Below are 57,671 nucleotides of genomic sequence, written 5' to 3'. Positions count from 1 at the left end.
ACTGGAGCTCACCGGGATTGGTAAAACACATGAATGATTTTTTTGAAATGAATGATGGTGAAGCCTGTTTCGGCTTTTTCTATATGGGGTATTCCGATGAAGAAATCCCCGAAGGGGAAAGAACTCCAATAGAAGATAAAGTAGTTTGGATGGACTAGAAATTGCTTAGAATTCATTAAACTTTTTACTTGAAAACAAAAAAAACCTTGCGCTTAGAGCAAGGTTTTTTTTATTCTATTTTATAAGCACTAGTTTAAAAACGGAAACAATTCAAGTCGGTAGTTCCAAGCCTTAGAAATGAAAAGACCTAAATAGATTATTGCAATCAAGAACTTCATAAAAGTACCGGTCAAAAAGCCTAGAAACGACCCGAAAGCGGCTTTGGTAGCTGTTTTTCCATCGGCTTTATTCAATAATTCACCTACCAATGCACCAGCAAAAGGCCAAACTATAATACCAAACGGGCCTAAAATCGGAAAGAATAGGGCAACCAAAAGACCTAAAGTGGTACCGATAACTCCATATTTTGTTCCGCCAAATTTCTTTGTTCCCATAGCAGGAATTACATAATCTAGTCCAAAAACCACTAGAGCCAGGGCAGCAGTAATTCCTAAAAACCAACTGTCTGGTGGTACTGCCTTTGTGAGGTGTAATAATAAAAGACCAACCCAGCTAATAGGAGGTCCGGGGAGTATGGGCAAGAAGCTGCCTAAAATCCCGACGAGCATAAAAATGAAACCAAAAATAAGTAATACAATATCCATTTAGTCAATTTCCTGTTGGACGAAGATAAGTACATTTTGTTACACCCTTCATGTCCATCATATGGTTGTTTTTAAATTATAATCTGGCTGTTAGATTGTTAGGAGCATTGATGAGAAAAGTAGATCCATTTTATTTTTTTTGAACTAAAAATTTAGTTTAAACTATGTTTTTAGTTATATTTGTTTTGAGAATGAACTAAATATTTAGTTAAATGAAGCAATTAACAAAGGCGGAAGAAGAGGTAATGCAGCAATTATGGTTGCTGGAAAAGTGTAACGTGGCAACAATAATTGAACAGTTGCCAGAACCAAAACCCGCTTACAACACGGTTTCAACAATTGTTAGAATTTTGGAAAGCAAGGGTTTTGTGAACCATGAAAAGGAGGGTAAGGGATACCTATATTTTCCGCTTGTAAAGAAATCGGATTACAGTAATCAGAGTATAAACAAGTTGGTAGATGGGTATTTTCAAGGTTCATTTAAAAGTATGGTTTCCTTCTTTATGAAGAAGAATGATATGAGTCTGACTGAATTGGAATCCATTTTAAAGGACATTAAAAAAATTGAAGAGCCGGATGGCAAAAAGGAAAAATAATTAAAACCTTATTCTGATGGTACAGTATATCTTAGAGTGCATCGCTTTTCAACTGGTCTTTCTTGTTATTTATGATTTTTTCTTAAAGCTAGAAACCTTTTTTCAATGGAACCGTTTTTATCTTTTAAGCACGTTTTTGCTATCGCTCTTGCTGCCTTTTGTAAAGATTGAAGCTTTTAAAACTACTGTGGAACAGCCTTACATTGAATATGGAGAGGCGCTTTGGGGAGTGGATAATGCGGTTACTCTTAACCCTCAAGAAATTTCCGGGTTTGATATTTCATGGCAAATGGTCTTGTATGGATTGGGCGCGCTAGTTTCTACACTACTGTTGGTTCATAAGTTGCGCCAACTATATCTATTAAGGGCAAAAGGCGACAAGATTAGCTTTAAGGAATATACCCAAATATTGGTTTCTAATAGTAACATTGCCTTCTCGTTTTTTAAATCCATTTTCATTGGAGATAAGGTTTCAAAAACAGATTACACCAATATTATAGCCCATGAGCTGGTTCATATAAAGCAAGGTCATTCTTGGGACTTGCTCTTCTTTGAGCTAATGCGTATTGTAGGTTGGTTTAATCCGCTAGTCTATGTCTATCAAAATAGAATTTCGGAATTGCACGAGTTCATCGCCGATGCAAAAGTGGCAAAGAGTAATAAAAACGAACAATACCAATTGTTGCTGTCACAAGTTTTTCAAACACAGAATATTTCATTCATCAATCACTTTTTTAAATCATCATTAATCAAAAAACGAATCGTCATGTTACAAAAATCACAATCAAAATCGGTTTTTAAATTAAAGTATTTGGCATTATTGCCCTTGGTGCTGGGTATGTTGTTTTATACCTCGTGCGAAAATGATAGTAAGGATGATGCTGCCAATAATGAAAATATCATAACCGTAAGTAGTGTAGATAATCTCTCGGAAGAAGAGGAAACTAAGGTGTATACAAAATTAAAGTCTCTAGCGAATTCGGAAGAAGTTTGGAGCTTGAAGGTAGAAGATTCCGAAAATTCGTTGAAGTTTGAAAGCACAAAGGAGGACGTATTTATTTCTGGAATTAACAATGAGCCAATACAGGCTAAAATGACAATTGATAATAGTGGTTCACCAGAGTATTTTAAAAACTTTATACCTTCTGCGGGAGAACCGTATGATTGGAAGAAAATTTATAAAGAAGATAACCAAGTGCCTTTCTCCTATGTAGATAAAGTTCCAGTTTTTCCTGGATGTGAAGGTGAAACGGACGTGAGAGCTTGCTTTCAACAAAACATGCAGAAACATATTAGTAAACATTTTAAATATCCCGAAGAAGCCCAGAGACAAGGAATTGAAGGTAGGGTAAGTATCATGTTTACCATTGATGAAGATGGTTCAATTGTAAAAATTAGAAAAAGAGGTCCTCATGAATTATTAGAAGCTGAAGCAGTTCGTATCATTGAAAAATTGCCGCGTATGGCGCCGGGTTCTTACGCGGGTAAAACCGTGAAAGTGCCATTTTCAATTCCTATATCTTTTAAGTTAGAACAAGCTGGGTTCAATCCATTTAATGCAGATGCTGACTATGTGCAGATGCAAAAAGAACAAATAGCCAAATTATCTACTGAAGCGCAAATGGCCTATGGGAATTCTGTGGCATTTAGAAATGTTGGCAGTCCTCCTGTTTTTCCCGGCTGTGAAAACGCTGATGACATGTTAGATTGTTTTCAGCAAAGTATGTATCGGCATATTTCCAAGAATTTCAGATATCCGCAGGATACACAAGAAAGAGGGATTCAAGGCAGGGTTCTGGTAATTTTCCTAATGGATACCTCAGGAAACATTACTCATATTTCTACAAGAGGCCCCGATAAATCTTTCGAAGAGGAAGCGGAACGTATTATTTCTAAATTACCTAAAATGATTCCGGGGAAACATAACGGTGAAAATGTAAATGTACCTTATTCTATACCTATCACTTTTAAACTGAGATAAAACTTGAAAACCTTATTTTGTTTTTTTTTACTCGCATGCGGCGCTACGGCAGATGGCCAAATAGCAAATTCCCAATTAGCGGATAGTCTCTATGCTACCGGTAACTATATAAAAGCTATTAACTACTATGCGAAAGATGGTTCCAAAGCTTCCGGTCTCCAGATTGCAAGAGCGTATAACGCCATTGGAAATTACGAAAAAGCAATAGCACAATATCGAAATGTTTTGTCGCTAGATGTAACACTCCAAATCTGTAAATTTGAGTTGGGTAAACTCTATCTAAAGACAAAAGATTTCAGCAATTCAGAAATCTTATTTAAAGACCTTATCAATGTTTCAGATAATAATCCTGAATATCATTTTTATCTAGCAGAGACTTTTCGTGAACAAAAAAAGGTTGGCAATAGTATAACTTCATATAAGAATGCCACGGCAACAGATAGTACCCATCTAAGGAGTCTGTTTCAGTTGGGAAAATACTATGTTGGACAAAGAGAAAAGGATTCGGCCTTTATTTTCATTGACCGTGGACTCCGATTTTACGAAAATGATGTAGCGCTTATAAATTTAAAGGCTTTAGCCTATTTTAACAATGATGAATATATTAAAGCACTTCCTTATTTTAATACGCTTTTAGAGTTAGGAGAGGAAAAGGAGTATATCTATGAAAAACTAGCCTATTGCTATTTTAAGGATTGGGAGTTTGAAAAGGCAAAAGCCAACTATAAAAAGGTCTTAGAATTGAATGAGGAAAATGCCGATGCTTATTTCTATTTGGGTCAGGTATATTGGAAAGATAAACAGATAGATAGTGCGCAGTACTATGTTAAAGAGTCTATTGCAGTTCAGAAACCTTTTCTGGTTAGGGAATATGTTGCCCTTGCTGGAATTTCTAGAAATAAAGAAGATATGAAATCTGCTTTGGAATATTATAAATTAGCTCATGAGGAAGACCCGGATGATGCGCTAATCTATCACAATATTTGTACGGTGGCTGATCAGTATTATAAAGACCCTAAGGTTAAGTTGAAGTATTACGAGAAATTTGACGAAAGGTTCGGTAACAAGAATGATTATATGGCAAAGATGGTAGCCAAACGCATTTCTGAACTAAAAGAGGAAATTCATTATGATGTAAAATAGCAGACCTTGTTTTCTAAATGGTTTTTTTAATAAAAAACTGTCCTTTTGATGAATTTTCCCTTTGCGAATAAGGATTCATAGCACAAACCTCCACAAAAAATCGTAATTTCAGCCTAGAATTAAGGCAATGCGAAACCTCACAATTTTATGTTTTTTGTTCCTGCTTACGGCATGTAATTGGTCGGCTTCAAGGGAAAAGAAAACCCAAGAATTGGTCAACAAAGAAATCTTAGGTATTGATTGGGAAGATGTGGATCAATACCCTCTTTTTGCCGATTGCGACGAAATGGCTTCCAAAGAAGAGCAGAAACAATGTTTTATGGCTACGCTGATGAAACATTTTTCAAAAACACTTGAGGAATCAGATTTTGTGGTACAAGAAGCAGTGAAAGACACTATTTTTGTCGATTTTTTAATGGAAGCTTCAGGGGCTATTTCTCTTTTGAATATTGATAAAGGAGATATAACAGAAATTCAACTTCCAGGTTTTGACAAACAAATAGAAAATTGCCTGAACGGTTTACCTAAAATTGAACCCGCATTAAAAAGAGGTATTCCTGTTAGGGCAAAATTTAGAATTCCTATAGTACTTCAATAAAACAAATTATTTGGCAACGGAAAAAATTATACTCGGCATTGATCCAGGAACTACCATTATGGGCTTCGGTGTTATTAAAGTGGTTGGAAAAAAAATGGAGTTCATTCAAATGAACGAACTGATGCTCAAAAAATACAGCGACCACTACGTAAAATTAAAGCTCATTTTTGAACGCACCATAGAACTTATTGATACGTACCACCCTGATGAAATAGCTATTGAGGCGCCGTTCTTTGGTAAGAACGTACAATCTATGCTCAAACTAGGTCGCGCCCAAGGTGTGGCCATGGCAGCAGGTCTTTCCCGTGAAATTCCCATAACGGAATATTTGCCAAAGAAGATAAAAATGGCTGTAACAGGCAATGGTAATGCTAGTAAGGAACAGGTTGCCAAAATGCTACAAAGTGTACTGGGACTAAAAACGCTACCCAAAAACCTAGATAGTACAGATGGTCTTGCCGCTGCGGTTTGCCATTTTTATAACTCAGGTAGAGTAGATGTCGGTAAAGGGTATTCGGGTTGGGATGCTTTTGTAAAACAGAATAGTTCTAGGGTTAAAAAGTAGTGGGGTAGTAGTGAGTACTTAGTATTAAGTAAATAGTACTCGGTTGGCAGTGAAAAACTAATACTGATTTAATCTACATCTAAAAAAAATTAGTCATTCACAACAACCCCTAACCTCTCAATTCTAAGTGCTAAATACTAATTACTAAAAAAAATGAGCGGCATCTACATCCATATTCCTTTTTGCAAACAGGCATGTCATTATTGTGATTTTCATTTCTCGACTTCAATGGGGAAGAAAGAAGCCATGATTACGGCTTTGCAGAAAGAACTACTCTTGCGAAAAGACGAGTTTAAGAATGAGGTTGTAGAAACTATATATTTTGGAGGAGGAACGCCCAGTGTGCTTCAAACAGAAGAAATACAATCTATTATTGATTCAGTTTACAGTAATTATACAGTTTCTGAAAATCCGGAAATCACGTTAGAGGCCAATCCAGATGATTTATCAACGGAGAAAATAATTGCCCTTTCCAAAAGTCCTATCAATCGTTTAAGCATAGGTGTTCAATCTTTCTTTGAGAAGGATTTAAAACTTATGAATCGTGCACATAATGCTAGTGAAGCGGAGAATTGTATAAGGGAAGCAACTACCTATTTTGATAATATTTCTATTGATTTAATTTACGGAGTCCCAGACATGACAAACGAGCGTTGGAAAGAGAATATAGACAAAGCACTTTCTTTTGGAATACCTCATATTTCTAGTTATGCCCTAACCGTTGAGCCACACACGGCACTCGCTAGTTTTATTAAAAAAGGCTTGGTCAAAAATGTAGATGATGAGGTGGCGCAGGCGCATTTTCATATCCTGTCCGAAACTTTGGAAGCCGCTGGTTTTGAAAGCTATGAGATATCTAATTTTGGAAAACCAGGTTATTTTTCAAGAAATAATACGGCCTACTGGCAACAGAAAAAGTATTTAGGTATAGGTCCGTCCGCACACTCGTATGATGGTGTGCGTAGAGGGTGGAACATCAATAATAATCCCAAATATTTGAAGTCGATAGAAAAAGGAGAGCTTCCTATGGAAACTGAAACCTTATCCGTTACCGATACTTATAATGAATATGTGATGACCGGTTTACGTACCATTTGGGGTGTCTCGCTTACAAGAATTGCTTCTAAGTTTGGTGAGAAATACCAGGAATATGCTTTAATGCAGGCGGAGAAGCACCTGAAGGACGAGTTGCTACATATTGATGGTGACACCCTGTTAACTACTAAAAAGGGGCGTTTTTTAGCTGACGGTCTAGCATCCGACCTTTTTATGTTAAATTTGAAGTAGAAACAGAAGTGAATAGGTGTAGAAGAAGTACACCATGAAGGCCGTAAGCATATAGTTACCCCAAATAACGGCCGTAAAACAACACATATTTATGATTGCCACAGTAAAACATAGAACAAAAAATTATCCTATAGATCTTACAAAACCTTTAGATATATCCATAGTTATAAAAAATGGTGCGGATAATGTAAATGCTTGGTACGTGGATCCGCCAACAATTACACCTCACGAGGAAAAAGGTTTTGTGGGCAAGGTATCGGAAGGAGCGTCCATTAATTTCAATGATATTTCGTTCAACCCACATGCGCACGGGACACACACGGAATGTGTGGGCCATATTACTGAAGAATTTCATTCCATCAATAAAAATCTAAAGAAATATTTCTTTCTCTCGGAAGTGATTACCATAGCCCCGGAAATGTTTGATAACGATTTAGTTGTTTCAAAAAAGCAGCTCAAATATGCTTTAGGAAATAAAAAAAGGGAGGCTGTGGTTATACGAACCCTTCCTAATATGAGGCAGAAAAAATCACGCCAATATGCACACACCAATCCTCCATATCTAACGCAGGAGGCCACAGAGTTTCTAGTGGAGAAAGGAGTGGAGCATTTATTGGTGGACCTTCCATCGGTAGATAAGGAAAAAGATAATGGCGCCTTAGTATCGCACAAAGCATTTTGGAATTTTGAAGGTAAACTAAGAAAACAAGCCACCATAACGGAATTTGTCTACGTGGCTAACGCTATAGAAGATGGCACCTATATATTGAATCTGCAAGTGGCACCTTTTGAGAATGATGCCAGCCCTAGTAGGCCTGTACTTTACAGAGTCATTCAGAATAAACCCGTTCAGAAATGAGCGCATTGCTAAAGGTTGAGGAGTTGGTTATGTTCTTTTTAGGGATGTATCTTTTTACTCTCTTACCTTATGCATGGTGGTGGTTTCTAGTATTGCTCTTAACGCCGGATATAGGCATGTTAGGGTATCTTTTTGGGAACAAAGTGGGAGCTATAGGGTATAATATTTTTCATCATAAAGGTATTGCTCTTGTGATCTATATAATTGGGGCGTATCTTTCGGAACCTATATTGCAGTTGGTGGGGATTGTTTTATTTTCGCATGCCGCAATGGATCGTGTTTTTGGTTATGGCCTTAAATATGACAAAGGATTTAAATTTACTCACTTAGGGGAAATAGGAAAATAAGAATGGATAATATCTTCGATACTTTTTTGGGTCTGATTCTAGGAGCTATCCTTATGTACTGGGTGTATTCTCTTTTTAGACAAAAGCAAAATAAAGAATTGACCAAACACCAATCTACGGTCCTTGTTGATAAAATACAGAGTGTTTGCAAGTTGGTTTCTGTAGAAGGAGATTTTGCTGAAATCTACCGCTATGAGAATATTAAAGAACGGTTCATGAGTTTGGTGAGCAGTAAGAAAAAAGCCTTGCTGGTCATCAATGCCAAAGCTCATATTGGTTACGATCTTAAAAAGGTAAAAATTAAGGCGGACAACGAGAATAAAAGAATAATTCTGACTCATTTTCCAGCACCTGAAATTTTATCCATAGAGCCGGATATTCAGTTTTATGATATTCAGAGTGGTATGTTCAACTTCTTTTCTTCTGAAGATTTAACGTTGCTTAATAAAGAAGCGAAACAACATATTCGTGAAAAAATTCCTCAAAGCGGACTGATGGAAACAGCCAAAAAGGAAGCCATTCAAGCGGTTCTACTTATCGAAAAAATAGTGGAAACCATTGGTTGGAAATTAGATTATACTGCTTTAGAGATTACGGAGAAGCAAAAAGAAATGCTGGAAGATTAATTCATTTATACTATTCAAACCATAATTATGAGAACACTTACCCTTGCAATATTATTTTTAACACTTGCCATTACCGCTAATGGCCAAACAAAGAATGACATGAGAGAATTTGACCCCAATTTTGCCCATACCGTATTTTTCTGGTTTAAAAACCCTGATAACAAGGCAGATCGTGCTACGTTTGAAAAATCCCTACAGAAATTTCTAGATAACTCACAATACGCTAAAACAAGCTTTATCGGTATGCCTCCAAAAGCTAGTCGTGATGTGGTAGATGGATCGTTTACCTACTCTTTAATCGTAACTTTTGAATCTGCAGAAGCACAAAAGAACTACCAAGATGAAGCACCTCATAAAGTGTTTATTGAAGAGTCTAGCGCTTTATGGGAGAAAGTAATCGTTTACGATTCAAAGGGCGTGCAACAGTAATTAGTAGATAAGGCATAAGCCAATTTTAAAGATAGGATGCCATAAATTATCAATTTTAAATTGATAAGGACTCATCATACATAATGACGACTGCAAATGATGAACATTGAACTGTTTCGCGACTATTGTATTACTAAAAAAGGAGTGACTGAAGAGTTTCCTTTTGATGAAAAAACATTGGTCTTTAAAGTCATGGGTAAGATGTTCGCTCTTTGTGCATTAGAACGGCTTCCGTCTCAGGTCAACCTCAAATGTGATCCGGAGAGGGCTGTTGAACTTCGTGAAGAGTTTGATGGCAACATCATACCTGGGTATCATATGAGCAAAGTACACTGGAATACGCTTCTGTTAGACAGTCTGCCACCTAAACTCATAACTGAACTCATAGACCATTCGTATAATTTGGTCATTTCCAAATTCACTAAAAAGCTTAAAGCGGAGTATGATGCACTTTCGTGAATCATTTCGTAGTATTTTTATTTAAAATCCTTGTTGGGTATTATGCAGCAATTAAAATCTTTTTATAGTGGTGAAATTGAAAAATACACCAAAGAATTATCACAAATAAAGAAACAACTCTTTGCTTCAAGCATGTTGCGTTTAGCCATATTTGGTGTAGCCGGCTTTGCCATATATTGGTTTTTTGGTGATGCCAAATGGGTTATGGGCGTAGTGTTGGTTACCGTTGTTCTTTTTCTCTTTTTAGTAACGAGACATGCAACGCTCCAGTACAAACGAGATAGGTTATTGGCTTTGCTAGATATTAACCAAACGGAACTGAAAGTATTAGATCGTGACTTTCACGATTTACCGGAAGGCGATGAGTTTAAAGACCCGTTACATTATTTCAGTCAAGATATAGACCTTTTTGGGAGAGGTTCATTTTTTCAGTACGCCAACCGTACCGCTTTAAAACAAGGAGCTGAGACTTTTGCTGGTTTGTTCAAAGCGAATACCATAGATGGGATTGTAGAGAAACAAGAAGCCATTAAAGAATTAGGGAAAATGCCCGAGTGGCGGCAGAATTTTTCTGCAATAGCATCTTTAACGCAAGCAGAAGGCAAGACGGATACTATTGTAAATTGGCTAACGAACTACGTTCCTTTCGTGCCTAAAATAATGCGTTATCTACCTCTAGTTTTTTCGGCAATCTCCGTGGTTCTATTTGCACTTTATTTTCTAGACCTGGCACCAGAGTCGGCCTTGGTGGTTTGGCTTGTGGTGGGTATGGGTGTTACCGGAATGTATATGAAGAAAATCATGAAGCTAGGTGGTGATGCTTCAAAAGTACAGAGCACTTTTCAACAGTATAATAAGTTGTTGCACCTAATAGAAGAAACTGAATTTACTTCAGATTATTTAAAAGAATTGCGGGGTAATGTGCTTAGAGATAAAGAAAAAACGTCTTTGATCATAGCGCAATTTTCAAAGCAGTTGAATAGTTTAGATAAGAATAACAACATTATTTATCTCTTTTTTGGCAACGGCTTTTTTTTACGAACCTTAACGCATTGCTATGAGATTGAAAAATGGATTGCCAAACACGGGGCTTTTGTAGAAAAATGGTTTGATACCATCGCATTTTTTGATGCCTACAATAGCTTAGGTAATTTTACTTTTAACCATCCAGAGTACAATTTTCCAAATATCAATAATGATGCAGCGGTTCTTAAATCCATTGGAGCAGGTCACCCTTTGCTAAACCCTGAAAAGAGTGTCTTGAATGACTTTGTAATAGACCGCGAACAGTTTTTTATTGTTACCGGAGCCAACATGGCGGGTAAGAGTACTTTCTTACGGACAGTTTCATTGCAAATTGTTATGGCCAATATGGGACTTCCGCTTTGCGCCAAGAAGGTAGATTATTCGCCTATAAAATTAATTACAAGTATGCGTACGACGGATTCGTTAACGGATGATGAATCATACTTCTTTTCAGAATTAAAGCGATTAAAATTCATTGTAGATGAAATTCAGGAAGACCGTTATTTTATTGTTTTAGACGAAATCCTAAAAGGAACCAATAGCACAGATAAGGCAGAAGGAAGCCGCAAGTTTGTGGAACGGTTGGTGGCGTCAAAATCTACAGGGATTATTGCTACTCACGATTTAAGTTTATGTGAAGTGGCCAATACATTGCCACAAGTAGAAAACCATTATTTTGATGCCGAAATTATTGATGATGAGCTTCATTTTGATTACAAGTTCAAAGATGGAATCTGTCAGAACATGAACGCATCGTTCTTATTAAAGAAGATGCAAATTGTAGAATAAGAATAGTACAAACGATAGTCAATAAATGGATTCGTTAACTCAAATAGTTTTAGGCGCTGCTGTTGGTGAAGCCGTTTTAGGAAAGAAGGTAGGTAACAAAGCCATGCTGTATGGGGCTATTGCAGGTACTATTCCTGACTTGGATGTTATAGCGCGTTTCTTTTTTGATACTGTTACAGCAACAGAGATGCATCGGGGTTTTAGTCATTCCATTTTCTTCTCCATACTATTCGCTCCAATATTTGGTTGGCTTATTTCAAAAATAGAAAGAAAGAGCGAGGCCACTTTTAAAGATTGGTCTTGGTTAATGTTTTGGGGGCTTTTTACGCATCCGATTCTTGATACGTTTACCACTTGGGGAACTCAATTATTCTGGCCTCTTAAAATCCGATTGGCGTTTCAGAGTATTTTTGTCATCGACCCTTTGTATACGGTACCTTTTATTGTTTTTTTGATTATGGCCATGCGCCAGCCAAAAACATCGCCAAAAAGAAAAAGATACAACAGATTAGGGTTAACGGTGAGTACGGCGTATTTGGTAACCTCTTTAATTCTAAAGTATTTTGCTTACGGAGAGTTCGTTCATAGTTTAGAAATACATGGTGTAAACTATGAAAATATAGATACCCGTCCCGCACCGTTCAATACCATTTTATGGACTGCTAATGTAGATGCTGGCGATGCGTATTTAATAGGGAATTATTCTTTTTTTGATACGGAGGAAATCAAGTTTATATCCTATCCTAAAAACCATCAACTTTTGGGTGATCTAAAATCTGAAGATAAGGTAAAACGGCTCATTGGTATTACGGAAGGTTGGTATACCATTTCTAAAAAGGATGGCAAACTGTTCTTTAATGACCTTCGTTTTGGACTTATAAGTCTAGACCCTAATGAGACGCAATTTGCCTTTACTTATGAACTTCAGCCAACTGAAAATGGACTTGCAGTTCATGAAATGCCAAAAAACCGAGTAGATGCCAAACGGTTGCTAAATGCACTGTGGCTTCGGATATGGGGCAACTAGTTAAATTTGTATCTACGTAGTAGAACTTTCCTCCATTTGACTATTTTTAAGTATTAATTGATTAAAACCACTTCAACTTGAAAAAACATTTTCTATACCTTATTGCGTGCACTTTTCTCCTGATTTCATGTACAGAAAAAAAGAAGGAGGAAAAGCTAACGGAATACCAAAGGTGGCATACAGTCACTTTATCCTTTGAAGGCCCTGAAACATCGGAAAAAGCAGATGATAATCCGTTTTTAAACTATCGTTTAAACGTTGAGTTTACTAATGGTGATAAAACGTATGAAGTTCGTGGCTTTTATGCTGCTGACGGTGATGCTGCAGAGAGTAGTGCTGAAAAAGGTAAAATTTGGCAAGTTCGTTTTTCTCCAAGTGAAATGGGGGAGTGGAGCTATTCGGCAACTCTGCAACATGGAGATTCCATCGCGCTTTCTAATGATAAGTTACAGGGTGAAGAGATAAGTATAACCAATGCCATGGGTAAGTTTAATGTAGTGGCATCGGATAAGAAAAGTCCAGATTTTAGGGGAAAAGGGCGTTTGGTGAATTCAAAAGGATATTTCCGATTTCAAGATTCTGGTGAGTATTGGATAAAAGGGGGTGCAGATAGTCCTGAAAATCTTTTAGGCTATGAAGATTTTGATGGTACCTACCGTATGCAAAGTTCGGAGAGTAAAGGAGAAGCCAAGACAAATGAACAGCTACATCGTTACGCGCCCCATTTAGAAGATTGGAACAATGGTGATCCAACTTGGAAAGAAGGCAAAGGGAAGGCGCTAATTGGTGCGTTAAACTATTTATCCTCAAAGGGGATGAACGTAGCCTACTTTTTAACGTTAAATATTCTTGGCGATGGAAAAGATGTCTGGCCTTACGCCGATCCTGATGATTTTACCCGTTTTGATGTTAGTAAATTAGAGCAATGGGAAATAGTTTTTAACCATATGCAGGCAAAGGGCATATTGTTACATATGGTACTGCAGGAAACGGAGAACGAAACCATGTTGGATAAAGGTGATACAGGCTCTATGCGCCAATTGTATCTCCGTGAGCTTATGGCGCGTTTTGGGCATCATTTGGCCATGAATTTTAATTTAGGAGAAGAGAACGGCTATGCAGAATTTACACCTGTTTCCCAGAATGACGCACAGCGTAGAGCAATGACTTCTTTTCTTAAAAAAATAGATCCTTATAACCATCCTGTACTTTTGCATACCCATAGCCATGAACCGGCTCGCGCTAATATTTTGGATTCAATTGTCGGTTTTAAGGATTTGGATGGTATTTCTTTACAGGTGGACAAACGAGAAGGAGCTGCAGAGGTAGTGGAAACTTGGAAGACAAAAGCAAGCAAAGCAGGTCATGAATGGATGATTACTATGGATGAGATAGGCATGTGGCACACCGGAGCGCGTTCGGATTCATTAGATGGTAATCATGATTCATTACGCCGTTATGTACTTTGGGGAACTTTGCTATCCGGTGCCGCAGGTGTGGAGTGGTATTTTGGAGCGAATAATACGTATCATGACCTTAATGCCGAAGATTGGCGTAGCAGAGACCGCTTATGGGAAATTACCAAACATGCTTTAGACTTTTTTCAGGAGAATTTACCATACTGGGAAATGCAGGCCCAACATAGTTTAATAAATTCTAAAGAGGCATATTGTTACAGGAAAGAAGGTGAGGTCTATGCGGTTTATTTACCGGAGAAAGGCAACTATAGTATAGATTTAAGTGAAACCGAAGGTGATTTTACAGTAAGTTGGTTTGATCCACTCAATGGCGGAAGCCTACAACCGGGCTCTGTTTTAAAATTAAAAGGGGGTAGTAAAATTGATTTTGGCACACCTCCCGGAGACAAAGAACAAGACTGGATTGTTCTGATAAAACGCTAAGGCAATCCGCACATAATCTGATACTTTGACGATAATTTAAAGCTTTTTTAAAAACAAACATCTTTTTATTAGCCGATGATGTATTCTTTTGACTGTTTCACAACAAACAAAAAAATACCGGTACTATAATTCTTACCTTTATTTGCTCTGAATTACGAACAGGTAAGCTTAAATAGAGGCGGATTTTTATGAAGGATTTTGATAGTTACAAAGGGGAAAGACCAAGCTTAAACTACGTGGAAAACCTCGTAGGGGCTCGTGATGCTGAATTCGAAAAAAAGTTCGTAACCCTTCTTAAATCTGAATTTTCTTGGGACCTTGGCAAATACCTCTATCATATAAAATTGGACGAACCCCGAGCCGCAGCAGAAATCGTTCACAAGTTAAAGTACAAGATCAGTGTCCTAGGTATGAAAAAAACATTTGTTTTTGCTGAAGAGCACAAAGAACGTTTACATGCAGGAGATGCCAGTCTTGACGAAGACTTTAAGAAGATTTTAAAAAGGATAAATGTCTTTCTAGACCTACTAGATTAGTAAGTTTCTTACAATTGCTTCACTTGGATATCACGAAAAGCATCGGCTTGAAGTTTTAATAGTTCTTCTGTTTTTTTCTTTTTATAGGCGTATACCTCTTCTTCTCTTTTTATCTCATTATAAATCTTTTCGTTCAATGCCGTGTCTGCTAACAGAATTTGTTCGCGTTGCTGTATTTTTTGTCGCGCCCAAGTATTGACCATACTTTCTTCTTCCTCTAGCTTAATATCATAAGTACCTTTTGGTGATAAAAGTTTAGCGATGATCGGTGAGGTTTCAATTGCTAAAAACAATAGAAATATAAAGAAAGAGGGCCACCAAGGCAGCTCGTTCAACGCATTTATGCGTGCCATAAGTCCGTCAAAACCATCTATTAGAGGTTGGGAAGTTTTAACCACATTTGCATACTCGGTATTTAAGGTTGCAATCTCATTTTCTATGGCGGTTATTTTTTGACTATAACTCTCTTTTAATTGTTGAAGTTCGGCCAAGGCAGCATCATGCTTTTCGCGTTTTTCTTCGTAAACGGGACCTTTGCCCAGTTTTAGAGTTCCTGAAGTACCTTCCGCTTCTGTAATGTATGTGCTGTATAGCGCATTGGTTTCAGCTTCTTTGGTAGTGATTTCACTTTTTAAAATACCGATATCTGCATTCAGTTTTTCTATGTTTGGCATGTACTGTAAGGCCAACTGTTCTTTGTTGGCCAACGTCATTTCATTCTTTTGCTCCAACAATACTTGATTTATTTCTTTCTCGAAAATTTTCATTTCCAAGGGTTTTGAAATTACTATGGCAATTATGACTGCGAGAATTATACGTGGAGTAGCTTGTAAAAATTCTTGACCAAAATTGTTTCTCTTTTTAATGGTGGAGACAATAAAACGGTCTAGGTTAAAAATCAAAAGCCCCCAAATGAAACCAAAGAAAGTAGCCGTGTATATATTGTCAAAAACAGTATAAAGGGCGTAGCTACTGGCAATAAATGCCATGAGAGCCGTAAAGAATACGGTTGCGCCAATACCGGCGTATTTGTTCTGTTCCCCTTGTGAACAGGTTTTTAAAATGGAGCTGTCCGCCCCCGAGCAGAGAATAAAGAAGTTTTGTATCATGATTAATGATTTGTTTTTTGACCATCCATACGGCTGGCATGTTGATGATGATGTATACTGGGTGAACGTAACTATTTCACTTTTGGTAATGAAAAAGCCCTCGAAAAGAGGGCTTTAACATATGTTTGACGTTGTGGTTATCTTATTGTTACAGGTTCTTTGGTAATTCGTACTTCTGCTTTGCCATTTTTCTCTCTAGATTCTATATTTAACTCTTTGTTTTTCTTTAGTAGGTCAATGGCTTTATTAGACGAAACCTTTTTGCCTTCATAGAAGAATGTTGCTCCTTTTTTTGCCATATCAATGGCATAATCTAATGGGGATGCCGGAGTAGGAGGTGATGGTGGTGCGACCGGACTGCTAGGTTTAGAATAAAAGGTGTGGGTGTTTGAAGGAATTCCGTTTATAGCCTTTGCATCGAGGTTTAAATGATCATATGGGTCTTGATTTTCAATGATTTCTTTTAATTGTTTATTGGCATAATTAGTTGTGTTTAGTGTTTTTGGCGCATGGGGTGAGCGAGGAGGTGCAGGAAAATTTAATGATGATTCTATTTTCGTATTTGGTGTTTGTGGATGAGGAATATTGCTTTTTTCATCTTTTGATACGTGAGGAGCTTCGGGTATTGCTGGTGGCTCTGGAAAATCTGGGAACGGCTCTCCATTCTCTTTTTGTTTAGCAGACATTAATCCGTAGATACGATTTAACTGGTCTACATCAGATTTTACGATGTGAACGTTTGCGCCATTGTCCATCATGGTATTATATTTTTTCGCCAAATAATTATAAGATGTAATTTGCTTTTTCGTTGCGCCATCTTGGTTCTTCTTTGGCAAGCATTCAGGAAAAGGATGAGCCTCTTCTTTTTGAGCTTTGCTCATATTACGGTAGATAGTTTCCAATATGTACAAATCCTTTAATGGGATGACCCTTTTTTCAATAGGTATCGCATTGTATTTTTTGGCAAGGGCATTATATTTTTCAATTTCTGGATTTTTCTCCGAATCCGTCATAATTATTTTACTTGCAGCATTTTCATTTTGGATGATAGTTTTGGTTTCGCTAAAACCAAATAGTAAAATTGCGAGTAAGGGTAGAAGTAATGTACATCTTAATACAATCCCTTTTTTTGATGTTTGTTTTTTCATGATTTTAAAACGTTTTTTGATTGATGAATAATTAATGGCATTCGCAATGCCAGCCGACTGATAATGATTAAAACTATCGTTTGATAAGTACGATAATAACGTGTTTTGATATTGAATAGGGTCTTTACTATTTATAATTACAGCACTATCTGCCAGAAATTCATGATTAAGTTTAATTGACTTTTTGAAGAGATAGGTAAGGGGGTTGAACCAGAATATAACCTGTAGAAATTCGATTAATAACACATCTATACTGTGTTTTTGTTTCGCATGGGTTTCCTCATGAAGTAGTACCTCATTAGGAATTATTTTAGCCTCATACTTTTGCCTGTTCAAGAATATATAACTGAAAAAAGTGTGTGGAGGTAACTGCTCTTTTAGAAGTACTTTTACACTGAAATTTGTTTTTAGTTTTGGGTTTTTACGAATTCGTAATCCAATTTGAAAGAGGTGACGAAAAAATCGAAATCCGAAACCTAGGACTCCTATACCATAAACTGACCATAATGCTAATTCCCAATTGAATTTTGAATCGGTTGCAATGGGTTGTGTAATCTGAGCATCCTCTATGAATTCTATATTTTGTGTTTCTATAGATACATTTATGGGTGTTGCGGCAACAACTTCGGTAAAAACAATACTCGGTATTATGAAAGAAATGAACAATGCACCTAAAAGATAAAACCTTTTGAAAGTGTGCATACTTTCCTTTTCTAACAATAATTTGTAGAAGGTTAGAAATATGGCCATACAGGCAGCAGATTTTATAAGGAATAAGATCATGACTATTTCTTTAAGATTTCACTATCTATTAATTTTTTTAAATCTTCCAATTCAGCTTTACTTAAATTGGTTTCTTGAGTGAAAAATGATGCGAACTGACTGGCACTATCATTGAAAAAGTTTTTAATGAGTCCGTTAACGTGTTTAGAGAAGTAATCTTTCTTTTTTACCAGCGGATAGTATTCTCTACTTCTACCAAAGCTTTTATAGTCAATAAACTTCTTGTCGGCCATTCTTTTTAATAATGTGGCAACAGTGGTCGTAGCGGGTTTTGGCTCTGGGTAAGCATCGAGTAAATCTTTCATGAACGCCTTTTTTTGCTTCCATAGAATATTCATTAATTCTTCTTCCGATTTGGATAACTGCATTTTCTACAAGTTTAGAGTATGTTCTACAAACATAGAATATATATATTGATTCTACAAATGTAGAGTAATTTTTGTTTTTTTGCCTTAGGGATAGTAATGAAAAGCCCGCATTTGCTTTTTAGCAAAGCGTACTTGTAATGTATAGCCCGCCCCCAATTCTTTGGGGAAAGGTCCAATTGACCCACTTAAAAGATGTAAATTTGTATTATAAAAATAATGAATAATGAGTGTATTAGCTGATTTGGAAGCACGTAGTGGCTCCACTTGCGAATTATGTACGGGAACGAATAATTTAGAAGTTTTTGAAGTAGAGCCGGTATCTATAAGTGGAGTAGATTCAAGTATTTTAGCATGTGAAACTTGTCGTACTCAAATTGAGGATTCAGAACAAATGGATGCCAATCATTGGCGATGTCTTAATGATAGCATGTGGAGCGAGTATGACTCTGTGAAAGTTGTAGCTTGGAGAATGTTATCTAGATTAAAGTCTGAAGGTTGGCCTAAGGATCTTTTAGAAATGATGTATTTAGAGCCAGAAGTTTTGGACTGGGCAAAAGCAACAGGAGAAGGTTTAGCAGAGGCTGATAAAATTATTCACAGAGATGTAAACGGCGTAATTCTAGAAAATGGAGATAGTGTTGTTTTAGTAAAAGACCTGAAAATTAAAGGTTCTAGTCAAGTTGCCAAGCAAGGTACGGCTGTACGAAGAATTTCTTTAGACCGCGAGAATGCAGAATATATAGAAGGTAAAGTAGGACCAACTATGACGGTTATAATTACCAAGTACGTTAAAAAAATATAAATAAAAAGGGGAATCAGTTTTAGTTGATTCCCCTTTTTATTTTACTTGCTCATTTCTGTAAAGTGATGATAGAAATAAGGTATGGTCTCAATACCTTTTAAGTAGTTCCAAACTCCAAAATGTTCATTTGGTGAGTGAATAGCATCGCTATCTAAGCCAAAGCCCATTAGAATAGTTTTACTATTCAATTCTTTTTCGAATAACGCTACAATAGGAATACTGCCACCACTACGTTGTGGAATGGGTTTTTTACCAAATGTAATTTCGTATGCTTTAGACGCTGCTTTGTAACCAATGGTGTCAATAGGTGTAACATACCCTTGTCCACCATGATGGGGCGTCACTTTTACGGTAACCCCTTTAGGCGCTATGCTTTCAAAATGAGTTTTGAATAACTGTGTGATATCTTGCCAATCTTGGTTAGGAACCAAACGCATAGATATTTTTGCATAGGCTTTGCTGGCTATTACCGTTTTTGCGCCTTCTCCTGTGTATCCGCCCCAAATTCCGTTTACATCTAGGGTAGGACGTATGCTGTTACGTTCATTTGTACTATAACCTTTTTCACCGTCTACCGATGTAATGTTAAGCGCTTTTTGATATGCATCTAGACTAAAGGGCGCCTTTGCCATCTCTGCCCGTTCTTCTTGGGAGAGGTCTTCTACTTTGTCATAAAACCCAGGAATGGTAATATGATTGTTTTCATCATGAAGCGAAGCGATCATTTTGGTTAAAGCGTTTATAGGGTTCGCTACGGCACCACCATAAAGTCCAGAGTGTAAATCCCTATTTGGGCCAGTAACCTCTACCTCTACATAGCTAAGGCCTCTTAAACCGGTAGTTATTGATGGAACATCGTTCGCAATCATACCAGTATCGGAAATTAAGATGATATCATTAGCTAGTTTTTTGTGGTTATTGGCCACGAAAACGGCTAGGTTGTTACTACCAACTTCTTCTTCGCCTTCAATCATGAATTTTACGTTGCAGGGCAATTGATTGGTTTTCACCATAAATTCCAACGCTTTTACGTGCATATACATCTGACCTTTATCGTCACAAGCACCACGGGCAAAAATGGCACCTTCAGGATGTATTTCTGTTTTTTTGATAACAGGCTCGAACGGAGGCGAGTTCCAAAGGTTGATTGGATCTGCCGGTTGAACGTCATAATGACCATATACCAGAACCGTGGGTAGGGCAGGGTCAATAATTTTTTCGCCGTATACAATTGGGTAGCCATCGGTCTCACAAATTTCGACCGTGTCACAACCTGCATTTTCTAGCGCAGTCCTTACTGCTTCTGAGGTATCGATTACGTCTTGAGAGAAGGCAGAATCAGCACTTACAGAAGGAATACGCAATAATTGTATGAGTTCATCTAAGAACCTTTCTTTGTTTTTTGAAATGTAATCTTGTACGTTTTGCATGTAGCAAATTTAGGGTGTATTTTAAAAATACGAAAAAGAACGTTTTTAAATGATAGAAAATTTAGAGAATTGAAATTTTGCACTATATTTGCATCCCAATTTAGAATTGGAAATGCAGGCGTGGTGGAATTGGTAGACACGCTAGACTTAGGATCTAGTGCCGCAAGGTGTGAGAGTTCGAGTCTCTCCGCCTGTACAAACAAAAAGCTTCTCTTAACCGAGAAGCTTTTTTAGTTTTATGAAGTTTTGAATAAAATATGAAATAAGGAGAGTTGAGAAGCCTGTCCCGAGCGCAGCCTCGGGGAGTCTCTCCGCCTGTACAACCAGAAGCCTTTCAGGAAACTGAGAGGCTTTTTTTATGGGTGTAATTTTCCCGCTTAATTCAGTTTACCCTTAGTACTACCACGGTGGTTAAACCTATAGCCATCAATTCAATAGTCACTGAAAGTTACCCACTCATAATTTATAAAACTGAAAGACGCGGCAATAGAAAAGACTATACTAAAGGGGTGTTATAGGATTTACGATTTCACATTAATATATTTTCCGACAAAAACAGCAATGACTATGGCCAAATAAAACTGACCAATAATATTTAGAACAAGAGTAAGAGATTGAGCTGGAGCGGTTAACGGAGTAATATCTCCATAACCTACTGTGGTAATGCTGATAAAGCTGAAATAGTAAAAACTATAGCTATAAAAGTGAGCTACGCGTCTGAATGAATTTGGGTCGGCAATATCAATTGCTTCAAAAAGAATTCCTCCAATAAGCCCTAAAAAAAGAAACCCTAAAATGGGCATCAGAATAAATTGAAGGTTAACCTGTTTAATTTTCCGAAGTTGGCCAAGTAATAAGATGCATAAGTTAGTAAAAAGTGCAAACGAAATGACCAGTCTAAAAATTGTGAGCGGTTTGGACCCTTCATGGGCAAACTCCATCCAAATTGCGGTTAATGTAAGCAAGCCCAGAACATAGGTAAACGCCTTTGTCAATTTTGTTGAAGCAATAAGTGAACTCCCTAAAATCACCAAAGTAAAATTTGTTACGATTACGTAACCTGGATTAAATCCGCTTACTGCAATGTGAATAGGTGTTAATAAAAAATTGAACACGCTAACCAGCGCAATTACATATTTGTAATCTGTCAAAGTCGCTATAATTCTTCCTCTCATTACATTAGGCTTGTATCCGTAATTATTTCTAAAATAGTAGGGTCACTTTGTTTAAATAATTCTTTCGATTCAACATGCAAATCACTTCAAATTTTCAATAGCATTTCCCAAGCACCTCAAGGACTTTGGTTCTCTTTGTGAGATTATTTCTTATTTGAAGAATTAAGTTGAATTTTTTTAAGGATGATAAGTGATGTGAAAATCAGTAACGATATATAACACATAGGTATTCCTGAATCAGTTTTAGGGCATTCTGCATTACCTATAAACTGCATTACCGATGCCACTAAAGCAATTAGTACTGCAATACCGGTAAATAAGAAATAAATGAGATTCCATTTTTTAAGCAAATGCGAAATAAAGGGAAGTATAAAACATATTAAGATGATTAAACAGGCGGGCACAGCCCCAAATTTGGGGCAGCCATCACCTGTTGTAAATTCTGTAATAACTAGACTACCCGCACCAAAAAGACCGATGAGGAATAGCATATTTATAACCCAGAATAAAGTAGTACTAGCTTTCATTTTTAGGGGTTATATGACAAGTGGGGCACTCTAGACCGCTAACTTTACTTTTTAGCTGTATACCTGTTAAATGGGTAACCACAAAATTTTGAATAAAGGCATGTTTACTACTGTGATTATTAACTTCAATCTGTAGATCCTTATATTTTTCACGAACTACGTTTCCATATTCTTGGTCACCCCAACAATTAGGACAAACACCTTCAGGAACTTTATCGAATTCGTCTGGTCTTTTATTGAACATTCTTTTTAGAGATTCTATCATTTTTTTGTTTTCAAGTTTGTTGCTACAGTATCATTTGCTATTTGTAGATTACGTTCTTTGATAACATCTACAACCGAATTAATTTTAGGCGAAATAATCTCGTCTTTATGACCATTTGAATAGGCTACCGTTATTTTGTCGATATGCTGAGTTTTGCCTAATCCAAAGTGAAGTAGTGCCGTTTGATCACTCGCTAATCCTTCACCGGTTACCAGCCAATCGGTATAAGTTTCATCTGGTGTAACAACGGTAACTTTAGCTCCCATAGCTTCTGCAGCATCTGCTAAATCTACTTGTACAAAATTGTTAGCATTTCCTTTATTGATAAAAGCATTTGAAGGTCCATCTATATTGGTCCAAATAAGGTCTAAATGTCCATCAGCATTAAAATCACTTACAAGTGCGGTTATACCATACAAAGGATTTTCAACACCACTTTCTGTTTCTGTTGGTACAAAAGTGTGGTCTTCTTTTTGAATCAATAATCGCCCAGGTAGTTTAAATATTTTACTGAAAGGAAAATCGACATAATTTTCTGCAACTATCAAATCTTGTAGTCCGTCATTATTCATGTCGGCAAAAGTGCATCCCCATGAAAACTCATAATCAGCAATTTTAGCCTCTTCTGCGGCATCGGTAAATTTAAAATTGCCCTCATTTTTAAACAGAATCCATTTATCATTAAAAAGGGATTTATCCTTAATGTCACCGCTTGCCATAAAATTTGGGGCGGTAGTACCAACATTAGAGAACATAAAATCTACCAAGCCGTCATTATTATAATCACCAACTGCAAGTCCCATTGGGTAAGCGAACTTACCAGTTAACGGATTCGATTTCATAGTAAAAGTCAAATCACCGTTATTTTTATATGTTCTAGCTTCGCCGGTATCATGAACTACAACAAGATCTAACCAAGAGTCATTGTCAATATCTACTAAAACCCCTTGAAAAGTATTATGTATGTAGTCTAAGCCAGCAGCTTTCGTAATACTCTTAAAAGTATTATCACCGTTGTTTAATAATAACTCACTTGTAGAGCCATAATCATAGCGTTCAAAAATGTTTTGCCCCTCCATCAGTTCTTTGTGCAAGTAGGTAGCTAAGAAAATATCTAAATCTCCGTCCTTATCAATATCACCAAGGGTAATTCCTGCAGGAGATGATTTTTTATTTACAGGTGTATTAATGATTGTTTCTGTAAACGTTTTACCATCATTATAGTAAATACGAAGACCATCTTCGCGAGCAATAATAAGGTCAGTAAAGCCATTATTGTCCATATCTCCAGAAACAACTCCTAATGAAGTTGTGGTGTTGCCTTTTTTTGGTAAACCAACTTCTTCTGAAACTAGTACGAATTCATTATTTCGATATGCGTAAATGGCATCTTCCTGGCTCATTCCTCCACCAAAAAATACTTCATCGATGTTGTCATTATCAATATCAATAAGTGCTGAAGGTGCTAATGGAAGTGATTTTTCACCAGTGTATTTATGAACAAAGTCTAAGGGTACATTTGAAAATTCAGGTATTTTCTCCGATTCAATACTAACATCGTATTTATCAGAAACAGAATCTCGCCAGAATCTGAAAAAGACTAAGATTATCATCATCAATAGGAGTGTACCTATTATTTTAAGTAGCTTTTTAATCATTATGTAAAGGTTTTATAAGAATATGTAGTTGGTATAGCGATAAGCTAAAAAGTATAAAATGAGTAATGTTCATAAGAATTGGTAAGGTATGTTGACCAATAGACGGGATTGCTAAACCAACAAGTGCCACAGCAATTAAGATAACAATTGGACTGAAAATTGCCATCCATTTTTTATAGTACGTACCGCCTTTAAGTATGGCAACAATGAAAACAATAGATAACAGTGCAACTATAACCCTTAGTGCTTGCACTAATACTTCCATATGATTTGTATAATGCGCTAGCAGATCTTTATAAACTTCTGGGTTCATGGAATCTTTAAGATGTACAATGTTACCTATAGAAGAGCGAGATCCAATCCATATGCCTCCAACGGCAAAGGCAATAAAGCCAATGGCGAGTACCAATCTGGCTAATGTTTCATTACCTGATCTTAACATTAGATATATATGAATGTACCCAGCAAAATAAAAGGGTAGACCAATGACCGCTAAAAAATGACCTAAAGTCATATGATCTAAATCTACAAAGGCAAAGAATTCATAATTCTCTGAATGACCTAAAATATTAGTGGAGTAGTGGAGTAAATATTCTCCTATACCGACTAGAATTGATCCGATTAATCCTAGATATCCTAGAAATTGAATGGTTTTGTTTGTACTCATTTGGTTGATTTAGAATCTTTGACGAAAAATTTTAACATTTCTTTCAATAAAAAGTAAAAAAATATTGAAGCGGGTAAAATAGTTAAGCCCCAACCTACAAAACCACAGAGTAATTCATATGAAAGTGAACTTAGCGTATTCCAAAAACTAAGGTCATAACTTGCTTTTATAGCCTCAAAAGTTAATAGGGTATGTGCCGTTCCAAAAAGTGTTTCGCCGATATTGATAAAAGGAATAAAAAGAAGTGCCTTAATAAGCTCCACAACATAGCTCAATGCAATCATAATGGGTAGGTTTAATTTGTACCTGACAGCAAGTGCAGTAAGAACTATTATTGAAATACCAAAAATAGGAAACAGAGAAACGACAAAAATTGCCTCCCAATTTAATTTGGAGATGCAGGCGTGGTGGAATTGGTAGACACTCTAGACTTAGGATTTAGTTGCGCAAGGTGCGAGAGAGTTGGAATCTTTACGCCGGTACAAACAAAAAGCTGACTTTTAGGAGTCGGCTTTTTTATTTTTGGTCAAACAATGTTAAAAAAAATGGAGCGTTTTCCTACCCGTTTGCCAATCGGGGATACTTTTAGTCCCTATTGAAAGGTTTCTTCCCTTTTCAGGATTTTGACAATACGGTTAATTACAATTTCCGATAAGTTCCATTCGTATCCCTCAAAATCTGTCGTATTGATAAATTGGACAACAACGGTATCGATATCTTCGTGGTATTCTGCAAGACTCTGATAGCCAACAACCAAACCGCCATGTTCGTATTCATAGGGATAGATTTCCTGTTCCCCTACATCAAAAACAGAACCATCATTCAGTGCCCTAAGAAATATACCTACGTCTTCTGCAGTAGCTAACATTCCGTTCTCTCTAGCTTTATAATCTTCATCATATCCAACATAATAGCCACTCATTACATCATCTAAATCGACTTCGTTTATCGAAAAAAAAGTGTTCTTCAGTTCGAGTGGTATCAATATTTTCTCCTTGATATACTGTTGGTGGTTATAGCCTAATACGTCATCCATAATTTTGCGAAGCAACAGATAATTGGTGTTTGAATATTCGTAGCCTTTATCAGGTTCAAAACTAGCCGGTAAATCAAGGGCAAAGTCAATCGCTTTTTCACCATTTTCCTCTTCGTTTTGCCAATACTTGGGATTATCGGTAAAATTGGGAATACCACTCCGATGTTGCACCATCATTCTAAGAGTGATTTTTTCTGCATTTTCAATTCTTCCTACAAGTTCTGGAAAGTATTCTGCGAGTGTTTCATTCAAAGACAAACGTTTTTCTTTGACCAGTTTTGTGACAGCAACAGCCGCATATAACTTGCTGATACTGGCAATTTTGAACAGCGCTTTTGGGTCGGCTGGTATTTTCTTATCTCGGTCTTTCCAACCCCCTGCATAAAATGCAGGTGGTTTACCCCCTTCGTCGACATAGGCAATCATACCATCAAACCCGTGGCCAATGGCTTCGTCTACTTGTTCTTGAACCGTATCGGGTAACGGTAAAATCCATGCCTTTACCAAAATCCATGGCACGAAGAACAGGGAGCCTATGCTTGCAGCTATAAATAGGATTCTGAGTATTTGCTTTGCTTTTTGCTTTGTCATAATTCCGTGGTTTTTTATACTATCTGAAAACTTATAAGTGCTCAACTTTCGCCTTTCGCCAAAAATAGATGGCAAATAGCGTCGTGATAATCGGTAGCATGAGTCCGTATTCATCTATCCAAAAAGTAGTGCGGTCATTTGTAATCGTCAAGGGTGTGAAGACCTTTTGTATGAATATATTATGTACGGAATGAAATAGGGCCGCAGGCCACAAGCTGTTGGATTTAAAAGTATAGTAGGCCAAAATGACCGAAATTGCCACTATCATTACTGTAAAGGCTGTAATGTGAAGCAAGAGGCTTCCACTTCCCTTGTAAATTAAAAAGATAATTGGCCAATGCCATATCGCCCAAATTACCCCACTAATTAAAGAAACAGTGCCAAAGGAAAATAGTTTCCGAAGTTCGTAGATGAAGAATCCCCGCCATCCTATTTCCTCGCCCAATGTTGAACCAATGTTCTTTACAACACCAACAATAGATAAGAGAACAATCATAGTCAATAGTATAATAGTACTACTGAAACCTTCCATGCCTAATTCTTGCGACCATTCGGTGATAGTTTCCTGATTGAGCACATTTCCAAAACCGAAAACCCAAATCAATACATAGGAAATCATAATATAGGCTACCGGAATCAAATAGGATAGGCGCAAGTTTTTCAAGCCTTTAAGACCCCAAGGAAGACTTGAAATCGGTCTTTTCATTAGCTTCAATGTAATGAAGGCCGAAAGTGCAGGGCACATCATCAAAGCTCCGACATAGATACTTGTAGGGTTCAGCTTGAGTATTGCATAATAACAGATAACACTTAACAAGGTCAAAATCGCCAAAAACAACAGTATCGTTATCCGGACTTTTTTCTGGTTTTTTGGTTCGTTACTCATAGTAAGTTTATTAGGTGACTATATGCCTATTTACAGTGCTAATTTGATTGTTTTTACCTCTTTGTTTTTCTTGCTAATGGTGCTAAATAGCGGTCAATAGCTATACTTTGCCCCAATGAACTGAATATCATTCTTAACAGCCCATTCCATTAATGGGACTTGGTACTTTTACCCATTCTCAGCGTTCTAATTGCTAGTGCTACCAGCGATATTATTAAAATCACGAAATAGAGTGTCGTAATCGTACTCTTAAGAAGACTGAAACTACTGGTTATTGTTACAGTACTATGGTCTATTTCGGGATAGCTGTTGAGTATAGCAATGATTCCTATATTTTCAGCGTAATCCATCGCTCCGGCTAATAAAGGCAAAAGACAGAGATATGCCAACACCGTTTTTAGTTTGTCGAGTTTGTTAAGAAAATAGGCAAGTACTAAGCAATAACTTATTCCAAATAAAAATGGATAAACCATATCCACAGGTATTTGATTGCTTAAATAAGTCTTACGTCCAATTTCTCCGAGTGTGTTGAATAGTTGGTCGACATAATTGAAGTCATATCCCATTGGTAGCATATCAAGCAATTTCATTCCATTTGAAAATTCCATTGTTTTGGGAATAGTAACAGTAAGCATGAATACATATACTACATTGGTAATTATGAAAAGTGATAATACTTTTTTACCAGCAATATTTTTCTGAAAGAATTTGGTTATTTGTTTTGTTTGCTTCATTGTCATTTTTTCTTCTCTAAAGTTTAACAAATGGGTAGAAAGAATTTAATCATTGGTTATCAATACATCTATTTGATTGACAACACTTTGTCCAACAGCTCCCAGCTTACTGTATTGATCGATCATGCTATCAAATTGAAAAGCTGCCAAACTGATTACGTTTCGGTAAGGCGCAGACCCCGTATATCGCCTAAAGGCCTCATCATACTCAGATTGAGATGTTGCCCTTGTTTTTAAAGAGTCTGGTGACACAAAGGCATAAGCAAAAATTAACGACAAATCAAACTGGGTAGAAAGATAGGCCTCTTGATGCACCATAAAATCATTATAACTCTTCTCGTTTTCGGCAATGACTACTAATAAATCATGGTAATTGGCCAACAATGAATCTAGCGGGGTGTTATTGATTTTTCCAAAATATTCTGAATTTTTCAGAGCTTCATATCCGCCAGTATTCGGTTTAAAAAAGTAATCTGCAAAAGCATAACCGCTGGCCATAAAAAGTATAAGATTCTCATCTTCTGTCTTATCCAAAATACTTGTACGGGCTTTTTTACAGACCTCGGCTATTTCCGCCCTTCCCTTAGATATCTTTTCTAGCTTTCGCATATCTTCTAAAGTGTGGGACTTAATTTTTACCAAATAATCTTTTAAGGCGTTATCATCTTTTCGAACCTGGTTCCAATTGTTGATTTGCAAGGCGATCAATATACCGATGACAACGAGCACTATTTCACCTATGGCATATAGTATATATTTTCTGGTCTTATTATCTCCCAATAATTCAAACCGTATTTTTCTAAATATTTTCATGATTGGCTATGCTTTAGTTAAGTATTACAAATCGTTTCCATTTTATTGTTGAATGTCAATCACGAGATTTCCTCTTTTTCGTCCTGAATCAACATATGTATGTGCTTTTACGATTTCATCAAGCGTAAAGGTTTTATCGATAAAAGGTTTAAGCTTTCCTTGTTCCGCAAATTCTTTTATGCGCTCAAGATTCTCCGTTTTCTCCTTAGTCAGCATTTTAATCGTTACAAATTTACCTCCGGCATTTAAGACTTTTTTTGCCTTGGCCTTGGAGGTTTTGCCCACGGCATCAAACACAATGTCGAATTTTTCGTTGTGCTCCGAATAATCCTCTCTCTTATAATCGATTACTTCTTCCGCACCAAGGGATTTAACAATCTCAATATTGGAACCGCTGCAAACGCCCGTGACCGCTGCTCCTTTTTGTTTTGCAAGTTGCACGGCATAGCTGCCCACACTGCCCGAAGCACCATAAATCAAAACTTGCTGTCTCTTTTTTAAATTGGCTTTCTCAAGAAGGTACATAGCCGTCATAGCTCCTACGGGCAAAGCAGCCGCTTCTTTATAAGTAAGATTTTCCGGTTTTAGGGCTACCACGCCATTTTTCCATTCCTCGGGCAAGCAAATATATTCCGCGTAGGAACCTGTTTTTAGCATTGTGGTGGTGCCGAATACAGTGTCTCCAACACTAAATTTCGTAACATTTTTTCCGATGGCTTCAATGGTTCCGGCTAGCTCGTGTCCTAAAATTTTCTTCTTGGGTTTGAACAATCCAAATATCAATCGTGCCGGGAGCCAGAGTAAGGGTGGAAAATCTGAACTCCGCAATCTCACATCGCCTGAAGTGACCGTCGCTGCATGGATTTTGACCAGCATTTCATTGTCCTTCGGATGTGGTTTTGCCATTTCTGTGACTCGAAGGACATTTGGCGGACCATATTTTTTATAAACTACCGCTTTCATATTTATTGTTTTAAGTTACTTTGATTTACTCTGGTTTTGAATATTCGATTAATTCCTCTATGTATAAAAAGTCACCTTGATTCTGAGTGAGTTTTATGAAGTTTTTTACAGCGGGTGCATATAACCAAACCTCCTCTTCATTGGCGCTATATCCCCTAGAATTCGTGGTTTTTCCAGCGTATTTTATGGTATAGGCCATGAATGTTCCGGCTTCTACTGTTTCTTCTTGGTATGATACTATCTCAGCATCTTGACTTTGGTTTCCGGTTGTTCCATCTTGACTGGTCCAATTGTTTTCATATTTCCACTTTTTACCCACTTCCAGAGGCCAATCGTACTTAGGTGTTTCGCTATCTTCCGGCTTCACTATGTCAGTAACGGGAATTGTATCCTTTCCGATTGTCATGCCTAAAACTCCATCAGCACTCACTATTTTTCTTGTATCTGTTCCATCGGAGCGTACTTCTCCTTCGCTTGTTACACCTTTATATTTCCATACCCATTTTTCACCAACTTGATAATCAGTTAAAGTAGGTTGTTGGGTGATACCAGATTTCTCAGTACTGTTACAAGCACTAAGCATTACTAGTGAGAAAAATAGTATAATTTGACTTTTCATATGAGCTATATTTTAAATTTGCGTACTTCTCTTTAATGCCTTTTTTTCCGCTTGTTCAGGCCATTCTTTAATAAATTCTAACCCTAGTTTCAATCAAATTGAATGCTTCATTTTGCTCGATGTTCAGTTTTGGTTCGAGGTCAAAGTTTTACCCTTTTCGATTTTTTTGTAGGTCCATTTCAATCCGAATAAAGGCCTTAAGAATCTTATCCTTTTAAGAACAAACTCATAAATGATAAAACAACCTACACCCGTAAAAGCTACAATACCAATAAATTTAAATAGGATAGGTATCTCCAATGGCAATATGAGCAGTGCTCCTGCATATAAGACAAACATGTGAATGATATAAGCAGGATAAGCTGCTTGACTCAAATAGCTTAGTGTTTTACTCGGCCTGTTCAAATATTTGTAGCCAAGACCAAAAACCCCAAAAATCCAGCAATTTGATTCGATGGCCGTAAGATAGCCAGGCGCTTCCGTAGCGTACATAAAGTATCGGATACCGAACAAAACAGCGGCCAAGCCAATATATAACCATCGCCACCTTAGCACGGTTTGCCAAAAGGTTTTACCACTATACACAAAGAGAAAACCAAAAAAGAAGGCAAGCAGTCCAAGGAAAAAGCCATGCCAAGTCTGCGCATACATGGAAAATAACTGAGGTTTTACCGCTACGGCCTCTACGACAAAAAACAAGGAAATCAACAAAGGGCCAACAGGATTTCCCATAAATGCGGACAAGCCTTTTTTAAACCTACCTTTCTCGTTCCTTTTCAGATAGAAAAACAGGGGCAGTAACAATAATACATATGCAAAAATATTACCTAAGAACCATAAATGCCCTGCATGCGGGAAATAGCCCAAGGGCATATCGTAATATTTCTGAAAAATAAACATATGAAGCGTGGTTATTGCCACAAAGCCAAAGGCAAAGGGTATAAGAATCCGCTTTGCCCGCTCCAAGAGCAATTGCTTCCAGTTTCTTTTGCGCATGGCAAAATAGAGCCCCATACCGGACACATAAAACAACAATGGAATTCGCCAAACATTTAGCATGGTCATTGGTTTCCATAGACCCTCTAAAAATTCATCACTTCTGATAAAGCCAATGAACATAGCCCAAGGTTGGAATATGATGGATATGTGATAAATCAATAGCAAACCTATCGCAATAACCCGGAGCCAATCAATATCGTGTCTTCGTTCTGTTTTCATGGAAATATCCTTTTAAGGTCTATTACTGTAACATCATGGCAATGACAGGACGCGTTTTTTCGATTTCGTTCAAATCAATTTGCAAGCCCATTGGCTGTAACTGTTTTTGTAACATTTCATAAATGGGTTTCATATCTGCGAAAGGTACCATTACGGATTCTCTGGCCGTCGCACCAAAATTGTTTCTTGCAGATTTATCAACCTTGGCATCAATCAACATTTGAACAATCTCGACCCTACCAAAGAATGCTGCCGTATGCAAGGCTGTGGCCCCATCATTATTCTTGACGGTTAAATCCACACCCGCATTGATAAGCTCTTGGGTAATCTTGATTTTCCCAAAGCTTGCTGCAGTGATTAACGGAGTTGAACCGGTCATAGCATCTTTTTTATTAAGGTCGGTACCGACGTTGATGTGTTTTTTAATAGCTTCTAGATTATCCGATAGTATTGCTGCTTGAATGTCCATTTCTGGTGCATCAACTACGGCCTTGACTTCTGTATTGCTGTTTGCCTGTTGTTCAACCTTATTACCAGACTGACCGCAAGCAGTGATTAGTAAAAGGAGAGCTAGTGACATATGTGCTACTATTCTTAATGAATTAATTCTAGCTGTTTTGCTCATTACTTTGTTATTCATTTTTACTAGGTATTCGTGAATCTTTGATTTCATGTTTATATTTTTTATGATTATTGATATGATTTTTTGCTAATAATTAAAACCAGCTAAAGCCAACTCCCAAACTAAATTGCACCACCTCTCTGTCAATGTTATTATTCAGCTTTACACCACCAAGGAGTAATTTAGATTGAATGTTTATGGCAAACTTGTTTTTTCTGTACACTTCATAACCGGTACTCACCATAGCTGCTATCCCTGTATTCCAGTCGTCATTTACATTGTCTTTAATATCATATAACGCAGGCGAATCGATGGCTAAACCGGCACCACCATGTATCCACCACCGGTCTTTTACCCAGTACTGAACAGAAGGTATAATGCCTCCAAAGTGTCTGTCGTTATCATTAAGCGTATAAATCATTCCAGGTGCAGAAACGGTAATGGCTAATCGGTTATTTAACATATAGCCTAACTTTAATTCAGGAAAAGTGCCACCGCCTTGGGTATCATCAAAACTTTGATTTCCAGCACTATCTTCTATACTAATTATACCACCACCTAGACCAAATTCTAACATAAAACCGTCTCGGTTAAAGTTGTTTTGGGTATTAGAATTGTTTTGTGCAAATGCCATTGCAGATACTAGAGTAAAGGCAATACACGCCATTTTTAACATAACTTGTTTTTTGATTGTTTTACTAATGCCTTTGTTATTTAATTTTAATAGGTATTCGTGAATCTTTGATTTCATAATTACATTTTTAATTGTTGTTATAATTTTGTTTTAGTAAGGGATAGACTTTGATTAGGGTCTACACCTTTTTCCAAACCGTCGAACTAGGGTTCTAAATGAAGGTAGTGTCTGGATTCTGACCAACGGATTCTCTTGCTGTCCTTGAAGTGGGTAAGGAAAGTGAGCCTTCTAGATTCCGTTGGCGAATAATTGATGATTGTTCTCATGACTGTGTTGTTTTTTGATGTTTTTTTATTGACCGTGATTAGCGGTTAAAGTTTCTGTACTGTGCCCATTGGGTTCTCTTGCTGTTGCTGAGAAATGAGAAGTACTGTCCTGTTCTTGATTCTGTTGCTGTTCTTCTAATTGATGCTTTCATGATTTATTTGTTTTTATAGATTATTGACTTTTTTTTGATTCAGATTATCTGCTAAAGTTTCTGTATTGTGCCCACTGCGCCCTTTTGCTGTTACTTAAGGGTGAGAAGTACTGTCCTGTTTTTGATTCTGTTGCTGTTCTTCTAATTGATGTTTTCATGATTAATAATTTTAAATTGTTTTGTTATGATTTTTGTTGGTACAAAGATGCTATCGAACTTGAAGCAACCCGTATGAGCTATGCGGAGAACTATGTAAAGTTTTAGGAGGCCATAAAAATTATGACGCAGGGATGTAAATTATGACGCAAAAGATGACTTTTCCGTTAAATAGGCAGCCTTCGAGATAAGGTGTAATTCTTTAAATTTTCCCTAATTTAGAGCTAGTAAAAAACAATATGTCAAACACATCGGCCAACACATCGACCTTTATTGAACAAGCGGAAGCCCTGATTCTGGAGAATTTGGGTAACGAGCAATTTGGGGTTTCTGAATTGGCAGATGCGATGAATATGAGCCGGTCCAACTTGCTTCGAAAAATCAAGAAACAAACAAAACTTTCCGCAAGCCAATTCATTCGTCAAGTCCGACTTAAAGAAGCGATGGAATTACTTAAGGAAGGTTCCTCAACGGTCTCCGAAATTTCGTATCAAGTGGGCTTTGGAAGCACCTCATACTTCATCAAATGTTTTCGGGAACTATATGGGTATCCCCCTGGAGAAGTTGGAAAAGGTGCAGTAGTGGAAGAATCGGAAAAGGTTCGAACCAACTTTTTAAATCGTTACAGGTGGCCTGTTATTGCTACATCAGTTGTAGCATTACTTGTTGCTTCCATCTTGTTTTTTAATAAAAAGGATGCCGTAAATACTGTAGAAATTGAAAAATCCATTGCCGTGTTGCCCTTTAAAAACGAAAGCGCCGATTCCACCAATCTGTATTTTGTGAACGGATTGATGGAATCCGCATTGAACAACCTTCAGAAAATCGAAGACTTGCGAGTAATCAGCAGAACTTCTGTAGAAAAGTATAGAAAAACGGATAAGGGTATCCCAGAGATAGCTAAAGAGCTTAATGTGAACTATTTGGTAGAAGGTAGTGGTCAACGTGTTGGGAATCAGGTATTGCTCAATGTTCAATTAATTGAAGCTTCATCGGATACACCAATTTGGGTAGAACAGTACAATCAGGAAGTGTCGGACGTCTTTGCGTTACAAAACGATGTTGCGAAGAAAATTGCCGATGCCATTGAGGCGGTCGTGACACCGGCCGAACTGGAGCAAATTGAAAAAAGACCTACCGAAAATCTGGTGGCCTATGATTATTATCTCCAAGCATTAGACCCTTATTATTCTCAGACTCCGGAAGGCTTGGAAAAGGCCATCTCATTATTTGAAAAGGCAATAGAACAAGATTCGCAGTTTGCCTTGGCTTATGCCAACATCGCTATTTCATACTATTTGCTCGAAATGTCTCAAATCGAGAAACAATACACCGAAAAGATTAATAGCTATGCGGATAAAGCCTTGCTTTACGATTCAAAATCTGCCGAAAGTTTGGTCGCCAAGGCTTTTTACTATATACGAACAAAGGAGTACCAGTTGGCATTGCCACATCTTGAAAAGGCACTGGAGTATAATCCCAATTCATCCCTGGCCGTGCAAATACTTGCGTTGTTTTATTCTAGCATGATTCCCGATACCAATAAATACCTTGAGTATGCATTGAAAGGGGTTCAGCTTAACGTTGCAAGTGATTCTGTTACCCAGAGCTATACCTATTTACAGCTGAGTAATGCCCTGGTGTCATCGGGATTTGTTGATGAGGCGTTAAAATACATCAACATGTCGCTCGATTATAATGCTGAAAATTATTATGCGCCGCATTTAAAAGCATTTATCCTGTTCGCTAAGGATGGTAATGTTGAGCGAACTAGAAATTTGGTGGTTAAAGAATGGAACAAGGATACCACTCGGCTTGACCTTTTACAGGACATAGGGAAGTTGTATTATATCGAGGAAAATTATGACAGTGCCTATACCTATTTTAAAAAGTTTGTTGAAGCAAGGGAAGCAAATGGACTGGATATTTATCTACAAGAAAACGTCAAAATTGCCTCGGTATATAAAAAAATGGGGTTGGACTCGGAAGCTGAGAAACTTTTTAACGATTTCTCAGAATACTGCGAAGGGGACCAATCAACCTATAGAAGTGTAAATCTAGTTTGGAAATACGCTTATGAGGGGAAGGTTAATGAGGCTATCGAACAGCTTAGAATATTTTCCAAAACAGAGAATTATATGTATTGGTTTTTGTTAATTGAAGATGAACCACTGATTCAACCGCTAAAAAATCATCCCGAATTTGATGCCATTATGCAAAAGATAAAAGACCAATTCTGGGAAAATCAGGCGATGTTGAGAGCTTCATTAGAAAAGAAGGGGTTGCTTTAACACAAGGGCATTTTCATCGTGTCCGAATAAGGAAATGATTCCAATATCAGTACACCATTCTTGTGCAAATACAATATGCTTATTGTACGGTAATTAAATAGAACTCGATTTAATGAAACTATCCGCCATAACTAAAAGAAATATAGGTAGAATTATTCCCTTCGGAATCATTTGGCTAGTCTCTGGGGCTTTATTTCTTTGGGTAGAGCATGCCGCGCTTGGAGGCAAAGCGAATAACCTGGAAAGTGCTATTAAACTTGATGCCGGTGTTCTGACTTTTGCCCTTACAGGAATCACTTTTATTGGTATTCTAGTTGGTTTTATCGAATTGGTATATCTGAACCGCTTGTTCGAAAAGCAGCGTTTTTTGGTTAAAATTATTTCAAAATTTCTCATTTATGCAGCATTTTTCTTTGTGGTAATTTTAATCACTTTTCCAATAGCGGCAAGTATGGAGCTAAAAACTTCGATACTGAATCAACGTGTTTGGAATAGATATGGGACTTTTTTTTTCAGCATTACCAATGCTAGCACGATGATACAACTTTCGTTTCAGTTGCTGACATCATTACTATATGCAGAAATCAGCGAAAATCTTGGGCAGAACATCTTGCTCAATTTCTTTACCGGAAAGTACCACAAACCCGTTGCCGAGACCCGAATCTTTATGTTTGCCGACATGAAAAATTCCACTTTTATTGCGGAACAATTGGGGCATATCCAATATTTTGAATTGCTAAAGGCGTATTATTTTGACCTATCGGATGCTATTGTCAAGAACCGCGGCGAGGTCTATCAATATATCGGGGATGAAATTGTTATCTCTTGGAAAATCAAAAACGGCATAAATAAGAATAACTGTATTCATTGTTTTTTTGATATGAAATCGGATCTATTAAAAAGGAAGGAAAACTATTTGGAAAAATATAAGGTTTTCCCAGATTTTAAAGCAGGTTTGCACTTTGGGGAAGTAACCACCGGAGAAATCGGCGCCTTGAAAAAAGAGATATTCTTTACCGGGGATGTGTTGAATACCACCGCAAGAATACAAGGACTATGCAATGCATATGGTGTTGACCTACTGGTTTCCAAAAACCTAATTCTTCGATTAGAATTCGGGGACGAGTATTCCGTTAAGACTTTAGGGAAACCTCAGCTCAAAGGTAAAATCGATGCGTATGATTTGGTAACGGTTTCTTTGGCATAAAGTGTTGTATTTGTTTAAGGATTTAAGTGCATTATCAAGGGTATTATACAAACTGAAATTTTCCTAAAGTCACACAAATATCCCACTTAAAAGAAATATATATAATATTATGGTTACACATTCCAACTTCAAAAACAGGACAGTACTTCTCAACCTTTAACAACAGCAAAAGAGCACAATGGGCGCAGTACAGAAACTTGAATATTAATTAAAGGGGATGGACCATTATCAAAGTCCATCCCTTTTTTTGGCAGAAGTTTAAATCTCTTCATTACATTTAAGGTATGGAAGTATCAAAATTGGATAAATCTATCGATACGTACACTTCACATGTATCCCAAAATGCCCGCCAACAATTAGCAGATATATGTATTGAACAACAATCGAAGAAAGACAGTATTTTGCTTAAGCCAAATCAAACAGATGATTCTGAATATATACTTTTAAAAGGAATTGCCCGTATTTTTTTACTAAACTCCGAAGGAGAGGAAATCACACTATCTTTCTTTGAAGACAATACCGTTCTACCCCCTTTCGTCACACGAACCGACAATGGAAAATCATTATTGTATTGCGAAACCATAACCGATTGCAACTTTGCCAAAATAGATGCCAAAGACTTTGAATCATTAATGATTGACAATTTAGAGATCCGTGATTTCGGAAATACGGTTATGCGACAAGAACTTTTGAATAAGGTCAGTAAAGAAATCCGAATGGCCTCTTGGTCGGCTAAGGAAAGATTGGAGCAGTTCCGTAAAGACTTTTCAATGTTAGAAAATAAAATTCCCCATTCCATGATCGCTTCCTATCTGGGTATTACCAATGTTTCTTTAAGCCGCTTAAGAAAACAGTATTAGAATTGCTTTTTATCATTTGTTAAACTAGGTTTTGATTTCATGGTGTTTCTTTGTTGAATAACATAAAGTCATGAAAATCATCCGTACAACAATAGAGAAAAACGTATCGGGCAAAAAGGTGTTGTTCCTTTTTGTACTGACCAACTTGGTATATATCCTAATGCTGACAATTACCATTCCCAAGGTTGTAGGTTATGCCAATGGTATGAGATTGTTGGATATGATGCCCACAGGTTATGACCCTAATTATGTAAAAGCGCTGTTCAATGCCCTCGGGCCACAGGGTAGGGACGCCTACATCTACCGTCAACTTCCAGTAGATATGGTTTATCCCGCGCTTTTTGGTATCAGTTATTGTTTAGTACTCGCCTACTTTTTTAAAAAACTGAATAAGCTCAACAGTAAGTTGTTTTTTCTCTGTTTGCTACCGTTATTCGCAGGATTGGCAGATTATCTGGAAAATATCGGAATAATTAATTTACTTGCCAACTATCCTAATTTAACATCTGACATGGTAAGAACAGCCTCAGTCTTTAGTCTTGCTAAAAGTGGAATTACGACACTGTACTTTATAATTTTGTTAGTGGCTCTTATTTTTTTGGGAATCAAATCATGGAGAAGAAAAACAATATCAATGATTTCATGAACACATGTATTTCATCTTTGAGGCGATAAGTCACTCCATTATCTGCTTTATAAATGTCTATTTGCTTTTTCTGCGCGATTCCAGAAACTATGAATATTAAGAAAATAAATGCTAAACTCCTCATCGCTAAATGGTTTGCGTTACAAAAGCAATATTACAAATAATTCAAAGTAAAAACTTACGGAATTATGTAAATGCTTTATCTTTTTACTTTGTTACATTTATATCCAAGAGAATCAATCCGAGTAGAGTAGTATAATGTGAAAATAAGTATATATGTCTATTTAAAGCACTTCTTGTAATCAAGTTTTAAATTGTTAGTCTCTCCACCAGTATAACGATAAAACCCTCTCAGAGCACTGAAAGAGTTTTGTTATTTTGAAAGAAGTAGTATTTTCTATAATCTGTGCAAACACAAGCCTTGTTTTCCAAAAAAGTTAGCACTTACGCCTCCAACGCATAAGTTTGTCTAGCTATTTCTAATTCCTCATTAGTGGGGACAACAAGAATTTTAACTTGTGATTCATCTTTCTGAATCTCAAAAATAGAGGCGCTTCTTTGGTTGTTTTTTTTATCATCAATGTGAAGGCCTAATGCTTCCATGTCTTTACAGGCCATTTCTCTGAGTACACTTGAGTTTTCACCTATACCTCCAGTAAAGAGTATGGCATCTACGCCGTTGAGCACGGCAATGTAAGTGCCAATAAACTTTTTAATACGATAGGCGGTCATGGCTAATGCCAATTGGCAATCTTTATTTCCTTCTTCTGCTCCATTTTGGATTTCTCGCAAATCCGAATATCCGGTTAGGCCCAAAAGTCCGCTTTGTTTTTGTAATAAATAGTTGACCTCTTCAGAAGTCATTTTTAAACTATTCATAAGATGAAAAATTACGGAATGATCAATATCTCCACTACGGGTACCCATAATAAGTCCGTTTGTAGGGCTAAAGCCCAAAGAATGATCAATACTCTTGCCATCTTTTATAGCAGTAGCACTACAACCATTACCTAGGTGAATACTTATGATTTTGTTCGCTGGTTTTTCTAAATAGGCAATAGCCTGTTCCGAAACATATTTGTGACTAGTGCCATGAAAACCATATACACGAATACGGTTTTTGTCTGCAAGTTCTTTAGGAATTGCATAGCGGTATGCTTTTTCAGGCATGGTTTGATGATAGGCCGTATCAAAAATAGCAACCTGTCCTGCATTTTTAAACATATCTATGGCTACTCTGATACCTGTTGCGTTGGCAGGATTATGGAGCGGAGCTATAGAACTAAGTCGTTCTATCTCTGCTACTACGCTTTCATCAATTTTGGTGGGTTGATCAAACTTACTCCCACCATGCACTACACGATGTGCAACAACATCAATTTCATCTGGGTGTTTTAGAATACCATGGATGTCATGCATCAATAAATTAGTAATTGCCCGTAAACCTTCTTTGTGGTCTGCAAGGGTCAATGACTCTACATGAGATTTTTCTTTGGCAGTATAATGTACTTTACCGTTATCAAGTCCGATACGCTCCACCAAACCTTTACAAATAATTTCTTCGGAAGGCATTTCAATCACTTGAAATTTTATTGAGGAACTCCCTGAATTGACAATCAAAATCTGCATAGTTGTTTATTTTTCTTGTGCTTGGATAGCAGTTACGATTACTGTATTAAAAACATCTTCTACCGTACAACCTCTACTTAAATCGTTTACGGGTTTATTAAGTCCCTGTAACATTGGGCCAATGGCCACGGCTCCGGTTTCTCTTTGTACTGCTTTATAGGTGTTGTTTCCTGTGTTTAAATCTGGAAATATTAAAACCGACGCTTGTCCTGCAACCTCGGAATTAGGGAGTTTACTTTTACCGATTAATGGGTCTACGGCCGCATCATATTGTATGGGGCCTTCAATCTGTAATTCAGGATTTGATTTTTTTACGATTTCAGTCGCCAATCTCACCTTGTCTACATCATCTCCTTTTCCTGAACTACCGGAAGAATAAGATAACATGGCAATTTTAGCTTTAATTCCAAAAGCCTCTGCAGAAGCTGCGGACGAAATTGCAATCTCTGCTAACTGTTCTGCCGTTGGATTAGGGTTAATGGCACAATCACCAAAGACGGAAACTCTATTTTCCAGGCACATAAAAAATACAGAGGATACTACTTTTATGCCAGGCTTGGTTTTAACAAACTGTAATGCTGGGCGAATAGTATGTTGCGTGGTATGCACAGCTCCTGAAACCATACCGTCTGCATCTCCTTGGTACACCATCATAGTACCAAAGTAAGAAACATCCAACATAGAATCCCTGGCAATATCCATATTTACACCCTTATGCTTTCTTAATTCATAGAAGGTGTTGGCATAACTTTCAAAATTAGGTGCGCTTCCTGGATCAAGGATAGACAAATGGGAAAGGTCAAAACCTAACTGCATAGCCTTCTTTTCAATCTTTTCTTTATTCCCTAAAAGCGTTATTTTAACAATGCCCAAAGCACTCAACTCGCTAGCAGCTTCAATAATTCTATCATCTTCACCTTCTGGAAGAACAATGTGCTTTTTAGAGGTTTTGGCGCGCTGTACTAAGTTGTACTGAAACATTCTTGGCGTAGTGCCTTTTGCTTCGTAAGTTTTTAATCGCTCCAACAATAATTCACCATCAATATAAGAGTTGAAAAGTGAAATTGACGTTGCGATTTTTTGTTTGCTTTCCGGGTAAATCCTAGATTTAATATTACCTACGGCGTTGGTGGTGTCAAAGGTGCCCTGTTTTACGGAAATTATGGGTACATGGGTTTCAAAACCTTCCAATAGCTTTAGGATAGAGGGTTCTGGAATAATTCCTCCGGTCAATACAATCCCTGAAATGGTAGGGTAGTTGTCAGAAAGGTTGGCATGTAACGCACCTAATATAATGTCTGAGCGGTCTCCTGGTGTAATAACCAGGCTATTCTCATGCAAGTGATTTAGGTAATTGTGTAATTGCATAGCACCCACACCAAAACTACCGGTTTGGTTATTTAAGCTTTCTGCACCAAACAGCACTTCTCCATTAAGAGCTTTCAAAATTTCACGAATGGTTGGGTGAGATAGGTTTGCAACTCTAGGAACTGCAAATACAACCGTCTTGTCTTTAAGCTCCAGATTTAGCCTCTTGTTCACTAAATCTATATTCTCTGGCCGGAGCTTATTTGCTACCACGCCAATGAGCTCAATGTCTTTTTTAATATAGGTATTGACAGCAGAACCAAGGTTACCGCAAAATTCCTCTAAGCTGTTGCCTTTGGCATTATCAATTAGAATAACGGGAATGCCAAGATTTTTGGCAATATCTATGTTTAAATCAAATTCAATTACACTTCCATCACTAGAGAAATCACTTCCTTCTACAAGGATAAAATCAAACCGTTGTTCAAGTTCTTTGTACTTTGATATGATCGAGTCAAGAATGTCTCCTTTTCGTCCATCATTGAACATTTCAACCATCTGACTTTGGGTAAGTGCGTAAGCATCTTCTACAGGAATATCCAAATCAAAATGAGAAAGTACAGTGTTAATGTGATTATCGATTTCGCCTTCTTGAACATCACTAATTACTGGTCTGAAATAGCCAACTTTTGCCATTTTTCCAAGTAAAAGTTGCATTAAACCAAGTACAACTATTGACTTGCCACTATGAGATTCTAAAGCAGCAACATAGAGTGCTTTTGTCATAACTTTAATTGTTTGTTAATAATATGATTTTTGTCATTGAAATTGCCGCAAAGTGTTTAATTCAGGGGTAAATACAGGTGATTTATAGCGGATTTACCAGAATTTACAAGTTAAGTCCTTTTTAATAATTTAACATTATTTTTATTAAAAATCAGTCGGGAGTTTAGTCGTTTATCAATTTTGAAGTGAATGATTTCATCTATTTAATGAGGTTTGTTTATTTGTTTTTCTTTGGTTCTTTTTTGTCTTGAAAAACATTGAAATTGGAATAGAAAAATAGTGATTCTATATGTAAAATGAGCAGGTGCATTGAAGTAGGAATTTGTTTTTTCCTTACATTGGACATAATTGAAATTTGGGATTGCATATAACAAGAATAACAGCTCAACATACACTCAATAAAATGAAAAAAATTAGCACCACTTTGGTAGTATTTGGAATTATACTTTTCACAAGTTTTCTGGATGCTCAGTCAGAAATACATACGGGAGAAAATATTGCGGTAACAAAAACCAATTCCGGAAAAGTTCGTGGATATATTGAAAAAGGGGTTTTCACTTATAAGGGAATACCCTATGCTCAGGCAAAACGATTTGAAGCTGCACAAAATCCGGAATCTTGGGAAGGCGTAAGAAGTTCTACCATGTACGGGCCTGTGGCGCCATTATTAACACCAACAACATTAGTACAGGATGAAGCTGAATTTGTCTTTGACCATGATTGGGGTTATACCAATGAAGATTGTTTGAATTTAAATGTTTGGACACCTGGTATTGATGAAGGGAAAAAGAGACCAGTTATGTTCTGGATTCACGGTGGTGGATTTACAGCAGGCTCAAGTCATGAATTACCTTCTTATGATGGTGCTAATTTGAGTAAAAAAGGTGATGTTGTTGTGGTCTCTATCAATCACCGGTTGAATGTTTTAGGCTTTTTAGATTTATCCGCCTACGGTGAAAAATACCAACAGTCAGCTAACAATAGTATTTCTGATATGGTTATTGCGCTGGAATGGGTGCGGGATAATATTTCAAACTTTGGAGGAGACCCAAATAATGTAACTATTTTTGGGCAATCTGGTGGAGGAGCAAAGGTAAATACTCTCATGGCAATGCCTAAAGCCAAGGGTTTGTTCCATAAAGCAGTCAATCAAAGTGGTTCTTATAGAAATAGCATATTGGAGAAAAAAGAGACCAAAGCTATTGCCAAAGAAACTATTTCTATTTTAGGGTTGGATGCTAGTACTATAGATAGTATTCAGAATATTCCTTTTGAAACATTGGTGAATGCCAGTAACAAAGCTCTAAAAGTAGTTGCAGAGCAGATGAAAGCGGAAGGAAAACCTGTTGTTGGTTTTGAGTTGAACTGGGGTCCTAGTAAAGATGGTATAGACCTGCCATATCAAGTAGGTTCTTTAGAGGCGTTGGCACTTTCAAAAGATATCCCGTTGCTTATTGGGACTGCAAAAAATGAATTTGGACCATTTGCCAATATGCGTTTTGTGGGAGCTTCCGATGAAACCATTATGAATCATATTAAGGATACTTACAAAGAAAAGGCAGATGATTATGTAAAAGCGGTCAAGAAAGCTTATCCCAAAGATACGGATGCAAAAGATTTGTTGGATGTGGATACCAGATTTCGCCCAGGCGCTGTAGAGCAAGCCAATATCAAATCAGATTTAAAAGGTGGCGCAGCTGTTTATATGTACTTATTCACTTGGCAATCTCCTGTTTTTGATGGAAAATATAAAGCGCTGCATTGTATGGAGCTACCATTTGTTTTCGATAATATTACCCTAGCAAATCATATGACAGGAGGCGGGAAAGGTGCACACGCTTTGGCTGATAAAATGAGTCAAGCATGGATTAATTTTGCCAAGACTGGAAACCCTAATCATTCCGGATTACCGGAATGGCCATCATACAATAGTGCTAATACTGCTACGATGCATTTTGATTCTATTAGCGTTGTAAAACCACAGTTAGATAAAGAGCTGTTTGCTATCATTAAGAATACCGATAAATAATTTAAGATAAATTACAAAAGAAGGCTCAACCAGATATTAATCTGGTTGAGCCTTCTTGTTTTATTCGTTCCGGTAAGACTATGCTAGATGCTTCTTGAAAAAATCAATGGTGCGTTGCCATGCAAGTTCTGCTGCCTCACGGTCGTACCGTGGCGTGGTGTCATTATGAAAACCATGATTGGCATTTTTGTATATGTATGCCGTGTAGTCTTTACCGTATTTTTTTAAGGCAGCTTCATAGTCTGGCCATCCTTCGTTTACGCGTTTATCCAATTCTCCAAAATGGAGAAGTAAGGGTGCCTTTATTTTCTCGATGTTTTCAGTGGGTTGCCCTCCGTAAAAAGGAACGGAAGCATCTAAATCAGAAACTTCTACTGCCATCATGTTTGAGATCCATCCACCGAAACAAAAACCAACAACCCCTACTTTACCCGTGCAATCTGGGTGGTTTTTTAAATAGGAATAAGCAGCTATAAAGTCTTGTAGCATCTCATCTTTGTCTCTTTTTCTCTGTAGTTCGCGTCCTTCATCATCGTTTCCGGGGTAGCCTCCTAGAGGGGTTAGGGCATCTGGGGCAAGGGAAATAAATCCCGCAAGGGCAGCCCGGCGTCCTACATCTTCTATATACGGATTAAGACCTCGGTTCTCATGTACAACTATAATACCCGGAAGTTTTTCTTTTGCAGCAACGTGTTTAGAAAGAAGCCCTTTAATTTTTTCCCCACCCTTGGGAGAATCGTAGGTTATAAATTCTGATTTTAAATTTGGATCGTCTTGTTTGATCTGAATTTTTTTCACGTAATCAGGAGAAATAAAACTTAGCATGGAACCTACGGTAAGACCACCTACGGCATATGCTGATAATTTATCTAAAAATAATCTTCTGCTGACCCTATTATGGGCATAGTCGTCATAGAGGTCAAAAACCTCTTGTTTGATATCTTCTTTTTTTAATTTTTTCATAGTGAAACGTTTTACAGTGTTCATTTTAAGAACGTGACCTTGATACAATTGTAACGGTAAGTTACGTAATCATTTCTTGGTTTATATCTTCACATATGGTGATATATAATAAATAAGAGAAGAAGTTTAATTAAATTGTATCGATAAAAATCAGCTTAAGTTTTTGCTACCGTTAGCTGAAAGCACCACTTCTTATTGCTAGTTTTGCACTTTTAAATTTAACAGTATGATTTCAGTAGATAATTTAGCAGTAGAATTTAGTGGTACTACCTTATTCAGTGATGTTTCATTTGTAATTAATCCTACCGATAAGATTGCCCTTATGGGTAAAAATGGAGCGGGGAAATCTACAATGATGAAAATTATTGCCGGTGAGCAAAAAGGTACACGTGGTAATGTACGAGTTCCTAAAGATGCCGTTATCGCATATCTGCCGCAACACTTGTTAACTGAAGATGATTGCACCGTTTTTGAGGAAGCTGCCAAAGCGTTTAAGCACGTATTTACCATGCGTGATGAAATGGAGCGACTCAACAAAGAATTAGAAACGAGAACCGATTATGAGAGCGACGCCTATATGTCTATCATAGAAAAGGTGTCTGATTTAGGGGAGAAATATTACGCTTTAGAAGATGTAAACTATGATTCTGAAGTAGAAAAGGCCTTAAAGGGCTTAGGTTTTAGGCAAGAAGATTTTGCAAGACAAACCAATGAATTTAGTGGTGGTTGGCGTATGCGAATAGAGTTGGCTAAAATTCTGTTGCAAAAGCCGGACCTTATTTTGTTGGATGAACCTACTAACCATATAGATATTGAATCGGTTATTTGGTTAGAAGATTTTTTGTTAAACAAAGCAGATGCGGTAATGGTAATTTCTCATGATAGAGCGTTTATTGATAATATCACCAATCGTACTATAGAGGTAACTATGGGTAGGATATATGATTACAAAGCCAACTATTCACATTATTTACAATTGCGAGAAGACCGTAGATCACATCAAATTAAAGCGTATCAAGAACAACAGAAATATATAGCCGATAATATGGCATTTATTGAACGATTTAAAGGCACGTATTCAAAAACAAATCAGGTTACATCGCGTGAACGGATGCTTGAAAAATTAAAAATCATTGAGATTGACGAAGTAGATACATCTGCCTTAAAATTAAGTTTCCCACCTTCACCACGTTCGGGAGATTACCCCGTAACAGTTGAGGGAGTTTCTAAATCTTATGATGATCATATTGTTTTTAAAGATGCTAATATGTCAATCGCCAGAGGAGAAAAAGTTTCTTTTGTTGGGCGTAACGGTGAAGGTAAATCAACAATGATCAAAGCTATCTTGGGTGAGATTGATGTAGAGGGAAATTGCCAATTAGGGCATAATGTGAAGGTCGGATACTTTGCGCAAAATCAAGCTTCATTATTGGATCCCGAGCTGACTATTTTTCAAACCGTAGATGAAGTTGCTTTGGGCGATATTCGTAACCAGATAAAGAATATTTTAGGCCGTTTCATGTTTAGCGGTGATGATATCGATAAAAAGGTAAGTATGCTCTCTGGTGGGGAAAAAACAAGATTGGCGATGGTTAAATTATTGTTGGACCCGGTAAATCTTTTGATATTAGATGAGCCCACCAATCACTTAGATTTAAAATCTAAAGATGTTTTAAAAGAAGCATTATCAACCTACGACGGAACGCTGATTTTAGTATCTCACGACCGTGACTTTTTACAAGGATTATCTGAAAAGGTATTTGAGTTCAAGAACCAAAGGGTGATTGAACATTTTGAAACTATTGATGCTTTCTTAGAGCGAAATAGAATTAAGAGCATTGCTGAGATTAATTTGATGAAATAATACGGCTGTTATCTTTTTCCTATGGATGGTAGTTACATAGTTAATTTGTAGTTGCGGAAGGCGATATACTTTTTCAGGGGTTTGTCTCTTGAACGTGTCCCATTTCTCTATGGGAAAAGGTTCAAAAAGGTGCCAATCAGCAGGAGTTAATTATAGGCTATTGTGTTTTCAAATACGGTTAGCTTATATTTACCTCACAATAACACATGTTAAATATGTCAGAATTTTCAAACAGAAGAGTACAACTTGTTTTTATGCTTTCATTGTTGACCACTGTTATTACAATAATTTGGTTTTTTCTAGCCAGAGTATTGGATATGGTGGAACTAAGCAATTATATCATAGCTACGGCACCTCTTTTTATACTTTCTGCAATAATCTCTAAAAAGGGAAACCTAACATTGGCTCGCTTTATTTACATGATTGCCTTTAATTTGAGTGTTACGGTAACTGCGTCATTTATTGGAAAGCCTGGTAGTGTAGAATTTATACTAATGTTTGCAATGGCTTTGCCTTTTGTGCTGTTTTCCTTTATAAGGGAAAAAATCTATATCCCATTATTTGCAGGTTTATCGATGGTGTTTTGGTTTCTTTTATACTACACAGATTTTAATCTCTTTACTAGTACCCACATGGACCCAGTGCTGGCAGGAAAGTATATTTATCCAATTTCCATTATTACTACAATTCTTCTAGTTACGTATCAGTTAACGTATTTCTCTTTTATAAATGCCGGATTTTACTCTAAAATACATAATCAGAGAGAAGAAGCCATTGAGGCATCAAATGCCAAGTCTAGGTTTTTAAGTATGATGAGCCATGAGATAAGAACACCGCTAAATGCAATTACGGGTTTATCACATATTTTAGGTGATACGAATCCACGAGAGGATCAAAAGCAGAATATAGAGGCGTTGAACTATTCAGGAAAAATACTGTTGAATTTGTTGAATAACGTTTTGGATTTCAGTAAAATGGAATCAACAATAATTGAACTTGATCCTATTCCTACTAATATTTTGGCTGCGGTGAAACAGATAAAAAAAATTCATGAATCTAGTTGTTTGCGTAAAGGAATTACTTTGGAACTAGAAATTGATGATGACCTTCCCACTGTTTGGTTAGATATTGTGCGTTTTAATCAGGTAATCAATAACCTGGTTTCTAATGCAATTAAGTTTACGGACAAAGGAAGTGTGACCTTGAAAATCGTAAAAGAAAAGGTAACTAATGATAAGGTACTTATACGTACAGAAATCATAGATACCGGAATTGGTATAACAGAAGAAGAACAAGGAAAAATATGGCAAGCATTTACGCAAGCCTCCAGCAGTACAAATCGCTTATACGGAGGAACAGGACTTGGTTTGCCTATTGTTAAAAGTATAGTAGAAGCCATGGGCTCCGAGGTACACATAGAAAGTAAAATGGGGGAGGGAAGCCGCTTTTATTTTAATTTAGAATTGAAGTTAGCCTCTAGTAAAGAGTTAGAGAAAACTACACAAAGAAAAGTATTTGATTTAAAGGGAAAAAAGGTATTGTTAGTCGAGGACAATCAAATTAATGTTATGGTCGGGAAACAGATATTAGAGAAGGCCAATTTAGTTGTAGACGTAGCTTATGATGGACTTGTTGCTGTAAATAAAGTACGTGAAAATGATTATCATATTCTTTTAATGGATATTCAGATGCCGGTTATGGATGGGTATATAGCTTCTAGGGAAATCAGGAAGTTTAACACTACTGTTCCTATCCTTGCGCTATCGGCCTCCGTATTTCAAGAGGTGAAAGAAAAAATGTTCGAAAGTGGTATGGACGGCTTTATTTTTAAACCTTTTGACCCGGACGATTTGCTTAACAAAATAGAAGAGAAAGTTGCGGATAGTGAGTAGTTATCAAGAATAGCGCTTAAGATGTACATTTTCTTGACAACTGTTAAAAACCCGATTATAGAAAATAAATTGCTTCCTATAATCGGGTTTTTCTAATTTCTTTATGTGATTCTAAGATTTCTTTGAATTTCTTTTCACGATATAGTTGGTAAAAGCACCAATGCCAAATTTCCACTTTGGTATTTTATCGCAAGTATTTGTCCAGTTTGTAAGTGTGCCCAAATGTGATGCCGAAATGGTTACCTGGTCACCCCTTTTATGAGTAAAGCCTAATCCTTCTTTGTCACGATCCTTTGTAGGTGCGAACATGGTGCCTAAAAAAAGTACAAATCCGTCTGGGTATTGATGGTTTTCACTAATTACCTGTGCCACTAAATTTTCTGGTGTACGGCTTATTTCCGTCATATTATTACTTCCAGATGTAGTGAAACTATCCTTTCCTTCCAAGAAAAGTTGCACATCACATTTTTTTACATCATCTAGAGTAAACTTCTCATCGAACAACCGAAACATAGGGCCAATGGCGCAAGAGCCATTCTGATCTTTCGCTTCGCCTAAGAGTAACGCGCTCCGCCCTTCATAATCACGAAGGTTTACATCGTTGCCTAAGGTGGCGCCCATTATTTTACCAGAAGATGATACGGCTAGCACAATTTCTGGTTCAGGATTATTCCATTTAGAACTTTTTAAAACTCCTATTTCAGCTCCAAACCCAACAGCGGACATAGGTTGGGCTTTTGTAAAAATTTCAGCATCTTTTCCAATACCTACTTCAAGATATTGGGACCATAGTCCTTTCTTTTGTAACTCTTTCTTCAATTTTTTGGTCTGGGGAGAACCCGGTACCACCTTGCTTAAATCCTTACCTAATGAAGCAGATATGGTTTTACGTATTTCCTTGGCTGCACTAGCATCTCCTTTGGCTTGTTCTTCAATGACCCTTTCCAGTAAACTTTTAACGAAAGTCACACCACATGCTTTAATCGCTTGAATGTCATTTGGCGAGATTAAGTAAGGGAGATTGGGATTTTGATTGAAATACAAAGAGTTTTTTAATACGTCCGTTAGGTTACCAAGTTTAGGTAAATCCTTTAGAGCTTTTAAGCTAGTAACCGGGTTCTTGCTGTTTAGTAATTCGCTAGTGGAATTGTAATATGCAGAAAGGTCGTAAATTTTTCCCTTTCTAGCCAAGACCACGTGAGGTCCGGCTACACCTTTATGTGCTTTTTTTGCAGGAACCATGCACCTGCCTATCCATGTGCCTTTTTCTGCTAGTTGCGGAATAAGGTGATTCAAGTCTATATATTTCATTTTGTACTGTTGTTGGTCAATCAAAATACGAATAATAAGCTAAATTGGATGTTTGGAAATTCATATAAAAACTAGGAGTTATGTTAAGGTATTGCCTGTCTAATTGCAGAAAGTTTAAAAGTGTTATATATTTATAGACCTGAATATGATTATTTCGCAATTATATAAAATTGAAAAAATGAGCTTTAAGATGTTTGTAAATAGATGGTTAAAGTGAATTTATTGGTTGTTATTGATAATAATCTCACGAGGTATTTACGGATGGGGAACAGAATTAAAAGGAGTTAAATAGCATATCATAATTTTAAGACCAAAACAGACTAAGAACCAAAAACAAAAAATACATGAAAGCGAACAGAAGAAATTTTTTAAAGCGCACATCTGCCGGAGTATTGGGTATTGGTGCTCTTTCCTTTCCTGTGGTGACAAAAGCTGCTACTGTGAAAGAAAATGGTAATACTTCAAAATCCGATTTAAAGCTAGGGGTTGCCTCATTTACTCTCCGGGAATTTACACGTGAAAAGGCTTTGGATATGACGCTTAGGTGCGGTTTAAAAAGGATTACCTTTAAGAGCATGCATTTGCCTCTAGATTCGGGTGCGCACACGATAAAAAGCGCTGTCGCAGAATGTAAAGAGAAAGGTGTAGATTTTTACGGCGCAGGCGTGATTTATATGAATAGCGAGGAAGAGGTGGACCAAGCCTTTGAATACGCCAAAATGGCGGAGCTTGATATGATTGTGGGTGTGCCTAGCCATAACCTTCTAGATTACGTAGAAAAGAAAGTAAAATCATATGATATAAAACTAGCCATTCATAACCATGGCCCGGGAGATAAAGTATACCCAAGTGCGGAAAGTGCTTATGTGAAAATTAAGGGTAGGGATAAACGCATGGGCCTCTGTGTAGATATAGGGCACACGCAACGTATAAAAAGAGACCCTTCGCAAGATGTAACCCAGTTCTTTGATAGGGTCTTTGATATTCATTTAAAAGATGTAACGGCTTCCGAGCATGATGGAGAGACCTGTATCATTGGTCGCGGTGTTATAGACTTTCCTGCTTTTCTAAAGACAGTTTCAAAGTTAAATTATAAAGGAACTCTGGCTTTGGAATATGAGGCAGAAGGAGATGACCCTTTGCCGGGCATGATGGAATCAATTGGTTACATTAAGGGAATAATTGCTACTTTGTGATAAATTAAAAGGCCCTCTATGAGGGCCTTTCTTATGCTTGGTCAATTTATTTTTCTTGAAGATTTTATAAAATTCCGATCATATCTAAAACTAAGGCTACTGGTACGGCCAGTAAAATTAGTACCAGGCAAGTAATCATGATTCTAAGAAATCCGTTAAGTAATTTTACACTAGGGTTTAGTTGTTGTTCCATTTTCATTAGGTTTCCTTAAATTTAATAAATTATTAAATACGAAGCCTAATTATTGCGAATTATTTGACTTAACTAGCTCATGTTTAGTACATTCATCAGTTGAACAGTTTAAAAAAACGATAAAAGGTATCTTGCCTTAAAAAGAAAAATACGGATTTATTAAAAATAAACTTTAAGGAAGATGATTAGATGAGCCCCTTAATGTGGTTTATTATTTCTTGGCTAGCACCTTTGTTTTTTGAAATGTAAGTAGCATTTATTTCTCCCGTCTTTTTTCTGAAGTCCGGACTATCTAGAAATTTTTTTAAGAGCTCACCAAAAGTCCATTGGTCTTTAATTGGGTAAATGCCTTTTTGTTTCACTAAATCCTCGGCTTCTTTAAAGCCGTCATAGTTTGGTCCTATAATAACCGGAATACCAAAAACGGCAGGCTCCAAGGTGTTATGCAACCCAGTAGAAAAACCACCGCCAACATAGGCAATATCCGCGTAACTGTAAATTCTAGTTAAAAGTCCTATATTGTCAATAATCAATACATCATAATCACGCAGGTTGTTGCTGTCAATTTTTGAGTAAAGCGTAGTTTTTTTGGTAAATGCTCCTGCAAGCCCTAATATTTTATCCTTTTTAATAGTATGTGGCGCTAGTACGTATTTTAAATTTTTTGGAGCGTGGTTTATATGGTCTATTAATATGGTTTCATCTTCAGGCCAAGTGCTTCCGGCAACAAAACAAAGTTTGTCATTTTTAAAAGCTTCCATGAAGTCCAAGGTGTTATCTCGGTCTAGGATTTCAGAAACACGGTCTAGACGGGTGTCTCCACTTACATGTGCATTTTTTATTCCAATGGATTCTAACAGTTTTTTTGAATTCTCATCTTGAACAAAATAGTTCGAGAATTTACGCAAGGTACTCCTCATGAATCCGCCGTAAGCTTTAAAATATACCTGGTTTTTATTAAAAAGAGCGGAAATTAAAATAGCTGGGACTTTATTCTTTTCTAGTGCCTTCATATAGTTGGGCCAAATTTCATATTTGACAAAAATGGCTATGTCCGGATGCACCGTTTTTACAAAATGGGCGGCATTTTTCTTAGTGTCCATAGGAAGGTAGGCCACTACATCTGCCGCTGAAGTATTTTTTTTTACTTCATATCCGGAAGGGGAGAAGAAGGTAAGTACAATTTTATGGGCTGGATATACGTTCTTAAGTTTTTCAATAATAGGAAGTCCCTGTTCGAACTCCCCTAATGATGCGGCATGAACCCAAAGAGTTTTGTCATCTTTGGAAATGGCATTATCAAGTAGGTAGAAGGAATGCTTTCGGCCGTTAACAAACAGCTTTAGTTTAGAATTAAAAAGAGCCAGAATTTTCAAGAAGAACCAAGAAATCTGAACAATCACATTATAGATGCTGTGCACTGATTCATATTTTGGGCTAAATTACGCTTCTTTACATAAAATTGTACTGCATGGTTTCGTATTTTTGTTTCGATTTATATAATTCATGACGATGAAAAAAATTCAAATGGTCGACTTAGGAGGCCAGTACGAAGGAATAAAAGAACAAGTGAATTCTGCTATAGCTACTATTATGGAAACTTCGGCTTTCATAAATGGCCCTGAAGTAAAATCTTTTCAAAGCGAACTAGAAGCCTATTTGAGTGTAAAACACGTTATACCATGTGCTAATGGTACAGATGCCTTACAGATTGCAATGATGGGGTTGGGTCTTGAGCCAGGTGATGAGGTAATCACGGCAGATTTTACATTTGCGGCAACAGTAGAGGTAATTGCACTTTTGCAATTAACACCTGTTCTTGTGGATGTAGAACCAGATACTTTTAATATAGATATTGCAGCCGTTGAAAAGGCTATAACACCCAAAACAAAAGCAATTGTTCCGGTACATTTATTTGGACAATGTGCCAATATGGACGCTATTATGCAATTGGCGGAACAGCACAATCTTTATGTTATTGAGGATAATGCTCAAGCTATTGGAGCGGATTATACATTTAATAATGGTAAGAAGCAAAAAGCAGGTACCATAGGTCATGTAGGTGCAACGTCTTTTTTTCCCTCAAAGAATCTAGGAGCTTATGGTGATGGTGGTGCGATTTTCACCAATGATGATGAGTTGGCACACACCTTAAGGGGTATTGTTAATCACGGTATGTATGAAAGATACCATCATGATGTGGTGGGAGTGAATTCTAGGTTAGATTCTATTCAGGCAGCGGTTTTACGTGCAAAATTGCCAAAATTAGACCAATATTGTAATAGAAGAAGGCAAGCTGCTAGAAGTTACAATAGTGCTTTTAGAGAACAGGCCAATATTATTACACCTAGGACTACGCAATGTGGAGAGGAAATTTGTGATACATGCACCTGTCATGTATTTCATCAATATACATTAAGAATTACCAACGGAAAAAGAGATGCCTTAGTAAAGCATTTAGCGGAAAAAGATATTCCATGTGGTGTATACTACCCTATTCCTTTGCATAAACAAAAAGCTTATGTTGATGAGCGATATAACGAAGCGGATTTTCCGGTAACGAACCAATTGGTGAAAGAAGTTATTTCATTGCCAATGCACACGGAGTTGGATGGTGAGCAAATAGATTTTATAACAAAAACGGTGGTGGACTTTGTAAATGGGTAATGGCAATTTGCCTTATCCATTACTTTTGAATCCAAAACTGACTATAAATAAAGCAAAGAAACCTACTCTTTTTTCGAGTGGGTTTTTAAAAAATAGACTATGAAAATATTAGTAACCGGCGGGCTCGGATTTATTGGATCACATACAGTTGTAGAACTTCAAAACGAAGGTTTTGAGGTAGTGATAATTGATGATTGTTCCAATTCATCTGAAAAGGTATTGGAGGGTATTTCTTCCATTTCTGGTAAAATGCCAATTTTTGAAAAGATTGATTTAAAGGAAAAAGCTAAAGTTGAAGATTTTTTTAAAAGACATCAAGACGTTCAAGGAGTGATTCATTTTGCAGCCTCAAAAGCCGTTGGCGAAAGTGTTCAGAAACCACTTTTGTATTATGAAAACAACATAGGTACATTGGTCTATCTTTTGAAAGAACTTTCTAAGAAAGACAACGCTAGTTTTATATTCAGTTCTTCTTGTACCGTTTATGGTCAGGCAGATGAAATGCCTATTAGTGAAAAGGCTCCGGTAAAACCAGCAGAATCTCCTTATGGGAATACCAAGCAAATGGGCGAAGAGATTATTCGTGACACATGTGCTGTAAATCCAAAATTGAAAGCTATTGCATTGCGTTATTTTAACCCAATGGGTGCCCATCCTAGTGGTAGTATAGGAGAATTGCCTATTGGTGTGCCACAGAACTTGGTGCCTTTCATAACCCAAACAGGTATGGGGTTAAGAGAGGAACTGTCTGTTTTTGGTGATGATTATCCTACGGAAGATGGTACATGTATTCGGGATTATATTTACGTGGTAGATTTGGCCAAGGCTCATGTAAAGGCATTGCAACGCTTGCTAGGAGGGAAGAACCAAGATAACTATGAGGTGTTTAACTTAGGTACAGGAAAAGGAAGTTCTGTCCTTGAGGTTATTCATAGTTTTGAAAGGGTTTCTGGTAAAAAACTGAATTATAAAATCGTAGATAGAAGAGCTGGAGATATTGTTTCTGCTTATGCAGATACTAAAAAAGCGAATGATGTTTTAGGTTGGAAATCTCAATATACTTTAGACGAAGCAATGAAGTCTGCTTGGGAGTGGGAGCAAAAAGTTAGGGCATAACCTTAATATATAGACTTTGCTGTTCATTATCTAGAATTATTTTTTTATCAGGCAAAACCAACATTGAATCAGAAACGTAGATAATTTATGGTTTTGAATTTTTCCGATAGTACAGAATTGCTTGCTAATGCAGAAAAAGCAGAGCTTTACAATAAGCTGGTAGCTCAACTGATAAAAGATTTTGGCCTGGCCAATATTTATATAGACCTGAGTTTAGAAATTCTTCCCGAAGAACTTAAGAGTGTTTTAAGGGAGAAGATATATCGCCTGATTATGGAGCGTTTTTCAGAATACCTGAATTTGCTCTATATAATAGATGTTCCGGAGAAAGCTTTTAAGGAGATTGCAGTAACCGATGTTGTAGAGGTAGCCGATCAGGTTACCTTTCTTATATTAAAAAGAGAGCTTCAAAAAGTTTATTTGAAAGCAAAATACTCCTAAAAATAAACTCTTACGAAAGGCATCCATGCATCAAGATATATACTTTTGCTATCATCATAAAGAACGTTGTAGCGAATACCAACAGTGAAATTTCGATCTGTATACCCTAATCCTAAGAATAGAGCGGGCGACCAATAATTATCTTCAATTGTAGATAAATCATTGAAACCAAGAGTTTGATTGATGCGTAATTGTTCTAATTCTGCAGAAATTTGTAAAAAATGTATGGGGTTGTAGAGCGAAATAATGCTTCCGCCATAGGCATAACGTTTACTGTCGTCATATTTGGCATAATTAAAAGTAAGACTTACACCACTTGAAAATTGCTCACTAAATTGATAGATAGCACTAGGTGACACTGAAGCATTAAAACCTCCATTGTTGAGTCCAAAGCCTAGTCCTCCGCCAAACCGTACCTTATTCCAAAAATCGGAGGGGGTAGAAGTGTTTTGTGCGGAACAATTTAATGCGAAAACGATAAGAAATAACACTAAAAAAGTGCTTTTGGAGAACTTATAAAGTTTTTTAATCATTATCTTTATTTTTTCAATATTGCGTACTAAGATACGTCCCACAAATGGGAATTATTGTATTTTTGTACCCATTTATTTGCATGACAGAGAATTTTCTATGGATAAATATTCTTTTCTAAATACCGCTCATACCTCTTTTTTTTCAGAGTTATACGACAAATATCTTATTAACCCCGATAGTGTAGAGCCTAGTTGGCGAGCCTTTTTTCAAGGTTATGATTTCGGAACCGAGACCGCTCTTGATGAGTTAGATGTTGAGGGTTTCGTAGCTCAAAACGGCACTCAAAATTCTATGGGTCAGCAGATGCCAGAGTCACTCCAAAAGGAGTTTCAGGTTATTCGGCTTATTGATGGTTACCGTAGCAGAGGTCATTTGTTTACAAAAACAAACCCAGTTCGCGAACGTAGAAAATACGAGCCATCATTGGATATTGAAAATTTTGGACTTTCACAAGGAGACCTAAGTACTGTTTTTAATGCAGGCGAAGTTGTTGGCATTGGGGTGTGTACTTTAAAAGAAATTATAGACCATTTGCAACACGCTTATTGCGATGCTATTGGTGTTGAATATATGTACATCCGTAAACCGGAACGCATACAATGGATTCAGGATTGGTTAAACGTTAATGCTAACCACCCTAAATTTGACGCTGAACATAAAAGGCGTATTCTTAGAAAGTTAAATCAAGCGGTTTCGTTTGAAGGCTTTTTGCATACTAAATATGTGGGTCAGAAAAGATTTTCATTAGAAGGAAACGAATCACTAATACCTGCGTTAGATGCTGTTGTAGAGCGTGCTGCCGAGCTAGGCGTGGAGCAGTTTGTCATGGGTATGGCACATAGAGGGAGACTTAATGTGCTTACTAATATTTTTGGAAAAGCGGCAAAGGATATCTTTAGCGAGTTTGACGGGAAGGATTATGAACAAGAGATTTTTGATGGTGATGTAAAATATCATTTAGGTTGGACGTCTGATCGTAAAACCGATAATGGTAAAAAAATAAAAATGAATATTGCTCCTAACCCTTCTCACTTAGAAACGGTTGGTGCGGTAGTAGAAGGTATAGCTCGTGCTAAGCAGGACGCCCATTTTCCTGATGATTTTTCAAAAGTACTACCTATAG

Annotated in this window: 56 protein-coding genes and 2 tRNA genes (2 of these 58 only partly in view); 31 read left to right on the top strand and 27 right to left on the bottom strand. The window is 37.0% G+C overall.

What is annotated here, in order from left to right:
• Positions 1-158: the final stretch of a nitroreductase family protein gene (locus IWB64_RS03485; protein WP_194532689.1), read on the top strand. It extends 397 nt beyond the left edge of the window; the window shows 158 of its 555 coding nt (coding positions 398-555); its start codon lies off the left edge, out of view; its stop codon occupies positions 156-158.
• A 90-nt stretch (positions 159-248) separates the two neighbouring features.
• Here IWB64_RS03485 and IWB64_RS03480 read toward each other — a convergent pair whose 3' ends face one another.
• Positions 249-764, bottom strand: a complete 516-nt coding sequence (locus tag IWB64_RS03480) for a DUF456 domain-containing protein (protein ID WP_194532688.1) — start codon at positions 762-764, stop codon at positions 249-251.
• A 212-nt stretch (positions 765-976) separates the two neighbouring features.
• On the opposite strand from IWB64_RS03480, the gene IWB64_RS03475 reads away from it, so the two are divergent.
• The 15 genes from IWB64_RS03475 (at position 977) to IWB64_RS03405 (ending at position 14,933) form a co-directional block, all read left to right on the top strand.
• The gene (locus IWB64_RS03475) at positions 977-1,360 is read left to right on the top strand and encodes a BlaI/MecI/CopY family transcriptional regulator (RefSeq protein ID WP_194532687.1); all 384 of its coding nucleotides are present in this window, start codon (positions 977-979) and stop codon (positions 1,358-1,360) included.
• A 16-nt stretch (positions 1,361-1,376) separates the two neighbouring features.
• The gene (locus IWB64_RS03470) at positions 1,377-3,341 is read left to right on the top strand and encodes a M56 family metallopeptidase (RefSeq protein ID WP_194532686.1); all 1,965 of its coding nucleotides are present in this window, start codon (positions 1,377-1,379) and stop codon (positions 3,339-3,341) included.
• A 3-nt stretch (positions 3,342-3,344) separates the two neighbouring features.
• Positions 3,345-4,484 carry a tetratricopeptide repeat protein gene (locus IWB64_RS03465; protein WP_194532685.1) on the top strand — a complete coding sequence of 380 codons (1,140 nt, stop codon included), beginning with the start codon at positions 3,345-3,347 and terminating at the stop codon, positions 4,482-4,484.
• Between the two features lie 127 nt (positions 4,485-4,611).
• Positions 4,612-5,082 carry a hypothetical protein gene (locus tag IWB64_RS03460; RefSeq protein ID WP_194532684.1) on the top strand — a complete coding sequence of 157 codons (471 nt, stop codon included), beginning with the start codon at positions 4,612-4,614 and terminating at the stop codon, positions 5,080-5,082.
• A 10-nt stretch (positions 5,083-5,092) separates the two neighbouring features.
• Complete coding sequence (gene ruvC, locus IWB64_RS03455) at positions 5,093-5,647, top strand: crossover junction endodeoxyribonuclease RuvC (protein WP_194532683.1); 555 nt, start codon at positions 5,093-5,095, stop codon at positions 5,645-5,647.
• A gap of 153 nt (positions 5,648-5,800) precedes the next feature.
• The gene (gene hemW, locus IWB64_RS03450) at positions 5,801-6,934 is read left to right on the top strand and encodes a radical SAM family heme chaperone HemW (protein ID WP_194532682.1); all 1,134 of its coding nucleotides are present in this window, start codon (positions 5,801-5,803) and stop codon (positions 6,932-6,934) included.
• A gap of 91 nt (positions 6,935-7,025) precedes the next feature.
• Complete coding sequence (locus IWB64_RS03445) at positions 7,026-7,793, top strand: cyclase family protein (RefSeq protein WP_194532681.1); 768 nt, start codon at positions 7,026-7,028, stop codon at positions 7,791-7,793.
• On the top strand, positions 7,790-8,140 hold the full coding sequence (locus tag IWB64_RS03440; RefSeq protein ID WP_194532680.1) for a DUF4260 domain-containing protein: 351 nt from the start codon (positions 7,790-7,792) through the stop codon (positions 8,138-8,140). Before IWB64_RS03445 ends, IWB64_RS03440 begins: the two co-directional genes overlap by 4 nt.
• Positions 8,141-8,142: 2 nt before the next feature.
• A complete protein-coding gene (locus IWB64_RS03435) occupies positions 8,143-8,766 on the top strand; it encodes a DUF4230 domain-containing protein (RefSeq protein ID WP_194532679.1) in 624 nt (207 codons plus the stop codon).
• 27 nt (positions 8,767-8,793) lie between these two features.
• Positions 8,794-9,195: a Dabb family protein gene (locus tag IWB64_RS03430; protein ID WP_194532678.1), complete on the top strand. Its 402-nt coding sequence runs from the start codon at positions 8,794-8,796 to the stop codon at positions 9,193-9,195.
• 99 nt (positions 9,196-9,294) lie between these two features.
• Positions 9,295-9,654, top strand: a complete 360-nt coding sequence (locus IWB64_RS03425; RefSeq protein WP_194535793.1) for an MmcQ/YjbR family DNA-binding protein — start codon at positions 9,295-9,297, stop codon at positions 9,652-9,654.
• A 42-nt stretch (positions 9,655-9,696) separates the two neighbouring features.
• Complete coding sequence (locus IWB64_RS03420) at positions 9,697-11,469, top strand: MutS-related protein (RefSeq protein WP_194532677.1); 1,773 nt, start codon at positions 9,697-9,699, stop codon at positions 11,467-11,469.
• 25 nt (positions 11,470-11,494) lie between these two features.
• A complete protein-coding gene (locus IWB64_RS03415; RefSeq protein ID WP_194532676.1) occupies positions 11,495-12,496 on the top strand; it encodes a metal-dependent hydrolase in 1,002 nt (333 codons plus the stop codon).
• 77 nt (positions 12,497-12,573) lie between these two features.
• A complete protein-coding gene (locus IWB64_RS03410) occupies positions 12,574-14,397 on the top strand; it encodes a DUF5060 domain-containing protein (RefSeq protein ID WP_226975795.1) in 1,824 nt (607 codons plus the stop codon).
• Positions 14,398-14,585: 188 nt separating this feature from the next.
• Complete coding sequence (locus IWB64_RS03405; protein WP_194532675.1) at positions 14,586-14,933, top strand: Hpt domain-containing protein; 348 nt, start codon at positions 14,586-14,588, stop codon at positions 14,931-14,933.
• 8 nt (positions 14,934-14,941) lie between these two features.
• Here IWB64_RS03405 and IWB64_RS03400 read toward each other — a convergent pair whose 3' ends face one another.
• The 3 genes from IWB64_RS03400 to IWB64_RS03390 form a co-directional block, all read right to left on the bottom strand.
• Entirely contained in the window at positions 14,942-16,042 is a 1,101-nt protein-coding gene (locus IWB64_RS03400; RefSeq protein WP_194532674.1) for a DUF4407 domain-containing protein, read from the bottom strand.
• A 137-nt stretch (positions 16,043-16,179) separates the two neighbouring features.
• Positions 16,180-17,973 (bottom strand): M56 family metallopeptidase, encoded by a 1,794-nt coding sequence (locus tag IWB64_RS03395; protein WP_194532673.1) that lies wholly within the window; start codon positions 17,971-17,973, stop codon positions 16,180-16,182.
• A 2-nt stretch (positions 17,974-17,975) separates the two neighbouring features.
• Positions 17,976-18,341, bottom strand: a complete 366-nt coding sequence (locus tag IWB64_RS03390) for a BlaI/MecI/CopY family transcriptional regulator (RefSeq protein ID WP_194532672.1) — start codon at positions 18,339-18,341, stop codon at positions 17,976-17,978.
• 223 nt (positions 18,342-18,564) lie between these two features.
• Between IWB64_RS03390 and IWB64_RS03385 the strand changes: the two genes are divergently transcribed.
• On the top strand, positions 18,565-19,143 hold the full coding sequence (locus IWB64_RS03385; protein WP_194532671.1) for a PhnA domain-containing protein: 579 nt from the start codon (positions 18,565-18,567) through the stop codon (positions 19,141-19,143).
• Between the two features lie 41 nt (positions 19,144-19,184).
• Here IWB64_RS03385 and IWB64_RS03380 read toward each other — a convergent pair whose 3' ends face one another.
• The gene (locus tag IWB64_RS03380) at positions 19,185-20,573 is read right to left on the bottom strand and encodes a dipeptidase (RefSeq protein ID WP_194532670.1); all 1,389 of its coding nucleotides are present in this window, start codon (positions 20,571-20,573) and stop codon (positions 19,185-19,187) included.
• A 114-nt stretch (positions 20,574-20,687) separates the two neighbouring features.
• On the opposite strand from IWB64_RS03380, the gene IWB64_RS03375 reads away from it, so the two are divergent.
• Positions 20,688-20,769, top strand: a tRNA-Leu gene (locus IWB64_RS03375).
• Positions 20,770-21,094: 325 nt separating this feature from the next.
• On the opposite strand, the gene IWB64_RS03370 is transcribed toward IWB64_RS03375, so the two are convergent.
• The 6 genes from IWB64_RS03370 to IWB64_RS03345 form a co-directional block, all read right to left on the bottom strand.
• Complete coding sequence (locus tag IWB64_RS03370) at positions 21,095-21,748, bottom strand: ion channel (RefSeq protein WP_194532669.1); 654 nt, start codon at positions 21,746-21,748, stop codon at positions 21,095-21,097.
• Positions 21,749-21,891: 143 nt separating this feature from the next.
• A complete protein-coding gene (locus IWB64_RS03365) occupies positions 21,892-22,275 on the bottom strand; it encodes a hypothetical protein (protein ID WP_194532668.1) in 384 nt (127 codons plus the stop codon).
• Positions 22,265-22,540 (bottom strand): hypothetical protein, encoded by a 276-nt coding sequence (locus IWB64_RS03360; RefSeq protein WP_036155491.1) that lies wholly within the window; start codon positions 22,538-22,540, stop codon positions 22,265-22,267. The genes IWB64_RS03365 and IWB64_RS03360 overlap by 11 nt, the downstream gene beginning before the upstream one ends.
• A complete protein-coding gene (locus IWB64_RS03355) occupies positions 22,537-24,198 on the bottom strand; it encodes a CRTAC1 family protein (RefSeq protein ID WP_226975794.1) in 1,662 nt (553 codons plus the stop codon). Before IWB64_RS03355 ends, IWB64_RS03360 begins: the two co-directional genes overlap by 4 nt.
• Positions 24,191-24,865 (bottom strand): DUF6796 family protein, encoded by a 675-nt coding sequence (locus tag IWB64_RS03350; protein ID WP_194532667.1) that lies wholly within the window; start codon positions 24,863-24,865, stop codon positions 24,191-24,193. Before IWB64_RS03350 ends, IWB64_RS03355 begins: the two co-directional genes overlap by 8 nt.
• Positions 24,862-25,224: a DUF2062 domain-containing protein gene (locus IWB64_RS03345; RefSeq protein ID WP_226975971.1), complete on the bottom strand. Its 363-nt coding sequence runs from the start codon at positions 25,222-25,224 to the stop codon at positions 24,862-24,864. The genes IWB64_RS03350 and IWB64_RS03345 overlap by 4 nt, the downstream gene beginning before the upstream one ends.
• A 39-nt stretch (positions 25,225-25,263) precedes the next feature.
• On the opposite strand from IWB64_RS03345, the gene IWB64_RS03340 reads away from it, so the two are divergent.
• A tRNA-Leu gene (locus IWB64_RS03340) sits at positions 25,264-25,347 on the top strand.
• A 110-nt stretch (positions 25,348-25,457) separates the two neighbouring features.
• On the opposite strand, the gene IWB64_RS03335 is transcribed toward IWB64_RS03340, so the two are convergent.
• The 9 genes from IWB64_RS03335 to IWB64_RS03295 form a co-directional block, all read right to left on the bottom strand.
• The gene (locus IWB64_RS03335) at positions 25,458-26,492 is read right to left on the bottom strand and encodes a serine hydrolase domain-containing protein (protein ID WP_194532666.1); all 1,035 of its coding nucleotides are present in this window, start codon (positions 26,490-26,492) and stop codon (positions 25,458-25,460) included.
• 31 nt (positions 26,493-26,523) lie between these two features.
• Positions 26,524-27,378 carry a CPBP family intramembrane glutamic endopeptidase gene (locus tag IWB64_RS03330; RefSeq protein ID WP_194532665.1) on the bottom strand — a complete coding sequence of 285 codons (855 nt, stop codon included), beginning with the start codon at positions 27,376-27,378 and terminating at the stop codon, positions 26,524-26,526.
• 149 nt (positions 27,379-27,527) lie between these two features.
• On the bottom strand, positions 27,528-28,112 hold the full coding sequence (locus IWB64_RS03325; RefSeq protein WP_226975793.1) for a hypothetical protein: 585 nt from the start codon (positions 28,110-28,112) through the stop codon (positions 27,528-27,530).
• Between the two features lie 45 nt (positions 28,113-28,157).
• Positions 28,158-28,925 carry a DUF6090 family protein gene (locus tag IWB64_RS03320; protein WP_194532663.1) on the bottom strand — a complete coding sequence of 256 codons (768 nt, stop codon included), beginning with the start codon at positions 28,923-28,925 and terminating at the stop codon, positions 28,158-28,160.
• 42 nt (positions 28,926-28,967) lie between these two features.
• On the bottom strand, positions 28,968-29,888 hold the full coding sequence (locus IWB64_RS03315; protein WP_194532662.1) for an NAD(P)-dependent alcohol dehydrogenase: 921 nt from the start codon (positions 29,886-29,888) through the stop codon (positions 28,968-28,970).
• A 25-nt stretch (positions 29,889-29,913) separates the two neighbouring features.
• Positions 29,914-30,507 carry a hypothetical protein gene (locus tag IWB64_RS03310; protein WP_194532661.1) on the bottom strand — a complete coding sequence of 198 codons (594 nt, stop codon included), beginning with the start codon at positions 30,505-30,507 and terminating at the stop codon, positions 29,914-29,916.
• A 123-nt stretch (positions 30,508-30,630) separates the two neighbouring features.
• Positions 30,631-31,725: an acyltransferase family protein gene (locus IWB64_RS03305; RefSeq protein ID WP_194532660.1), complete on the bottom strand. Its 1,095-nt coding sequence runs from the start codon at positions 31,723-31,725 to the stop codon at positions 30,631-30,633.
• A gap of 22 nt (positions 31,726-31,747) precedes the next feature.
• Positions 31,748-32,305 carry an ankyrin repeat domain-containing protein gene (locus IWB64_RS03300; protein ID WP_194532659.1) on the bottom strand — a complete coding sequence of 186 codons (558 nt, stop codon included), beginning with the start codon at positions 32,303-32,305 and terminating at the stop codon, positions 31,748-31,750.
• Between the two features lie 136 nt (positions 32,306-32,441).
• Positions 32,442-33,098 carry a porin family protein gene (locus tag IWB64_RS03295; RefSeq protein WP_194532658.1) on the bottom strand — a complete coding sequence of 219 codons (657 nt, stop codon included), beginning with the start codon at positions 33,096-33,098 and terminating at the stop codon, positions 32,442-32,444.
• Positions 33,099-33,854: 756 nt separating this feature from the next.
• Here IWB64_RS03295 and IWB64_RS03290 point away from each other — a divergent pair.
• From IWB64_RS03290 to IWB64_RS03275, 4 genes are all read left to right on the top strand, one after another.
• The gene (locus IWB64_RS03290) at positions 33,855-35,906 is read left to right on the top strand and encodes a helix-turn-helix domain-containing protein (protein WP_194532657.1); all 2,052 of its coding nucleotides are present in this window, start codon (positions 33,855-33,857) and stop codon (positions 35,904-35,906) included.
• A gap of 112 nt (positions 35,907-36,018) precedes the next feature.
• The gene (locus tag IWB64_RS03285; protein WP_194532656.1) at positions 36,019-37,113 is read left to right on the top strand and encodes an adenylate/guanylate cyclase domain-containing protein; all 1,095 of its coding nucleotides are present in this window, start codon (positions 36,019-36,021) and stop codon (positions 37,111-37,113) included.
• Between the two features lie 284 nt (positions 37,114-37,397).
• Positions 37,398-37,973 carry a Crp/Fnr family transcriptional regulator gene (locus tag IWB64_RS03280; protein WP_194532655.1) on the top strand — a complete coding sequence of 192 codons (576 nt, stop codon included), beginning with the start codon at positions 37,398-37,400 and terminating at the stop codon, positions 37,971-37,973.
• A 70-nt stretch (positions 37,974-38,043) separates the two neighbouring features.
• Positions 38,044-38,619 carry a hypothetical protein gene (locus IWB64_RS03275; RefSeq protein WP_194532654.1) on the top strand — a complete coding sequence of 192 codons (576 nt, stop codon included), beginning with the start codon at positions 38,044-38,046 and terminating at the stop codon, positions 38,617-38,619.
• A 444-nt stretch (positions 38,620-39,063) separates the two neighbouring features.
• Here the strand turns inward: IWB64_RS03275 and IWB64_RS03270 are convergent, their stop codons facing one another.
• The gene (locus IWB64_RS03270) at positions 39,064-40,248 is read right to left on the bottom strand and encodes an acetate/propionate family kinase (RefSeq protein WP_194532653.1); all 1,185 of its coding nucleotides are present in this window, start codon (positions 40,246-40,248) and stop codon (positions 39,064-39,066) included.
• A 6-nt stretch (positions 40,249-40,254) separates the two neighbouring features.
• Entirely contained in the window at positions 40,255-42,342 is a 2,088-nt protein-coding gene (gene pta, locus IWB64_RS03265; RefSeq protein WP_194532652.1) for a phosphate acetyltransferase, read from the bottom strand.
• A gap of 403 nt (positions 42,343-42,745) precedes the next feature.
• On the opposite strand from pta, the gene IWB64_RS03260 reads away from it, so the two are divergent.
• On the top strand, positions 42,746-44,371 hold the full coding sequence (locus IWB64_RS03260) for a carboxylesterase/lipase family protein (protein ID WP_194532651.1): 1,626 nt from the start codon (positions 42,746-42,748) through the stop codon (positions 44,369-44,371).
• Positions 44,372-44,449: 78 nt separating this feature from the next.
• Here the strand turns inward: IWB64_RS03260 and IWB64_RS03255 are convergent, their stop codons facing one another.
• A complete protein-coding gene (locus IWB64_RS03255) occupies positions 44,450-45,334 on the bottom strand; it encodes a dienelactone hydrolase family protein (RefSeq protein ID WP_194532650.1) in 885 nt (294 codons plus the stop codon).
• A gap of 226 nt (positions 45,335-45,560) precedes the next feature.
• Here IWB64_RS03255 and IWB64_RS03250 point away from each other — a divergent pair, with 226 nt between their 5' ends.
• Positions 45,561-47,198 (top strand): ABC-F family ATP-binding cassette domain-containing protein, encoded by a 1,638-nt coding sequence (locus IWB64_RS03250; RefSeq protein ID WP_194532649.1) that lies wholly within the window; start codon positions 45,561-45,563, stop codon positions 47,196-47,198.
• 215 nt (positions 47,199-47,413) lie between these two features.
• Entirely contained in the window at positions 47,414-49,090 is a 1,677-nt protein-coding gene (locus IWB64_RS03245) for a response regulator (RefSeq protein WP_226975792.1), read from the top strand.
• 111 nt (positions 49,091-49,201) lie between these two features.
• On the opposite strand, the gene IWB64_RS03240 is transcribed toward IWB64_RS03245, so the two are convergent.
• A complete protein-coding gene (locus tag IWB64_RS03240; RefSeq protein ID WP_194532648.1) occupies positions 49,202-50,401 on the bottom strand; it encodes a fumarylacetoacetate hydrolase family protein in 1,200 nt (399 codons plus the stop codon).
• Positions 50,402-50,745: 344 nt separating this feature from the next.
• Between IWB64_RS03240 and IWB64_RS03235 the strand changes: the two genes are divergently transcribed.
• Positions 50,746-51,597: a sugar phosphate isomerase/epimerase family protein gene (locus tag IWB64_RS03235; RefSeq protein WP_194532647.1), complete on the top strand. Its 852-nt coding sequence runs from the start codon at positions 50,746-50,748 to the stop codon at positions 51,595-51,597.
• A 64-nt stretch (positions 51,598-51,661) separates the two neighbouring features.
• On the opposite strand, the gene IWB64_RS20485 is transcribed toward IWB64_RS03235, so the two are convergent.
• On the bottom strand, positions 51,662-51,790 hold the full coding sequence (locus IWB64_RS20485) for a hypothetical protein (protein WP_262893333.1): 129 nt from the start codon (positions 51,788-51,790) through the stop codon (positions 51,662-51,664).
• Between the two features lie 185 nt (positions 51,791-51,975).
• Complete coding sequence (locus IWB64_RS03230; RefSeq protein ID WP_194532646.1) at positions 51,976-53,211, bottom strand: 3-deoxy-D-manno-octulosonic acid transferase; 1,236 nt, start codon at positions 53,209-53,211, stop codon at positions 51,976-51,978.
• A gap of 91 nt (positions 53,212-53,302) precedes the next feature.
• Between IWB64_RS03230 and IWB64_RS03225 the strand changes: the two genes are divergently transcribed.
• The 3 genes from IWB64_RS03225 (at position 53,303) to IWB64_RS03215 (ending at position 56,014) form a co-directional block, all read left to right on the top strand.
• On the top strand, positions 53,303-54,457 hold the full coding sequence (locus tag IWB64_RS03225; protein WP_194532645.1) for a DegT/DnrJ/EryC1/StrS family aminotransferase: 1,155 nt from the start codon (positions 53,303-53,305) through the stop codon (positions 54,455-54,457).
• Positions 54,458-54,556: 99 nt separating this feature from the next.
• Positions 54,557-55,573, top strand: a complete 1,017-nt coding sequence (gene galE / locus IWB64_RS03220; RefSeq protein ID WP_194532644.1) for a UDP-glucose 4-epimerase GalE — start codon at positions 54,557-54,559, stop codon at positions 55,571-55,573.
• Between the two features lie 87 nt (positions 55,574-55,660).
• The gene (locus IWB64_RS03215; protein WP_194532643.1) at positions 55,661-56,014 is read left to right on the top strand and encodes a hypothetical protein; all 354 of its coding nucleotides are present in this window, start codon (positions 55,661-55,663) and stop codon (positions 56,012-56,014) included.
• Here the strand turns inward: IWB64_RS03215 and IWB64_RS03210 are convergent.
• Positions 56,011-56,547, bottom strand: coding sequence for an alpha-ketoglutarate decarboxylase (locus IWB64_RS03210; protein WP_194532642.1), 537 nt, complete (start codon positions 56,545-56,547; stop codon positions 56,011-56,013). The genes IWB64_RS03215 and IWB64_RS03210 overlap by 4 nt on opposite strands.
• A 97-nt stretch (positions 56,548-56,644) precedes the next feature.
• Between IWB64_RS03210 and IWB64_RS03205 the strand changes: the two genes are divergently transcribed.
• Positions 56,645-57,671 carry the 5' portion of a 2-oxoglutarate dehydrogenase E1 component gene (locus IWB64_RS03205; protein WP_194532641.1) on the top strand. Its footprint extends 1,787 nt past the window's final position, so the window shows 1,027 of its 2,814 coding nt (coding positions 1-1,027); it begins with the start codon at positions 56,645-56,647; the stop codon falls past the right edge of the window.

Origin of the sequence: Zobellia nedashkovskayae, from assembly GCF_015330125.1 — a bacterium.
Classification (GTDB): Bacteria; Bacteroidota; Bacteroidia; order Flavobacteriales; family Flavobacteriaceae; genus Zobellia; species Zobellia nedashkovskayae.
Note: the sequence above shows the minus strand (reverse complement) of the source record. Positions and strands in the feature narration are given on the sequence as shown.

Coding starts and splice junctions, on each gene's coding strand:
- galE (WP_194532644.1), top strand. CDS start 54,557: ATGAAAATATTAGTAACCGGCGGGCTCGGATTTATTGGATCACATACA.
- IWB64_RS03240 (WP_194532648.1), bottom strand. CDS start 50,401: ATGAAATATATAGACTTGAATCACCTTATTCCGCAACTAGCAGAAAAA.
- IWB64_RS03460 (WP_194532684.1), top strand. CDS start 4,612: ATGCGAAACCTCACAATTTTATGTTTTTTGTTCCTGCTTACGGCATGT.
- IWB64_RS03445 (WP_194532681.1), top strand. CDS start 7,026: ATGATTGCCACAGTAAAACATAGAACAAAAAATTATCCTATAGATCTT.
- IWB64_RS03400 (WP_194532674.1), bottom strand. CDS start 16,042: ATGATACAAAACTTCTTTATTCTCTGCTCGGGGGCGGACAGCTCCATT.
- IWB64_RS03235 (WP_194532647.1), top strand. CDS start 50,746: ATGAAAGCGAACAGAAGAAATTTTTTAAAGCGCACATCTGCCGGAGTA.
- IWB64_RS03320 (WP_194532663.1), bottom strand. CDS start 28,925: ATGAAAATATTTAGAAAAATACGGTTTGAATTATTGGGAGATAATAAG.
- IWB64_RS03435 (WP_194532679.1), top strand. CDS start 8,143: ATGGATAATATCTTCGATACTTTTTTGGGTCTGATTCTAGGAGCTATC.
- IWB64_RS03245 (WP_226975792.1), top strand. CDS start 47,414: ATGTCAGAATTTTCAAACAGAAGAGTACAACTTGTTTTTATGCTTTCA.
- IWB64_RS03370 (WP_194532669.1), bottom strand. CDS start 21,748: ATGAGAGGAAGAATTATAGCGACTTTGACAGATTACAAATATGTAATT.
- IWB64_RS03395 (WP_194532673.1), bottom strand. CDS start 17,973: ATGATCTTATTCCTTATAAAATCTGCTGCCTGTATGGCCATATTTCTA.
- IWB64_RS03415 (WP_194532676.1), top strand. CDS start 11,495: ATGGATTCGTTAACTCAAATAGTTTTAGGCGCTGCTGTTGGTGAAGCC.
- IWB64_RS03215 (WP_194532643.1), top strand. CDS start 55,661: ATGGTTTTGAATTTTTCCGATAGTACAGAATTGCTTGCTAATGCAGAA.
- IWB64_RS03480 (WP_194532688.1), bottom strand. CDS start 764: ATGGATATTGTATTACTTATTTTTGGTTTCATTTTTATGCTCGTCGGG.
- IWB64_RS03275 (WP_194532654.1), top strand. CDS start 38,044: ATGAAAATCATCCGTACAACAATAGAGAAAAACGTATCGGGCAAAAAG.
- IWB64_RS03335 (WP_194532666.1), bottom strand. CDS start 26,492: ATGACAAAGCAAAAAGCAAAGCAAATACTCAGAATCCTATTTATAGCT.
- IWB64_RS03310 (WP_194532661.1), bottom strand. CDS start 30,507: ATGAAAAGTCAAATTATACTATTTTTCTCACTAGTAATGCTTAGTGCT.
- IWB64_RS03300 (WP_194532659.1), bottom strand. CDS start 32,305: ATGTCACTAGCTCTCCTTTTACTAATCACTGCTTGCGGTCAGTCTGGT.
- IWB64_RS03210 (WP_194532642.1), bottom strand. CDS start 56,547: ATGATTAAAAAACTTTATAAGTTCTCCAAAAGCACTTTTTTAGTGTTA.
- IWB64_RS03385 (WP_194532671.1), top strand. CDS start 18,565: ATGAGTGTATTAGCTGATTTGGAAGCACGTAGTGGCTCCACTTGCGAA.
- IWB64_RS03295 (WP_194532658.1), bottom strand. CDS start 33,098: ATGAAATCAAAGATTCACGAATACCTATTAAAATTAAATAACAAAGGC.
- IWB64_RS03350 (WP_194532667.1), bottom strand. CDS start 24,865: ATGAGTACAAACAAAACCATTCAATTTCTAGGATATCTAGGATTAATC.
- IWB64_RS03325 (WP_226975793.1), bottom strand. CDS start 28,112: ATGAAGCAAACAAAACAAATAACCAAATTCTTTCAGAAAAATATTGCT.
- IWB64_RS03285 (WP_194532656.1), top strand. CDS start 36,019: ATGAAACTATCCGCCATAACTAAAAGAAATATAGGTAGAATTATTCCC.
- IWB64_RS03270 (WP_194532653.1), bottom strand. CDS start 40,248: ATGCAGATTTTGATTGTCAATTCAGGGAGTTCCTCAATAAAATTTCAA.
- IWB64_RS03360 (WP_036155491.1), bottom strand. CDS start 22,540: ATGATAGAATCTCTAAAAAGAATGTTCAATAAAAGACCAGACGAATTC.
- IWB64_RS03225 (WP_194532645.1), top strand. CDS start 53,303: ATGAAAAAAATTCAAATGGTCGACTTAGGAGGCCAGTACGAAGGAATA.
- IWB64_RS03390 (WP_194532672.1), bottom strand. CDS start 18,341: ATGCAGTTATCCAAATCGGAAGAAGAATTAATGAATATTCTATGGAAG.
- IWB64_RS03260 (WP_194532651.1), top strand. CDS start 42,746: ATGAAAAAAATTAGCACCACTTTGGTAGTATTTGGAATTATACTTTTC.
- IWB64_RS03255 (WP_194532650.1), bottom strand. CDS start 45,334: ATGAAAAAATTAAAAAAAGAAGATATCAAACAAGAGGTTTTTGACCTC.
- IWB64_RS03405 (WP_194532675.1), top strand. CDS start 14,586: ATGAAGGATTTTGATAGTTACAAAGGGGAAAGACCAAGCTTAAACTAC.
- IWB64_RS03355 (WP_226975794.1), bottom strand. CDS start 24,198: ATGATTAAAAAGCTACTTAAAATAATAGGTACACTCCTATTGATGATG.
- hemW (WP_194532682.1), top strand. CDS start 5,801: ATGAGCGGCATCTACATCCATATTCCTTTTTGCAAACAGGCATGTCAT.
- IWB64_RS03315 (WP_194532662.1), bottom strand. CDS start 29,888: ATGAAAGCGGTAGTTTATAAAAAATATGGTCCGCCAAATGTCCTTCGA.
- IWB64_RS03420 (WP_194532677.1), top strand. CDS start 9,697: ATGCAGCAATTAAAATCTTTTTATAGTGGTGAAATTGAAAAATACACC.
- IWB64_RS03365 (WP_194532668.1), bottom strand. CDS start 22,275: ATGAAAGCTAGTACTACTTTATTCTGGGTTATAAATATGCTATTCCTC.
- IWB64_RS03305 (WP_194532660.1), bottom strand. CDS start 31,725: ATGAAAACAGAACGAAGACACGATATTGATTGGCTCCGGGTTATTGCG.
- pta (WP_194532652.1), bottom strand. CDS start 42,342: ATGACAAAAGCACTCTATGTTGCTGCTTTAGAATCTCATAGTGGCAAG.
- IWB64_RS03250 (WP_194532649.1), top strand. CDS start 45,561: ATGATTTCAGTAGATAATTTAGCAGTAGAATTTAGTGGTACTACCTTA.
- IWB64_RS03280 (WP_194532655.1), top strand. CDS start 37,398: ATGGAAGTATCAAAATTGGATAAATCTATCGATACGTACACTTCACAT.
- IWB64_RS03290 (WP_194532657.1), top strand. CDS start 33,855: ATGTCAAACACATCGGCCAACACATCGACCTTTATTGAACAAGCGGAA.
- IWB64_RS03440 (WP_194532680.1), top strand. CDS start 7,790: ATGAGCGCATTGCTAAAGGTTGAGGAGTTGGTTATGTTCTTTTTAGGG.
- IWB64_RS03470 (WP_194532686.1), top strand. CDS start 1,377: ATGGTACAGTATATCTTAGAGTGCATCGCTTTTCAACTGGTCTTTCTT.
- IWB64_RS03430 (WP_194532678.1), top strand. CDS start 8,794: ATGAGAACACTTACCCTTGCAATATTATTTTTAACACTTGCCATTACC.
- IWB64_RS03475 (WP_194532687.1), top strand. CDS start 977: ATGAAGCAATTAACAAAGGCGGAAGAAGAGGTAATGCAGCAATTATGG.
- IWB64_RS03330 (WP_194532665.1), bottom strand. CDS start 27,378: ATGAGTAACGAACCAAAAAACCAGAAAAAAGTCCGGATAACGATACTG.
- IWB64_RS03380 (WP_194532670.1), bottom strand. CDS start 20,573: ATGCAAAACGTACAAGATTACATTTCAAAAAACAAAGAAAGGTTCTTA.
- IWB64_RS20485 (WP_262893333.1), bottom strand. CDS start 51,790: ATGGAACAACAACTAAACCCTAGTGTAAAATTACTTAACGGATTTCTT.
- IWB64_RS03425 (WP_194535793.1), top strand. CDS start 9,295: ATGAACATTGAACTGTTTCGCGACTATTGTATTACTAAAAAAGGAGTG.